The organism is Phenylobacterium conjunctum (genome assembly GCF_042679085.1).
Lineage (GTDB): Bacteria > Pseudomonadota > Alphaproteobacteria > Caulobacterales > Caulobacteraceae > Phenylobacterium > Phenylobacterium conjunctum.
The window spans coordinates 1-54,409 of record NZ_JBHTLQ010000001.1; the positions used below are offsets into that span (position 1 = coordinate 1).

Here is a 54,409-nt window from a genome sequence, read left to right on the forward strand (position 1 = left end):
GCGGCCGGCGGCACCCGCCCGGCCTTGGCCAGGCCGGCCAGGGCCTCGGGGCCCTTGGTCACCGTCACCTCCAGGGTCCCGGCCAGATAGCCGTCCGGATCGACCACCAGGGCGCCGCTCTGGGCGCCCAGGCTGGAGTCGCCCGCCCGCACCTGCGCCTGCCGCACCTGCAGGGTCCCGCCCGCCAGCGCCCAGGCCTGACCGGCTTCCGCCAGGGTCGCGCCCTGGAAGCGGCTGACCCGCGAGAGGATCGCATCCCAGGTCAGGGTCACCCGGCTGTCCCCCGGGATCGCCGCCAGCGTCGAGCCCGGCGCGGTGAGGCCGTTCTCGACCTTGAACAGGATCGCGCCCTGATCGTCGGGGCCGGGCCGCAGGTGCAGCTCCACCCGCTCAGCCGAGGCCAGGGACAGGGGCTTGGCGCCCGGCGCGGTATGGAAGGTCAGGTCCAGCCCCTCCACCGACAGGGCCGGCGGCCGGCGCTCAGGCTCCTTCAGGCTGGCCCGGATCACTCGCCCGCGCACCTCCACCGGCCCGCCATTGGGCCGGATCAGGGTGAAGCCGTCTTCGGTGGCGAACATCCAGTGCTTCAGGGCGTAGGCGAAGGCCTCGCCTTCCAGCTTCGGCGTCGTCAGGCCCCAGCCGGACGGTTCGCGCAGGCTGACCCCCTTCAGGGTCACATCCAGGCGGAAGGGCCAGCCGGTGACCTTCCGTTCGCGCCACTCGACCCCATAGCCCGCCTGGCGCAGGGCCGCGGCGGTAGCGTCCATCTGGCGGATCGTCTCGCCCCGCAGCCAGATCCACATTCCCGACCAGACGATGCTCACCACGAGGGCGAGCAGGAACGGCGCGTACAGTCCCGTACGGCTGGGTTTGCGGGCGGGGTCAGGATCGGGCAGAGGAGAGGGGGCCATATGGGGTCCGAGGCGGGAGTGAACGGTCGGCGATGACGGTGGAACGCTGGGTGTTCGGATATGGATCGCTGATGTGGCGGCCGGGCTTTGACCATGTGGAGCGCAGGCCCGCCACCCTACATGGGCGCCGCCGCGCCTTCTGCATCTATTCGGTCCACCATCGCGGGACCTATGAGCGGCCAGGGCTGGTGCTGGGCCTGGCGCCCGGCGGTTCGGTGCGGGGCGCGGCCTATCGGGTGGCCGAGGACGCCTGGCCCGAGGTCTACGCCTATCTGCGGGAACGCGAGCAGCCCACCGAGACCTATGTGGAGGCGCGCCGCCCGGTGACCCTGGCCGGCGGCCGCCAGGTCGACAGCCTGGTCTTCCTGTCCGACACCGCCCACCCGCAGTGGGCCGGCGCGCTTACGCTGGAGCGCCAGGCCGAGCTGATCGCCGGCGCGACCGGCCTGTCGGGACCGAACATCGACTACCTGCGCGACCTGGTCAGCCACCTGGAGGCCGAGGGCATCCGCGACCGGGGGATGGAGACCCTGCTGGCGCTGGTGGAAGCTACAGGCTGAGCAGCTTGGTCGAGGCGGTTTCGATCCGCTCTTCAAGGATGCGCATGAACTCGCCCCGCTTCAGGCCGGCCGGGATCGGCTCCAGGTATTCGAACACGATGACGCCGGGCTTGCGCAGCAGGCCGTGGGCCGGCCAGTGGACGCCGGAATTGGTCGCCACCGGGTGCACCGGCACGTTCAGCTCGCGATAGAGGGCGGCGATGCCGGGCTTGTAGTCGCCGGCCACGCCGGGCGTGCCGCGCGTGCCTTCGGGGAAGATCAGCAGCTGGCGATCGCCCTTGCCGAACCGCTCCAGAGCCTCGCGCACCATCTTCTTCAGGGCCTTGGCGTGGCCGTCGCGGTCCACCAGCAGGGCGCCCATCTTGACCCCGTACCAGCCGAACAGCGGCACCCAGATCAGCTCCTTCTTCATGACGAAGAACGGATCGGGCAGGACGCCGAACTGGGCGAAGACGTCCAGCATGCACTGGTGCTTGGGCGCGACGATGGCGTCGCCGGTCGGGACGTGCTCGCGGCCGCGGATCTCCACCCGGATGCCGCAGATCACCAGCAGCAGGAAGTTGATGCCCCAGCTCCACAACCGCAGGGCCCGGGTCAGCCACGCGCCCGGCAGCACCAGGAACGGGATCATCGCCAGGGCGAAGGCCACCGACCACACATAGAACAGGAACACGAAGACGATGGAGCGCAGGTGGATCAAGGTCAGCCTTTCGAGGTCTGGACCGCCGGCGCCGGCGCGGGGTCCTTGGGGCCCAGGCCGCGCACCGCCTCGCGGCCGAGGATGGCCAGATACTTCGAGTACTCGGTGATCATCAACCGCGCGCTCTTGCCGGTGCGCCACCAGTAGTGGGCGTTGATCACCGGCGTGGCCACCGGATAGGCCTGCAAGGTGGTGTCCGGCATGGCCGAGCGCAGCTCCAGCATGGCGCGCGGCATGTGATAGTCCGCGGTGACCACGATCAGGCTGTCATAGCGCATGGCCTGCGCCCACTCGGCGGTCTCGCGGGCGTTGCCGACCGTGTCGGCGGCGGTGAAGCCCAGGTCCACGCAGCAGTCATAGATCTTGCGCACCGCTTTGGAGACGGCGCGGATGTCGTCGCGGGTGGCGTCCTTGTTTACACCCGAGACCAGCATCCGCTTGGCCTTGCCGGCTTCCAGCAGTTCGACCCCGGCGATGATGCGCTCGTTGGAGCCGGCCCCGGTCAGGGCCACGACCCCGTCGGCGGCGTCCGGCGGCGGGGCGGGGGTGGAGCGGTCGACGCGGTCGGCGAAGGCGAACAGGCCCGCGGCCCAGATCACGCCCACCAGCATCAATCCCACCAGCCCTTTCAGGGCCTGGTCCATCCGCGCCTCCGTCGATTCCGCTCTATCCTAGAGCCTGGGGACGCGGCGGGGCTAGTCCATGTCCCGGATCAGGGCCTCGGCGGTGATCCTTGCGGCGATGGCGGCCACCAGGGCGGCCAGCAGCGGGCAGGGCGCGACCCAGGCGAGGTCGCTCCAGGCGATGGGCAGGATCGGCGACAGGCCGCTGGCCCCGCCCACCAGCCGCATCACCGCCCCGACCAGGGCCGCGGCGCCCGCGCCCATCAGGCCGGCCAGGGCCGCCATGCGCGCGAACCGCATCTGGAACAGGCGGGCGATGAAGTGGTCGTCGGCGCCGGACAGGTGCAGCACCTCGACCACGTCGCGGCGGGCCTGCAGGCCAGCGCGGGTGGCGAAGCCGACCACGGCGGCGGCGGCGGTGGTGATCAGGCTGAAGATGGCGACCCCGATCCAGCGGGCCAGGCCGGCGGCGCGGGCGATGTCGTCGGTCCAGACCGAGTGGTCGTCGACCACCGCGTCGATCCCTTGCGCCTTCAAGGCCGCGTCCAGGTCGGCGGCGGTGGCGGGCGCGGCGGGGTCCAGGTCCACGGCCACCAGCCTTGGCACCGGCAGGTCGTCCAGGTCGGCGATGTCGCCCAGGAACGGCGCGACCAGGGCTTCGGCCTTTTCCTTCTCCAGGGCGCGAGCCTCGGTGACGCCGCGGGTCCCGGCCAGGGTCTCGGCGGCGCGGGCCGCGGCGCTGTCCGGCGTCTCATTGGCCTTGGGCCGCACGATGATGGTGGCCTGGGCCTTCAGCTGGTCCGCCCAGCCCTGGGCCGCGCGGTCCGAGGCCAGCACCGCCAGCGCCGTCAGGCAGGCCAGGAAGCACAGCACCGTGACCACAAAGGTCAGGGCGCCGTCGCGGGCGTCCGCCGACGGCAGGAAGGCCGCAGGCTTCCAGCGCTCGGTGAAGGCCTCGGCGCTCATGGCCGCGCACCCGGCTGCAGCGTCGTCAGCCGACCGCCGTCCAGGTGCAGCACCGGCTGGCCGGCGCGGGCCACCAGGTCCTGATCGTGCGTCGCGATAAGCACCGTTGTCCCCAGCCGGTTCAGTTCGACGAACAGCCTAAGGATCCGCAGGCTCATCTCATGGTCCACATTGCCCGTGGGCTCGTCGGCGACCAGAATGTCCGGGCGATTCACCACCGCGCGCGCGATGGCGAGCCGCTGCTTCTCCCCGCCGGCCAGGGTCGGCGGCATGGCGTGCATCCGCGACTTCAGGCCGACCCAGGCCAGGAGTTCGGCCACGTCCTGGCGGTAGCTGTCGGGCTTGCGGCCGGCGATGCGCAGGGGCAGGGCGACGTTGTCGAAGGCGGTCATATGGTCGAGGAGGCGGAATTCCTGGAACACCACCCCGATCCGCCGACGCACATGCGGCTTGTCCTTCGGCGGAATGGCCGAGACATCCTGGCCGAACAGGTGGATCAGACCCTTGGACGGCTTGGCCGCCAGGTAGATCAGCTTGAGCAGCGAGCTCTTGCCCGCCCCAGACGCCCCGGTGAGGAAGTGGAACGACCCCTGTTCAAGCTCGAAGGTCAGATCGCGCAGGGTCTCCGGCGCGCGGCCATAGCGCATGGACACGTCGTCGAAGCGGAGCACGGGCGCGGCGACAGCCTCTGCGGCGAGCGGGTTTCTGGACATGGAGACCGAAATCGGCGACCTCGGTGGAGGTTGCTGGAGCGTCCGATTCGGCCGTCATGATACTGACCTGTCCAGAGTGCGCCACCAGCTATTTCGTGGATGATTCCAAGATCCCCGCGGAAGGCAGGAAGGTGAAATGCGCCTCCTGCAGCCACCGCTGGTTCGTGGACCCGGTGGACGTGCTGACGCGCGGCCTGGGCGATGAGGCGAAGGACGAGGATGACGGCCCCTACCTGCAGGAGCGCGAGCCGCAACCCGAGCTCGACGCCGAGCAGATCGCCGAGGTCAAGGACCTGCCGGGCGAGGAGCTTCCCAAGGTCTTCCGCGCCAAGGCGGCCGACGAGCGCAAGCTGCGCGAGGCCGCGGCCAACGGCATCGTCTGGGCCGGCATGACCGCCGCCCTCGCCATCCTGATCGCCCTGGCCGTGGTGTTCCGCGTCGACGTGGTCCGCGTCTTCCCCCACGCCGCCGGGGCCTATGCCGGCGTCGGCCTGCCGGTGAACAGCCTGGGCCTGGTGATCGAAGGGGTGAAGGCCGAGCCCGCCCTGCAGGACGGCCACGCCGCCCTCTCGATCTCCGGGATGATCCGCAACATCGAGGACCGCGAGATCGAGGCGCCGCCCCTGCGGATCAGCCTGATCAACAAGTCCGGCCGCCGGATCACCACCAAGATCGCCCAGCCCGCCGACGCCCGCGTGCCGCCGGGCGAGACGCGCCACTTCGCCATGACCATCCTCGACCCGCCCACCGTGGCCTCGGAGCTGGAGGTGGCCTTCGCTCCCGAAGCCGCGCGCAAGGGCGTGGTCACGCCCAAGGCTTCCAAGGTCGAGGCCCCGCACGGCGGCGGCCACGGCGAGCCGGCCCTGCGTGGCCCGGAATCCCACGACCCGCCGCCCGGCCCCGCCCCGGTGGACGCCGCCCCCCTGCCGGAAAGCTCGCCCTACGCCCTGCCCAGCCATGAGGCCCCGGCCCATGAGGCGCCCGGCCATGACTAAGGCGGAGCCGGCCGGGCTCGAGGTCCGCGAGATCCTGCTGACCGAAGCCCAGATCGCCGAGAAGGTCGCAGGCCTGGCCCGCGCCATCGCCCCGCGCATCGACGACGACACCGTCGCGGTCTGCCTCTTGACCGGCGGCCTGTGGTTCGCCGCCGACCTGACCCGGGCCCTGGCCCGCGAGGGCCGCCATGTCCGCTTCGACGCCCTGTGGCTGGCGTCTTACGGCGACGAACGCGCCAGCCTCGGCCGCTGCGAGGTCCGCGCCGACCTGCAACGCCCGCTGGCCGGGCGCCGCGCCCTGGTCATCGACGACGTGTTCGACACCGGCCTCTCCCTGTCGGAGGCCCACCGCCTGGTCCGCGACGCCGGCGCCGCCGAAGTGCTGACCTGCGTCTTCGCCACCAAGCCCTGGCCCAAGCCCCGCGCCATCCAGCCGGACTTCAGCGCCTGGGACGCCCCGGCCCGCTTCCTCGTCGGCTACGGCATGGACGCCGCCGGCGCCCTGCGCGGCCTCCCCTACATCGGCGCCATGGACTGACGTTCATATCCTCCCCCGCATGCGGGGGAGGGGGACCGCCGAACGGCGGTGGAGGGGGCGTTCCGCAAGCTCAGAGCCCAGTCACGCCCCCTCCACCCCTTCGGGGTCCCCCTCCCCCATTGCATGGGGGAGGAGACGAGGCCCACCCGATGTCGCAGATTTAGCCACTTGCTGCAGTCGTACCGAACCCCAAACCGCCCGGAAACTCCGGTCGGGGGTAAGAGGCTGTATCCACTTGAGAAAGACCGTTCGCGCCGATAGTGTGTTCGTGTTTTGTTTTTGTCGAGCGGAAAGCGCGCGGGCCCTCCGTGGCGCCCCGCCAATTTGGGGGTTGTGCGCCCCTTGATCTGCGGCCCAGTCTGAGCGGCATAAACTTAAGGGGGGAGCCAATGGGCCATCAGAACCTGGGCCTCGGCCTCGTCGCCGCGGTGGCCTGTAGCGTCTTGAGCGCCAGCCCGGCCTCCGCCGCCAACTGGTGGTTCCTGGCCGGCGGCAAGGCGCGCGTCGTCTATGCCGACCTGGACAGTATCGCCGCCCGGAAGTTCGGCGGCGTCCCCTATACCGAAGTCAAGACCCTGACGCGGACCGCGCGCCCCGATGCGGACGGCGTCAGGTACACTCAGATGACCATCAGTTTCGACTGTAAGAGCACCAAGACCTTCGCCCCCTTGACCACCTATCAGGATGACAAAGGCGTGATGGTGCTCGAAGACGTGGCGGTGTTCGACCCGTCCACGATGATCAAGGTCAAGCCCGGCGACACCTACGAGATCATGCGGCTGTTCGCCTGCAACGCGTCGCAGATGAGCGGTCTTGAGACCTTCGCGATCAATGGGCGGACCTTCACGCGGGTCCCGGACGCCAGGGCGGACGCCCGCCGCAGGCTCCCGTAAGTCCGCCCCGGCCTAGAGGAACAGGGAGGACCCCCATGAGCGAAGCCATCGGTCCCGGCGACCTGGTGATCTGCGTCAACGTCGCGCCCAACCACGCCACCGGCCGCGCCGTGCCCCTGGTGGCGGGCGAGACCTACCGCGTGCGCGACATCATGGACTTCGCCTGCCCCTGCGGCCGCGGCGACGCCCTCCTGGACATCGGCATCGACTTCGCCTGGTGCCAGACGAGGTTCCGCCTGCTGCCCAAGCCGAAGGCCCAGACGCGGAAGGTGTCGGCACCGAAGGAGGTGGAGACGGTTTGAGGGTGGCATTCGGCCCTGTGGAAGGAGACTTACTCTGTTGCTTTTATCAGGCCCTCAATGAGCTTTTTGCTTATATCAAATAATTCAGTAAGCCGTTTCGGTCCTAAGGAATTGGTGCCGCCATGGGCAACTGAATTTCTCACACCGTAAAGAGAGGAAATACCAACCTCTACATCCTGATTAGACTCGATAAATGTGCGAAAATTTCTGTACCAATTGCTGTCGAATCTAAGAAGCAGTTGCTCTATGGCGTCTTTGTCGTAATTTGTGCCCCGCTTAAAATGAGAGCGTATAAAGTTCAGCACGCGCTCGTGGGCTCGTCTGTTCAGGCGCTCGACAATGATAGTCTCTACCGAACGTTCCACGAAGCCGCAGACAAGAACGGCTCCAAAGCGAGCCAAGTAGCTCTGCAATTCCTCCGGAACGTCCCTTGCTGTCGCGCGGGCAATGAAGCGCTCGATCTCAGTGATCCGGCTATCGAGCTGGTGTCTCATTAGAGGCCGTTAAATGCCTCAGCGCCAAGTCGCAGACGGGCCTTGACGCTCTCTTCGTCTGCCGTCGCCCGCACCCATGCCTTTCGGAAATTCTGGTCGGCTAGCAGTAAGTCATAGGCGGCCGAGACGGCGTCTGGCGCGGGGGGAGGTCCCTTAGTCAGGCGCGCAGCAAGCCCTGTCATCACGCCATCAAATACCGCTGCATTGAATGTGCGTGCGGGGCGAAATGCCCGACCGTTGAGCGCAATGTCAATTAAGTTAGTTGTATCTATGAACAAGGACATCAGAGACTTGATGTGATTGTCTGAATGTTTATTTGCCTTTGCCGTATACTCATTCAGAAAGGTTGCCATGGGTCTTGTGTACGTTGAGGCGGATTCGTGCATGGCAAAAAAACGCACTATGAGCTCTTGATCTTTAGCTCGCTTGTTTTCGGGAGATCCGAATATCCTGCGCCAGGCTTCAGATTTATTCAATTCTCTTACGGCTGAATTGAAGGGGCCGCTGGTAATGCAGTTGCGGATCTCTTGTGGTGAAAGGCGAATGCCGCCAGAATTAATTCTCTCAAAGACGAAATAAATGCTGTCCAATACGTCTGCAGGCTCATCTTGCTGAAAGATGGTGGCGTGTATAATTGCGTCGTCAATCTTGAGTTGGTCTGAAGGATCTAAATCTTTGTAAGATTTCTCGTTCCAAGGCTCCCGAATGCCAAGCAAACGAAACTTTCGCTCTCCGAAAGTACCATCATGAAAAGCTACAAGTGACCTTAGTCTCTGCTGACCGTCTATCACAAGATGCTTATTCGTACCTAATTCCTTGTAGAGAAATATTCCCGGAACAGGAAGGCCCATTAGTAGAGATTCGATGAACTTGGAGGCGTGCCTCTGAGACCATACGAACCGGCGTTGAAACTCCGGCACGGTGAAGGAGCCAGATTTCATACGCCGAATTAGGACTTCCACTGAATAGTCAGCGCCATAGCTGGTGATCGAGAACTTCCTAGTATCTCCAGCATCTAGAAGCGCTTCGTCGTCAATGCCTTCGGCCAGGGCAATTTCGTACTCATCCTGTGAGCCGACTTGGTCGTCAGATGTATCTTCCGCTTCCATTCTCATTCCCTGGCGCGCGCCGCAGCGATTGCTACCCAACCTTGTATGGCAACATTCCCAGTGCTGCTAGGTGGCCGATGCTTGAGCCACGTGCCAAGTCGCTGTCATTTTTGACAAGCCGCCGAAGTCCTAAGCGTATGACTGCTAATGGCTCAGCCAAGCTCCCCCTCAGGCGCTTCGCGCCAGCTCCCCCAGAGGGGGAGCAACTGCCGGTGGCTAGTCGGCTACCGCCGGCGCCTCCACCAACCACCGCCCCAACGCCTCCTTGAGCGCCTCCGACAGCGGGCTCGACCCTTCGGCGCTGGCCTGGACGAAGGTCGTGGTGCAGACGCCGACGCAGGCGTCGCCCTGGAACAGGGCCTGGGCGAGGTCGTAGCTGGCCTTGCCGATGCGCAGGATTCCGGTGCGGACCACGGGCTCCGGGCCCGCATAGAAGACCTCGGCCAGGTAGGTGACGCGGCTGTCGGCGGTGACGATGCGGGAGATCTCGGCCGCCGGAACGGCTGCGAACACCTCGCGGGAGAAGCGGGATCGGGCTTCATCGTAATAGCCGGCGATGGCGATGTTGTTCACGTGGCCCAGGCGGTCCTCGTCGGAATAGCGCGGCTGGAGCGTGAAGGTGTGGGGGTAGCGGTGGGCGTCTGCGCGCCAGGCGGGGGGCTTCATCTTGCGGCGGGGTCTCGGCGGTGGCGGGGCGTGGGCAGTCTTAAGCGCCGGGCGGGGCAGGGGGAAACCGTGACGTGGCGGCGCCCTTGTCCGCGTCCCTTTCGGCCCAGGGGAGTTGAGCGTTGTCCGTAGAGTTAATCTGCGTTGAATCAAGTTGTACTCAGAATGCGCGCAGCAAATTGTCGCGCAATAGTCTTGGTGAATAAGTCCTTAATCTGGGGAATCTGAAACGCACGTTTAATCCTGTCCTGTTAATCGGCTCGCGAACATTGATTGCATTCCGATTGAGCGGGTATCCATCGCATGAAGACGTGGGCTCTTGAGTGGCGCGGCGCGGACCAGGCCTTCACCTGTGCGCAGGACGGGTGCGCCGAGGCGGACCTGGTGCTGTTCTTCGGGGCGCGGGGCATCCTGGCGCGGCCCTCGGCCTTTGAGACCCTGCGCGCGGCCTGCCCGTCGGCCCTGATCGTCGGCTGCACCACCGGGACCATCATCGCCGGCGACGCCATCGAGGATGATGGGGCGAGCGCCGTCGCCGTGAAGCTGGAGCGGTCGCAGGTGCGCCTGGCCAGTGTCGAGATCGCCGGCAAGACCAGCGAGGCGGTGGGCGCCGAGCTCGCCCGGATGCTGACCGACGCCTCGCCGGCCGGCGACGGGCGCCTGGCCGCGGTGCTGATCATCTCCGACGGGCTGAACGTCAACGGCAGCGCCCTGGTGGGCGGCCTGCAGGCCGGGGTGGGCGCGGGCGTGGCGATCGGCGGCGGCCTGGCCGCCGACGGCGCGGCCTTCGAGAAGACCCTGGTGGCCGCCAACGGCCAGCCGCGCGAGAACCTGGTGGCCGCCATCGGCTTCTATGGCGACGGGCTGGAGGCGCGGATGGGCGTCGCCCACGGCTGGGAGCGGTTCGGCCCGCCGCGCCGGATCACCAAGGCCGCCGGCGCCGTGCTGTTCGAGATGGACGGCAAACCGGCCCTGGACCTCTATGAAAAGTACCTGGGCGACGAGGCGGCGCAGCTGCCGGCCTCGGCCCTGCTCTATCCGCTGCTGATCTCCAACCCCGCCGACGAGAGCGACCAGGTGGTGCGCACCATCCTGGCGGTGGATCACGAGGCGCGGACCATGACCTTCGCCGGCGACATGCCCGAGGGCTGGACCGCCAAGCTGATGCGCGGCGCCGCCGACAGCCTGACCCAGGGGGCGCTCGACGCCGCCGACATGGTGCGGGCCGAGGCGGCCGACGCCTCCGAGACCCTGGCCCTGCTGGTCAGCTGCGTGGGCCGCCGCCTGGCCATGGGCCAGCGGACCGGGGACGAGGTCGAGGCGGTCAGCGAAGTGCTGGGCCCGGCCGCGCGCCGCATCGGCTTCTATTCCTATGGCGAGGTCGTGACCCCTGGGGTGGCGGGCCATTGCGGCCTGCACAACCAGACCATGACGCTGATGACCCTGCGCGAGGCGGCCTGAGGCCTCGCCTGTGTGAACCATGTCAGACGCATTCACCAGCACCCTGCGGCGACAGATCGCCCGGGCCACCGGCCCGGACGGGACGCTTGATGTCGAGCGGCTGCTGCAGGCGGTCAACGAGTCCTATCTCGAACACGCCCGCGATGTCCGCCGCATGACCCGGGCCAACGCCCTGATGGTGGAGGAGCTGCAGGAGATGATGCAGCTGCTGCAGACCGCCGCCGAAGACCGCAACCCCCTGGCCGCGGCGCCGACGCCGCTGGCCCGCGCCGGATAGTCCGCCATGACGCTCGCCCCCGCCGACCGCACCACCAAGGGCCGCGGCCTGAACAGCATTCCGGTGCGTTTCGCCCTGATGGCCGGCGGCCTGACCGGGGCCGGGGCCTTCGCCGCCGACTTCGCCCTGCATGGGGCGGAGCGGATGGAGCCGTTCACCCTGGCCCAGATCGCCCTGGCCCCGGCCGGCCTGTCGGCCCTGATCACCTACCTGGCGGCCAACCGCCTGGCCGGGGCGATCCGCGCCCTGCGCGCCAGCACCGACGCCATCGTGGCCGGGGAGTTCGACACCCCCGTGGACGTCGACTGCGCCTGCGAGGTCGGCGGCCTGGCCGACAGTTTCCGGGCCATGCAGCAGCGCCTGAACGGCAACCTCCTGCGTATGAACCTGGTGGCCTATACCGACGTGGTCACCGGCCTGCCCAACCGGGCGGTGGTCAGCCACGTGCTCGGCCTGATCAATGACAAGCGCGGTGTCGCCTCCTGCCGCGGCGCCCTGCTGTTCATCGACCTGGACGGCTTCAAGCGGGTCAACGACACCCTGGGCCACGAGGCCGGGGACGAGCTGCTGCGCCAGGCCAGCGACCGCATCGCCACCCTGGGGCTGGGCTCCGCCCCCGGAGAGTTGGAAAGCTGCGTCAACCAGCTGGGCGAGCTGCGCCAGGCCTGTCCGACCCGCCCGGTGCTCGCCCGCTTCGCCGGCGATGAGTTCGTCATCGTCCTGCCGCAACAGGACGGCGCCCAGGAGGTGCAGGACACCGCTGATCGGATCCTGGCGGCCCTGCGCCAGCCGTTCCAGATCGCCGGCTCCGAGGTGGCGATCAGCGCCAGCATCGGCGTCGCGCGCTTCCCCCTCGACACCGCCAAGGCCGACGAGCTGCTCAGCTTCGCCGACATCGCGATGTACGACGCCAAGCAGTCGGGCAAGGACCGCTGCCGGTTCTTCGACGCCTCGCTGTGGGACGCGCTGGTTGAGCGCACCCGGCTGGAGAACGATCTGCGCGGCGCCGTGGAGCGCGACGAGCTGGTGCTGCACTTCCAGCCCAAGCTCAGCGCCCGGACCATGGGGTTGAGGGGCGTGGAGGCCCTGGCCCGCTGGCGGCATCCCGACCTGGGCGACATCCCGCCCGACACCTTCGTCAAGATCGCCGAACAGGCCGGCTTCGGCATCGCCCTGGACAGCTCGATCCTGCGGCTCGCCGTCCAGCGCATCCGCGCCTGGATGGACCAGGGCGTGAAGCGCCGCATCGCGGTCAACATCTCCGCGCCCCAGTTCATGCGCCCGGAGTTTGTCGGCGAGGTGCTGAGCCTGTTGGACGCGCACGGCGTCGATCCCGAGCTCCTGGAGCTGGAGGTCACCGAGCGCATCGTCATGGCCGACTTCGCCGAGGCCCGTCGCCGAATGGACGACCTGCAGACAGCGGGGGTGCGGATCTCCATCGACGACTTCGGGACCGGCTATTCCAACCTGTCCCAGCTGTCGCAGCTGTCCTTCGACATGCTCAAGATCGACAAGAGCCTGGTGGACGGCATCGGCGCCAGCGCCAAGTCCGAGGCCATCCTGACCGCGGTGATCCAGATGGCGCACGCCCTGGGCCACACCGTCGTCGCCGAGGGCGTCGAACTGGCCGAGCAGCACGCCTTCCTGCAGCAGCTGGGCTGCGACGAGGTGCAGGGCTATCTGTTCAGCCACCCCTTGCCCGAGGCCGAACTGGAGGCCTGGGAAGCCCAGCGCGGCCGCGTCGGCGCTGTCGGCCTGCTCGAAGGCCTGTCGGCCCGGCTGAGCCTGGTGGCCAAGGCGGGCTGAGCTACAGCCAGTCCGGGGTGCGCTCGCGGTTCAGCATGTCCTCATAGGTCGGCCGCGGACGGATGACCGACCAGCGGTCGCCCTTGACCAGGACCTCAGGGACCAGGAGGCGGCTGTTGTACTCGCTGGACATCACCGCGCCGTAGGCGCCGGCGCTCATGAAGGCGACCAGGTCGCCCGGGGCCAGCGGCGGCAGGGCGCGGTCGCGGGTGAAGGTGTCGCCGGTCTCGCAGATCGGGCCGACCACGTCGTAGGTGACGGCCTCGCCGGCCCGGGGGCTCAAGGCCTGGATCTCGTGATAGGCGTCGTACATGGCCGGGCGGATCAGGTCGTTCATGGCCGCGTCGATGACGCAGAACTTCCGCCCCTCGGGCCGCTCGTGGATGTGCAGGACTTCCGCGACCAGGACGCCGGCGTTGGCGCAAATCATCCGGCCAGGCTCGAAGGAATAGGCCACGTCCAGCCCGCCCATGGTCGAGGCGATCATCCGGGCGTAGTCGGCGGGTGAGGGCGGGGGCGGCTGGTTGAAATAGGGCACGCCCAGCCCGCCGCCGAGATCCAGGCGCTCGACGGAGAGGCCCTCGGCGCGCAGCCGCTGGACCAGGCCCTTCATCTTGGCGAAGGCCTCGGCCATGGGGGCCAGGTCGCTGATCTGGCTGCCGATATGGCAGGTGACGCCCACGGGCTTCAGGCCGGCGTTGTTGGCGGCCTGGGCATAGAGCCGCTCGGCCTCGGAGAAGGAGACGCCGAACTTGTTGTCCGCCTTGCCGGTGGCGATCTTGGCGTGGCCGCCGGCCGAGACGTCCGGATTGACGCGGATGGCGATGGTCGCGCGGGTCCCCAGGGATTGGGCGACCTGCGAGGCCAGGTGCATCTCCGGCTCGCTCTCGACATTGATCTCGGAGACGCCGCTCCGGATCGCAAAGGCCAGCTCATCGGCGGTCTTGCCGACGCCGGAGAAGACGATGCGCTCGCCCGGAACGCCGGCGGCGAGCGCGCGGCGGATCTCGCCCTCGGAGACGGTGTCTGCGCCCGCGCCCAGCTGGGCCAGGGTCTTCAGCACCGCCACATTGGAGTTGGCCTTGACCGCAAAGGCGATCAGCGGGTCGCCGCCGTGCTCACCGCGGATGCCCTCGGCCACCAGGGCGTCGCGCAGCACGGTGTAGTGCCGCTCAAGGGTGGCGGAGGAATAGACATAGACCGGCGTGCCGACCTCTTGGGCGATGGCGGCGAGGGAGACGTCCTCGCACCACAGCGCGCCGTCGCGCAGTTCGAAGTGGTTCATCGCGGCGTGGCGTAGGGATCGGGCAGGACGCCCTGCGGCCCGGACGCGGTCGGATTGACCGTGCCCTCGATCGGCACGGTGCGCGAGGGCGAGGGATCGGAGTTGCGGTCGCGCGGGTCGACCGTGCGGACCGAGCGGGTCGGCTCCGGCCCGGCGTCGGCGCCGCCGCCGTGGCCGAACATCGGGCCGGGACGCTCCAGGGCGCCCAGCTTGCCGCAGGCCGACAGGCCGAGCGCCAGGATCAGCGTGATGGCGAGGTTGCGCGTGATCATTTCAGCATCTCCTTCCAGCGCGCCACCTGGGCGCGGACCTGTTCGGGCGAGGTTCCGCCATAGCTGCGGCGGCTGCCCGCCGAGGCCCTGGGGGTCAGGACGTCATAGACGTCTGCGGTGATTCCCTGGTTCAGGGCCTGCAGTTCGGAGAGCGGCAGGTCGGCGAGGTCGCAGCCCAGGGTCTCGGCCCGCTTCACCGCCGCGCCGGTCACGTGGTGGGCATCGCGGAACGGCAGGTCCAGGGTGCGCACCAGCCAGTCGGCGAGGTCGGTGGCGGTGGAGAAGCCGGAGCCGGCGGCCTGGGCCATGCGCGCGGCCACGGGCTCCAGGTCGGCGACCATGCCGGCCATGGCGGCGAGGCTGAGCTCCAGGGCGTCGAAGGCCTCGAAGGTCGGGACCTTGTCCTCCTGCATGTCCTTTGAATAGGCGAGCGGCAGGCCCTTCATCACCACGGACAGCTGGGTGAAGGAGCCGAGCAGGCGGCCGACCTTGGCGCGCACCAGCTCGGCGGCGTCCGGGTTCTTCTTCTGCGGCATGATGGACGAGCCGGTGGTGAAGGCGTCGGTCAGCTTGATGAAGCCGAACTGCGGGGTCATCCAGACCACGATCTCTTCCGCCAGGCGCGAGAGGTGCGTGCCGCAGATGGTGGCGTCGGCCAGGGCCTCGAGCGCGAAGTCGCGGGCCGACACGCTGTCCAGCGAATTGGCGGTGGGGCGGTCGAAGCCCAGCGCGCGCGCCGTGGCCTCGCGGTCGATGGGGAAGGGCGAACCGGCGAGCGCCGCGGCGCCCAGGGGGCACTCGTTCATTCGCTTGGCGGCGTCGGCGAAGCGCGAGGCGTCGCGGCCGAACATTTCCACGTAGGCCATCAGGTGGTGGCCGAAGGTCACCGGCTGGGCCGGCTGCAGGTGGGTGAAGCCCGGCATCAGGGTCTCGGCGTGCGCCTCGGCCTTGGCCACCAGGGCGGCCTGCAGGCCACGCAGCTGGCCCTCGACCCGGCGACAGGCGTCGCGGACCCACAGACGGAAGTCGACGGCGACCTGGTCATTGCGCGAGCGGGCGGTGTGCAGCCGCCCAGCGGCCGGCCCGATCAGCTCACGCAGCCGGGCCTCCACGTTCATATGGATGTCTTCGTACTCTTCCCGGAAGGGGAAGGTCCCGGCGGCCATCTCCGCCTCGATGTCGGCCAGGCCCTGCTGGATGGCGGCCTCGTCGGCGCTTGAAATGACGCCCTGCTTGCGCAACATCGCGGCGTGCGCGCGGGACCCGGCCAGGTCCTGGGCGGCCAGGCGGCGGTCAAAGCCGATGGAGACGTTGATCGCCTGCATCAATTCCGCCGGTTTGGCCGTAAACCGGCCGCCCCACATGGCCTGGCCCTGGCCGTCGGCGGCGGACTGAACGGGCGTTTGCGAGGAGTCGTCGGACATTGAGCGAGAACAGCCAGAATGAGGTCGGCGGGAATAAGCCCAGCGGCTTGAAGTGGGCCCTCTGGGGCGTCGCCGCGGTCGGCGTCGCCGCGGTTGTCTATATCATCGTCCAGGCCGCGGCCAATCCCGGCCCGCGCGGCGATTTGAAGTCGGTCGCCAAGGGCGAGATGGCCAAGCTCGTGGTCCCCGCCGAAGCCACCGCCGCGCCCGCCACCACCTTCTATGACGGCGAGGGCAAGCCGCTGCGCCTGGCCGACTTCAAGGGCAAGGTCGTGGTGCTGAACATCTGGGCCACCTGGTGCGCGCCCTGCAAGATCGAGATGCCGGCGCTCGCCAAGCTCCAGGCGGAGTACTCACCCGATAAAGTGGTGGTGATCCCGGTCAGCGTCGATGGCGACCGAGACGTGGATACGGCCAAGCAGTTCATCGCTCAGAACGCCCCGCTGGGCTTCTATCGCGATCCCAAGATGAAGCTGCCCTACGACCTGAAGCCGGTCGCCGTGGGCATGCCGACCACCATCATCTTTGACGCCGAGGGGGTGGAGAAGGGCCGGCTGGCGGGCGGCGCCGACTGGTCGGGCAAGGACGCCAAGGCCGTTATCGACAAGGTGCTGGCCGCGGGCTGAGGCGCTTTTGGGTTGACCGCCCATAGCGGGCGGGGGACTAATTCCAGGCGTGCGGTCTCGCGGGCCTGCCGAACCTCGTCCCGCCCTGGCGGCCGCGAGGGGGATCAGGCTGCGGCGCGTGCGCCAAGTGCAGGAGTTCCCCGGGCGACCGGCGACAGCCGGTCCCCCCGCGGCGTGTCAGGAGACGAGGACGGATATGGCCACCGGTACGGTCAAGTGGTTCAACACCACCAAGGGTTACGGTTTCATCCAGCCGGATGATGGCGGCAAGGACGTCTTCGTCCACATCTCCGCCGTGGAGCGCGCGGGCCTGAGCGGCCTGAACGACGGCCAGAAGGTCAGCTTCAATCTGAAGGAAGAGCGCGGCAAGGTCGCCGCCGTGGACCTGCAGGTCGGCTGATCCCGCCCACGAAAAAGGGCGCGGCCTGCATAAGGTCCGCGCCCTGATTTTCAGCGTCCTATCGGACCGGTCTCCTGATCCTATGGGTCAGGCGACTTCCTTCTGGCGGCTCGCGTCAGCGTTGGTCAGGGCGCGCATGAAGCTCACCAGTGAGGTGCGGGCCTCGGCCGGCAGGCGCTCGAAGCCGGCCAGCAGTTCCAGCGCGCCCGGCGTGCGCATGCGGCTGAGCAGGTCCAGGTCACCCGTGGCGTCGTGCCCGGGGGTGTCCAGCACGTCCATCAGGTCGACCACCCGGCAGCGCAGGGCGCGGGCGATCTGAACCAGGCGCGAGAACGAGATCCGGTTCGCGCCGTTCTCATACTTCTGAATTTGCTGGAAGCTCACGCCGCACTGCTCGGCCAGGGCTTCTTGCGACATACCAATGGTGCGGCGACGAATGCGGACCGCAGCGCCCAGGGCGACATCCATCGGATCGGGGGTCTTGTTGGAAACCTCGGCCATGTCACCCTTCCCTTTGTAGTTATCAGCGTTCATACCGACGGTCCGACGCCGGTCATCCAAGATGAACCGAGTAATTGCACAAATTTCAGTTTTGCAAAGCGGCAACTTGGAGTGCAGCGCCCAAGGTGGGTAGTTTCGGGCCGTCACAACTCAGCCGTTAGCCCGAACGCGCCCGGATTCTGAATTTCTGCTGTAAATCCAAATTACAGGTGGGGGGCTAGGGAATCCGCAAGCGTGTGATCTCTCAGGACTTTCCCGCCTAGGCGGTCCTGCGCAGGTTGAGTGGCATGGCGCCATTCTGGGCACTGTATCCTCAATGTATGCTCGATATGAGTATTTTCATCTCGACGAATTCATGCACTCAACCTGAGTATAGTTGAGGTCCAATTCCGCTGGTTGCGGCCAAATCTCAGTTTTTGGGCGGGATGCGACTCAGCGTGGCAGACGGAGTCCGTCGATGCCTGGGACGGCCCCCGCGGCTTGTCGCCGACTGCCCCTCGGGTTAGGCCGCTTAGGGGACGGCGCCAGACGGCGCCGCGCATCTGGGGAGGGTTGTCCATGTCTAGGATCGGTATGGTGCTGGCGGCGAGCGTGTGTCTGGCGCCCCTGCAGGCCCTGGCGGCCAATCCCGGCGCGGCCCAGGCCCAGCGCGTGACCATCACCCGCGACACCTGGGGCATCGCCCACATCCGCGGCAAGACCGACGCCGATGCGGTGTTCGGCATGATCTACGCCCAGGCCGAGGACGACTTTAATCGGGTGGAGACCAACTACCTGACCGCGCTCGGGCGCAGGGCCCAGGCCGAGGGCGAGGCGGCGATCTGGGGCGACCTGCGCCAACGCCTGTTCATCAATGACGCCGACCTAAAGGCCCAGTACGCCAAGAGCCCCGGCTGGCTGAAGACCTTGATGACCGCCTGGGCTGACGGGCTGAACTACTACCTGGCCACCCATCCGCAGGTGAAGCCCAAGGTGCTGACGCACTTCGAGCCCTGGATGGCGCTCAGCTTCACCGAGGGCAGCATCGGCGGCGACATCGAGAAGGTCTCGTTGACCGGGCTGGAGAGCTTTTACGGCAAGCGCCAGGTGGCGATGACCGAGGACGAACTCGGCCTGAAGCCCTGGGAGCCCTCGGGCTCCAACGGCATCGCCATCGCCCCGTCCAACACCAAGGACGGCCACGCCCTCTTGCTGATCAACCCGCACACCTCGTTCTACTTCCGCTCGGAAGCCCAGGTGACCTCGGACCAGGGCCTGAACGTCTATGGCGCCAGCACCTGGGGCCAGTTCTTCGTCTACCAGGGCTTCAACGAGAAGGCCGGGTGGATGCACACCACCAGCACCCTCGATAGTGTCGACGAGTTCGCCGAGACCATCGTCGATCAGGGCGGCAAGCTGTTCTACCGCTATGGCAAGGCGCTGCGTCCGGTCACGGTCGGCAAGATCACCGTGCCGTACAAGGCCGCCGACGGGTCGATGAAGAGCCGCGACTTCACCGTCTATCGCACCCACCACGGCCCCATCGTGCGTGAGGCGGACGGCAAGTGGGTGGCGTTTTCGCTGATGAACACCCCGATCGCGGCCCTGCAGCAATCCTTCCTGCGCACCAAGGCCACCGACCTGAAGGCGTTCCAGAAGGTGGCGGAGTTCCGGGCCAACTCGTCGAACAACACCCTGTTCGCGGACTCAACCGGCCAGGTCGCGCTTCTGATGCCGCAATTCGTGCCCAAGCGGGACAACCGCTTCGACTATACGAAGCCGGTGGACGGCTCGGATCCCGCCACCGACTGGCAGGGTCTGCATGCGCTTTCCGAGGCGCCCAGCGTGATCGCCCCGGCCAATGGCTGGGTCGCGAACTCCAACAACTGGCCCTATTCCGCCGCCGCCCAGTTCAGCCCGAAGATCCAGGACTATCCGAAGTATATGGACAGCGTGGGCGAGAACCCGCGCGGCCTGCACTACATCTCGCTCCTGAAGGACCGGAAGGACTTCACGGTCGATAGCCTGGTGACCACGGCCTACGACCCCTACCAGCCGGCCTTCGCGCGCCTTGTGCCCACCCTGGTCACCGCCTGGGACAAGCTGGCCTGGGACGATCCCCGCAAGATGGCCCTGGCCGACCAGGTCGCGGTCCTGCGCGGCTGGGACAATCGCTGGAGCACGGACTCCGTCGCCCAGACCCTGGCCGTCTATTGGGGCGAGGCGATGTGGAACATGGGCGCGGCCGAAGCCAAGGCCGACGAGGTGACCATCTATGACTGGATGGACGGCCGCTCGAGCGCCGACCAGAAGCTGAAGGCCCTGGCGGACGCGTCCGCCAAGCTCACCGCCGACTTCGGGACCTGGAAGACCGCCTGGGGGCAGGTGAACCGCTTCCAGCGCCTGACAGACGACATCGTCCACCCGTTCGATGACGCCAAGCCCTCGATCCCGGTCGGGTTCGCCTCGGCCCAGTGGGGGTCGCTGGCGTCTTATGGCATCCGTTCGGACGAGGGCACGAAGAAGCGCTACGGGACCTACGGCAACAGCTTCGTGGCGGTGGTCGAGTTCGGCCCGCGCCTGAAGGCCCGCGCCATCACCGCCGGCGGCGAAAGCGGCGACCCGGCCTCGCCCCACTTCAACGACCAGGCGGAGCGCTATTCCAAGGGCGACCTGCGCGAGGTCTGGTTCTACCCCGACCAGGTCAAGGCCCACACCGAGCGGGTCTACAAGCCGGGGGAATAGAGGGGAGTCCTTCTGGTGGAGGCGCTCCCCAACACGCCTTGACCGATAGCGGCGACGCTGACCACCTTGACGCGTGGGTCGGCTGGAGACCCGTTTACGTTCAGGGGGTGTTTCATGTTGCGCCGCACGGTGCTTCTTTCGGTGGCCGCAAGCCTTGTGGCCGCCCCGATGGCGTGGGGAGCCGAGGCTCCCGTCGCGAAGGTGCCGGAAGGCACGGAACTGCTGATCCGGTTCAATGACCGACTGTCGTCGGGGACGAACTCCGCGGGGGACCAGTTCTCCATCACGCTCGACGAGGACGTGCGCCTCGCCGACGGGACCGTCGTGAAGGCGGGCTACCGCGGAAAAGGCGAGGTCACCGACGCCAGGAAGAAGGGCTTTATGGGCCAGGCCGGCGAGTTGAACATCCGGCTCAACTACCTGAGGGTCGGCGATGCGCGGATCCGGCTGCGCGCCAGCAAGGGCGGCGAAGGCAAGGGCGCCATGGGCGCGACGATCGCGCTGACGGTCCTGTTCGGGCCGCTCGGGTTGCTCAAGCGCGGCCATGACATCGAGATCAAGCCGGGGCAGACCCTGACCGCCTATGCCGACCAGGACGCGCTTCTGCCGCTCCCCCTGCCGCCTCCGCCTGAAGACTGAAGCCTCGCGCCCCTTCTGAGGTTCAGAAGGGGCGCGCCGCAATCAGATCGGTTCGTACGGGAACACGCCGGCGCTGGCGCCGAGGTCGGTGAAGTTGGGGGTCATGGCCGGGAGGCAGTGATCCAGGAGGGTCTGGGGCGTCCAGCCTTCCATCCGGGCCAGGGACTTCACGGGGCGCGGCTGGTTGAACAGCACCACCTCGTTGCCGCGCACGGCGAAGATCTGGCCGCTGACGGCCTTCGCGCCCGGGCCGGCCAGGGCGACGGCCAGCTGGGCCACCTGGTCGGCGCGCATGGCGCGCTGCATCCGCTCAACCCGCTGGGCCGAGGCCTCGTCCTTCACCGGGATGGTGGCGATCATCCGGGTCCAGGCGAAGGGGGCGATGATGTTGGAGCGGACGTTCTTGGCCGCGCCTTCCATGGCCACGATCCGCGACAGGCCCATCACGCCCAGCTTGGCGGCGGCGTAGTTGGCCTGGCCGATGTTGCCGATCAGGCCCGAGGTCGAGGTGAAGTGGACGTAGGAGCCTTCCTCCTGGTTCCGGAACAGCTCGATGGAGGCGCGGGTGACGTTATAGGCGCCGCGCAGGTGGACCTCGATGACCGCGTCCCAGTCGGCGTCGTCCATCTTGTGGAACATCTTGTCGCGCAGGATGCCGGCCGGGTTCACCACGGCGTGCAGGCCGCCGAAGGTGTCCTTGGCCTGTTCGATCATCCGCTTCACGCCGTCCATGCTGGCGACGCTGTCGGAGTTGGAGACCGCCTCGCCGCCGGCGGCGCGGATTTCCTGGGCGGTGGCCTCGGCCGGGCCCGCATCGCCGGCGTCGCCGCCGCCGACCGAGCCACCCAGGTCATTGACCACCACCTTGGCGCCCTCGCGCGCGGCGAGCAGCGCGCACTCCTTGCCGATGCCGCCGGCCCCGCCGGTGACCAGAACGACCTTGCCGTCGAGCACGCCCATCTTCGTCTCCTTGGTTTCGCGCCGCCCGTTCCGCCGGGCGCGTCGGCGACTGCATTACGCGGTGAAGCGCGATCATGGAACTCGTCGCGCTACGTCACCGGGCGCGGAGAGGTTGATTCCTCCGCCGCAGCGCTTCATGTCCAAGGGGTCCCAAGGAGGCCTTCATGGACGAGGATTTCCGGCGCGCGGCGCTGGACTATCACCGCTTTCCGCAGCCCGGTAAGCTGACGGTCGAGCCGACCAAGCGCATGGCGACCCAGCGCGACTTGGCCCTGGCCTATTCGCCGGGGGTCGCTGCGCCGTGCGAGGCCATCGCCGCCGACCCGGACACCGCCCGCGACTATACCGGCCGGGGCAACCTGGTGGCCGTGATCACCAACGGCACCGCCGTGCTGGGCCTGGGCAATATCGGGCCGCTGGCCGGCAAGCCGGTGATGGAGGGCAAGGCCGCCCTGTTCAAGAAGTTCGCCGGCATCGACGTCTTCGACATCGAAGTCGACGCCCTGGACCCCGAGCGGTTCATCGAGGTGGTGGCGGCGCTGGAGCCCACCTTCGGCGGCATCAATCTGGAGGACATCAAGGCCCCGGAATGCTTCGCCATCGAGCGCGCCCTGCGCGCGCGGATGAACATCCCGGTCTTCCACGACGACCAGCACGGCACCGCCATCGTCTGCGCGGCCGCCGTCCGCAATTCGCTGGTGCTGCAGGGCAAGGCGCTGAAGGACGTCAAGCTGGTCACCTCCGGCGCCGGCGCCGCGGCCATGGCCTGCGTGGACCTGCTGGTCTCCATGGGCCTGCCGGCCGAGAACGTCACCCTCACCGACATCAAGGGCGTGGTCTATGCCGGGCGTGATCCGGACATGCCGGCCAACATGGCCCGCTACGCCCGGCCCACCGACGCGCGCACCCTGCCGGACGTGCTGCCGGGGGCGGACATTTTCTTAGGGTTGTCAGCGCCCAGGGTGCTGAAGCCCGAATGGCTGCCGCTCTTGGGCGAGAAGCCGCTGATCCTGGCCATGGCCAACCCCGAGCCGGAGATCCTTCCGGAGCTGGTCGCCGAGGCCCGGCCGGACGCCATCGTCGCCACCGGCCGCAGCGACTATCCGAACCAGGTCAACAACGTCCTGTGCTTCCCCTTCATCTTCCGGGGCGCGCTGGACGTGGGCGCGACCGAGATCAATGAGGCGATGAAGCTGGCCGCCGTGGAGGCCATCGCCGAACTGGCCCGCGCCGAGGCCAGCGAAGAGGTGGCCAGCGCCTATGGCGGGACCACCCACGCCTTCGGACCGCGCTACATCATCCCCGCGCCCTTTGATCCGCGCCTGATCCTGACCGTCGCCCCGGCCGTGGCCAAGGCGGCGATGGAGAGCGGCGTGGCCAGGCGACCCATCGCCGACTTCGACGCCTACCTTCGGCAGCTGGAGCGGTTCGTCTATCGCTCGGGCCAGCTGATGCGGCCGGTGTTCGAGCGGGCCAAGAAGGCTCCGGCCCGCGTCGCCTACGCCGAGGGCGAGGACGACCGCGTGCTGCGCGCGGTCCAGACCGTGGTGGACGAGGGCCTGGCCCGGCCGGTCCTGGTCGGCCGCCCGGAGGTGATCGCCGGCAAGATCGCCCAGATGGGCTTGCGCCTGAAACCCGGGCACGACGTTGAGATCTTCGACTGGGCGACGGATCCGGACGGGCCGCGGCTGATCAGCGACTATTGCGCCCGGGTCGGCCGGCGCGGCGTCTCGCCGCCGGCGGCGACCCTGCGGTTCCGCACCCGTCCCACCGTGGCGGCCTCCATGCTGCTCGACGCGGGTCGCGTGGATGCGGCCCTGGTCGGCGGCGGCGGCGACTGGTGGAAACACATGACCTACGCCCTGCCGATCCTGCCGCGGCAGGCCGGCGTCTCCCGCGTCTATGCCCTGTCGGCCCTGATCCTGCCGTCGGGCGCGCTGTTCTTCGCCGACACCCACGTCAATGTGGACCCGACCGCCGAACAGATCGCCGAGCTCGCGGCCCTGGCGGCGGAAGAGGTGCGCCGGTTCGGCGTGACGCCCAAGGCGGCCCTGCTCTCGCACTCCAACTTCGGGGCCAGCAACTCGCCGACGGCGCGGAAGATGCGCGACGCGCTCGCCCTGATCCGGTCCCGGACGCCGGAGTTGGAAATCGATGGCGAGATGCACGGGGACTCGGCGCTCAGCCAGATCCTGCGCGAGCGGCTGGTCCCGGATGGCCGGCTGCAGGGCTCGGCCAACCTCCTGATCATGCCCACCCTGGATGCGGCCAATATCAGCCTGACCCTGCTGGCCGGGGCGACGGAGGCGCTGCTGGTCGGCCCCATCCTGCTGGGCCTGTCCAAGCCGCTGCACGTGATGATCCCGACGGTGACCGCGCGCGGCGTCATCAACCTGACCGCCATCGCCGCGGCCCAGGCCTCGGCGCAGGGGCTGGTGGCGGGCTAGGCTTCCGCACCCCTCCCGTTTGTGACATTGTGCGTGTCATAAACGGGAGCTGTCCATGTTGATCCTCGCCGGCCTGATCGCGCTCGTCGCGACCCTTGTCGCCATCGTCTGGCTGATCGGCGCGAGCGAGCCGGTCCAGCGGCTGGGCGTGGCCTCGCCGGCCTGGTTCGTGATGCTGAAGGGCGGAGAGGCGCCAAGCCTTGCGCCCGGCGTGCGCCTGCGCTGGCGCTCCAGGATCGACGCCCCGATGATCGCCGATGAGGCCTATTGGGACACCTGCCTGATCCTGACCGGCGGCGCCCATGACGCCGACCCCCTGACGCTCGGCTCGGGGACGGTGGACGCCTATATCGCCCGCATCGACCTGCTCGCCCCGCCGGCCCTGGCGCTGGGCGTCCTGCGGGTGCTGGTGACCCTGGGCGTGCTGGCCAAGCCCAAGGACGCGCCGGTGACGGATCCCGCGACCCTGGGCTTCCGAACCGACATCATGCCGACCAAGGCCAACACCGAGGCCCTGATCGCCCGGCCGGCCAGCTACCGCCCGGCGATGGTCAACTTCCTGAAGTACTTCGAGACCGCCCGCTACAAGGACGGCCGGCCCTCAACCGGCGCCGAGGCCTATCGCCGCTATGGCGCGGTGGCGCTGCAGACCGTCTATCGGGTGGGCGGGACGCTGCAGTTCTACGGGCGGGTGCGTGACGTGCTGCGCGAGCCGGACGCGGGGCCGACGGTCGGCGACTGGGACGACGTCGCCGTCATGCTCTATCCGAACCCGGCGGCCATCGCGACGATGGAGCAGGTCCCGGTCTATCACGCCGCCCTGCATCACCGGGACGCCGGGCTGGACCGCACGGTTCTCTTGGCCAGCCATCTGGCCTGAACCCGCCGCCTGGGCCAGGATGGTCGCCACAGACGGGGAGGGCGGCCATGACACGCATCACAAGCTTGCTGGGGGCGCTCGCCCTGGCGGTCCTGCTGGGCGCCGCCGGTCCGCCCGCCTTCAGATCCGATATCCCCAAGGGCCCGACGCCCTGGACCCACACCCGCTTCGATGACGCGCCTGGCGACTTCGCCTTCGCCGTGGTCTCGGACCTGGAGTCCGGCTACCGCCCCGGCGTCTTCGACGTGGCCGCCGCCCAACTGGAGCTGATGCGCCCGGCCTTCATCATGACCGTCGGCGACATGATCGACGGCGGGACCGAGGACGTGGCCCGGCTGAAACAGGAATGGGACGATTTCGACGCCCTGGCCGCCAAGGCGCCGGCGCCCTTCTTCCACGTGGCCGGCAACCACGACATGACCAACCTGACCCAGCGCCGGGTCTGGGAGGAGCGCTATGGCCGCCGCTACTACTGGTTCGTCTACAAGGACGTCCTGTTCCTGGTGCTGGACACCGAGGACTATGCGCCCGAGCGGATGCAGCAGATCTACAAGATGCGCGCCGACTACCTGGCCGCCCGCAAGACCGATCCGGCGAACGCCTTCAAGCTGCCCTACGCGTCACTGATCGAATCCAAGGTGGGCGAGATCGGGCCGGACCAGGTGGCCTATTTCCAGAAGGCCATCGCCGACCATCCCAAGGTCCGCTGGACCATCGCCCTGATGCACAAACCCGCCTACAACCGCCAGGGCTCAGGCGGCCTCGCCCCCATCGAGGCGGCGCTGAAGGGCCGGCCCTACACCATCCTGAACGGCCACCTGCACCGCTACAGCTACAGCCAGCTGAACGGGGCCGACCACATCATGCTGGGGACCACCGGCGGCGAGCGGTCCTTCGACGGTTCGGCGGGCGGCATGGACCACTTCATGTGGATCACCATGACCAAGGACGGCCCCAGAATCGCCAACCTCCGCCTCGACGGCGTGCTCGACAAAACCGGCCACGTGCCGGCGAACGGCGAGAGGCTGTGCATCACCCCGAAGTGCTAGCCGGCCCTAGCCCCCGAGGGTCGGGACTCAATTGAGCTGAGTGATCTGCTGCTACATCCGTGTCCTTCTCCCCTTGTGGGAGAAGGTGTCGGGCGAGGAGCTCGACGGATGAGGGGTCGCCCATCCCTTTCCGCAATTGTCGCGAAAGGCCTTCCCGGAGAGGTCTGAGAGACCCCTCATCCGACCCTGCTCCGCAGGGCCACCTTCTCCCACAAGGGGAGAAGGACGCTTTACGCGCATCTGCGAAGGATCAATCGAGTAGGGACGCTACCGCCCCGACAAATCCACCACCGCATTGTCCAGCGGGAACTCCGCCTTGCGCGGAACCGCGGCGCCGGCGGGCGTCCAGGCGCCGGTCCCCTCAAGGATCGCGGGATCCTTCGCCTGGCCGTGGTCGACGAAGGCGGCGAGCGCGTGTGGCACGCCTTCCGCCCCCAAAGGCGAGGGGCCGTCCATCAGCTGAAAGTGCAGGTGCGGCGCGTCCGAATTGCCGGAATTGCCGAGCTTGCCCAGCACCTGGCCGGCCTTGACCTTGTCGCCCGGCTTCACGGTCAGGGTGCCCGGCTGCAGGTGGGCGTAGAGCGCCCAGGTCCCGGCGCCCAAGTCCATGATCACATAGTCCCCGGCGATGGTCTCCAGGGTCACCGGCACGGTGCGATCGGTGTTGGCGCCATCGTTCTCCGGCTGGCCGTCGCGGATCGCGGTGACGGTCCCGTCGGCCACCGCCATCACCGGCGCGCCATAGGCATAGAAGTCGGCGTTATGCTTGCCGCCATTGCGGGCCAGCATCCCGTCGGGGCCGATCTGGATCCAGTCGATGGCGAAGCGCTGGGCGGTGAAGGTGTGGCCGTCCGACTGCATCTGGCTGCGGCGGTGGTCGAGGCTGGCGAGCGCATTGGCCGCCAGCCAGCGCGGGCCGGACAGCGGCGCAGCGATCACCCGCGCGGAGCCCGGCGCAACCGCCACCTGCGGGCCTGGAACCTCCTGGCGCTCCGTCTGGCCGTTCTTGCGCGTATAGGCGAACACCACCTTGTGGGTCAGGGCGCCCGGAACCTTGGCCCCCGGCGCCAGGGCCAGGTCGACGAACACCACCAGGCTGCGGCCGGCGTCGAGCAGGCCCGGCTGGGCGGGCTCGTGGCCGATGGGCTGCAGCATGGCGTCCAGGGCCTTGGCGTCATAGGTGGCCAGCACCTGGCCCTGAGCATCTCTGACCGACAATTGGTCCACCGTGACGGCGCGCGGGGCGAAGTTGGTCAGCCGCAGCTCGTACAACAGCCGCGCCCGCCCGTCGGCCATCACCGCCTGGGGCGGCTTGCCGGCTGAGACCTCGATGGGAAACGCCGTCGGCGCGGCGACCGCGGCCAGGGGCAGGGTGAGAAGGGCGATGGTGAGGGCGAGGAAACGCATGGCCTGCAACCTAGACCAGCAGCCCCCTCACCCCAACCCTGTCCACTCCCCCTTCCGCTCATTCCCGCGAAGGCGGGAATCCATGCGGCGGTTAGGGCGGATGGTGAGTCAGCTTGAATCCCCGCCTGCGCGGGGATGAGCGGGGGTGAGGGCTAGAACTGCGCCAGAGTGGCCAGCGCCCCGTCCGACAATAGCTTGTCCAGCCATGCTGTGACCGCCGCGCGGAATTCCGGGCTCCCGGCCAGCCGCTCCGGGAACACCGCGCGCAGGCTCATGAAGGCCTCCACCTGGGCCGCGGCGTCGCCGACCGCGAGCGCTGCCGTGGTCGCGGCCAGGGGGTCGTCCACCTGGAACGCCGCGCCCGCATCGTCCAGGCCGCCCTGCCAGCGGATCCAGGCGGCGACGCCCAGCGCGATCGCGTCGATCCCCTGACTGGCGTCGAGCCGCGCGACGGCGGTGGCAAGCAGGCGCTGGGGGAGCTTCTGGCTGCCGTCCATGGCGATCTGGCGCGTGCGGTGTTGCAGGGCCGGGTTGGCGAAGCGGGCCATGAGTTCGCGGCGATAGGCGGCGACGTCCAGGCCGGGGGGCGGGGTGAGGGTGGTCTGGGCCTCGTCCCATAGGGCCTCGACGAAACTCACAGCGTCGGGACGGGACACCACCTGGTGGATGAAGTCGATCCCGGCCAGGCCGCCCAGATAGGCCATGGCAGAATGGGCGCCATTGAGCAGGCGCAGCTTCGCCTCCTCCCAAGGGGCGACCTCGGCGGTGAGCTGGACGCCCAGGCCTGCGAAGTCGGGCCGGGGGCCGGCGAAACGGTCCTCGATCACCCATTGGCGGAAGGGCTCGGTCTTGACCATGGCCTGGTCTTCGACGCGCAGGCGCGCGGACAGGGCGGCGATGTCGTCGGCCGTGGTGGCCGGGACGATGCGGTCGACCATGGTCTGGGGGAAGGCGCCCTGGGCGGCGATCCAGGCGGCGAGGCCGGGGTCGTGGGCCCCCGCCAAGGCCAGAACGGCCGCGCGCAGGCGTTTGCCGTTCTCCGGAATGTTGTCGCAGGAGATGGCTGTGAAGGGGGCCAGGCCCCGCGTCCGGCGGATGGCGAGGGCCGCAGTCAGGAACCCCGGCGCGGTGCGCGGCGCGGCTAGGCTCTGCAGGTCGGCCGCGAGGTCCGGATCGTCCGTGAGCAGACGACCTGTCACCGGATCGAGCTTGTAGCCCTTCTCGGTGATGGTCAGGGTGACGATGTGCACGTCCTGGTCGGCCAGGGCCTGGACCAGGGCGCCTGGATCGCGCGGGGCGACCAGCACCCCCTGGACCGCGCCGATGATCCGCGCCGCCGTCGTCTCGCCGTCGCGGACCAGCAGTGTGTAGAGCCCGTCCTGCGGCGCCAGCTGGTCATGGACGTCCGCCGACCGCAGCGAGGCGCCCAGCACGCCCCAGCGCAGGTCGCCGGCCCTAAGCGCATCGTCGAACCACACCGCCTGGTGCGCCCGATGAAAGGCGCCGATCCCGAGGTGGACGACCCCGGTCTTCACCGCGCGCCGGTCATAGCCGGGGCGTTCGATGTCGGCGGCAAGGTGGGCGAGGGCGGTGTCGGTCAGGCGATCCATGACACCGGTTACCAGTTATGCATCGATCCGTCTTCAAGCCGGTTCACCGGCAGGTAGGCCCGGGCATAGGGATACTTTGCCGCTAGGCCCTCATCGAGGTCGACCCCAAGGCCCGGCGCCTCGCCCGGATGCAGCATGCCGTCGGCGAAGCTGTAGGCGTGCGGGAAGACCGCGTCGGTCTCTTCGGTGTGGCGCATGTATTCCTGGACCCCGAAGTTCGGGATCGACAGGCCGAAGTGCAGGTGGGCGGCCATGCAGACCGGCGACAGGTCGGTGGCGCCATGGCAGCCGGTCCTGACGTTATAGAGGTCGGCCAGGGCCGCGATCCGGCGCAGGTGGGTGATGCCGCCGGCGTGCACGGCGGTGCAGCGGATATAATCGATCAACTGCTCTTCGATCAGCGGCTTGGCGTCCCAGATGGAGTTGAACACCTCGCCGACGGCCAGCGGCGTGGTGGTGTGCTGGCGGATCAGCCGGAAGCTGGCCGGGTTGTCGGCGGGCGTCGCGTCTTCCAGCCAGAAGGGACGGTAGGGCTCCAGGTCCTTGCCCAGACGCCCGGCCTCGATGGGGGTGAGGCGGTGGTGGATGTCGTGCAGCAGGTGGACGTCCCAGCCCAGGGCCTCACGGGCGGCGGCGAACAGGGGCGGGACGCTGCGCAGGTACTTCTCGGTGGACCAGACATTCTCGGTGGGCAGGTCGGCGTCGGCCGGCTCATAGAACATCTTGTCCTTGGAGACGCCGTAGGTGGAGGCCAGACCCGGCACGCCAGACTGCAGGCGGATGGCCTTATAGCCCAGGGCCTTGTAGCGCTGGGCCTCGGCGATGGTGTCCTCCGGCGTCTCGCCATTGGCGTGGCCATAGACCATGACACCGGTGCGGCAGGCGCCGCCGAGGAGCTGGTAAAGCGGCATGCCGGCCAGCTTGGCCTTGATATCCCACAGCGCCATGTCCACCGCGGCGATGGCCGTCATGGTCACCGGACCCCGGCGCCAGTAGGCCCCGCGATAGAGGAACTGCCAGATATCCTCGATCTGGTGCGCGTCGCGGCCGATCAGGCAGGGGACGACATGGTCGGTCAGATAGCTCTCCACCGCCAGCTCACGCCCGTTCAGGGTGGCGTCGCCCAGGCCATAGGTCCCGTCCTCGCACTCGATCTTCAGGGTCACGAAGTTGCGCCCCGGGCTGGTGACGACAACACGAGCGGCGATGATCTTGGGCATGGGCGGGTCCGTTGAGGTGCTTCGCCGTCAGCCTAGCGCGGCTTGGCCCCGCACCTAACCCCCCTCCGCTCATCCCGGCGTTCGCCGGGATGAGCGGAGGGGTTGCACCATCTCCGCACCCATGCACTGTGATCGCAGTTTCACCTGCGGACTCAACCCATGTCCCCCCAGAGGCGGGCGCTCGCCGACCAGCATGCGGTGCACGACCAGGTCTATGGCGCCATCCGCCAGGCCCTGATCACCGGCCAGATCGCGCCGGGCCGGGGCTTAAGCCTGCGCAGCCTGGCCACCACCATGGGGGTCAGCCCGATGCCGGTGCGCGATGCGGTGCGCCGTCTGGTGGCCGAGCAGGCCCTGGCGGTGAACCCGGTGAACAAGCGGCTGTCCGTGCCGTCGCTGACCCCGTCACGGCTGGAGCAGCTGCAGCAGGCCCGCCTGTGGATCGAGCCGGAGCTGGCGGCGCGGGCCGCGGCGCGCGCCGATCCCGCCCTGGTCAAGCTTCTGCAGGAGATCGACGTGCGCCTGGACAAGGCGCTCAGCGTCGGGGACGTGGACGCCTACATGGCGGCCAATCACGAGTTCCACTTCACCCTCTATGCGCGCTCGGGGGCCGAGGTGCTGTTGTCCATGGCCGGCGGCCTGTGGCTGCAGATCGGGCCCTTCATGAGGGTGGTGTTCGGCCGGGTCGGCACGGACAGCCTGCCCGCCGACTACCACGCCATCGCCATCGCCGCCCTGGCCGCCGGGGACGGGGAGGGCGCCCGCGCCGCCATCGCCGCTGACCTGACACAAGGCATGGACAAGATGCGCGCGGCCGTCGAGGCGATGACATGATCCGGCGGCTTGACAGGCGAGAAGGCGGGGCAAACTGTGATCACAGTTTGCGCGAGACCGGCTCGTCCATGTTGACGTCAAAGCGGAGCAGGGCATGAGCCAGACCTTTCAGGTGACGAACCCGGCGAACCGCGCCGTGCTGGCGAGCCTGCCGGATATGGGCGCTGCGGAAACGCGCGCGGCCATCGATGCGGCCCATGCGGCCTTTCCCGCCTGGGCGGCGCGGACGGCCAAGGACCGCGGTGCGATCCTGAGGCGCTGGAGCGACCTGATCCTCATGCACACCGAGCGGCTGGCGGCGCTGATGACCGCCGAGCAGGGCAAACCCCTGGCAGAGGCGCGCGGCGAAGTGGCCTATGGCGCCAGCTTCATCGACTGGTTCGCCGACGAGGCCAAACGCGCCTATGGCCACGCGATCCCGACGCCGGATCCCAAGAAGCGCCTGATGTCGGTGAAGCAGCCGATCGGGGTCTGCGCGGCCATCGCGCCCTGGAACTTCCCCATCGCCATGATCACCCGCAAGGTCGGCCCGGCCCTCGCCGCCGGCTGCACGGTGGTGGTCAAGCCGGCCGCCGAGACGCCGCTGTGCGCCCTGGCTATCGCCGAACTGGCGAGCGAGGCCGGCGTGCCCGAGGGCGTGCTGAACATTGTGACCGGGACCGATGCGTCCGCGATTGGCGCGGTGCTGTGCGAGGACAGCCGGGTCCGCAAGCTGTCCTTCACCGGCTCGACCCCGGTGGGCAAGCTGCTCTACGGCCAGTGCGCGGGCACGGTGAAGAAGCTCAGCCTCGAGCTGGGCGGCAACGCGCCCTTTATCGTCTTCGACGACGCCGACCTGGAGGCCGCGGTCGACGGGGCCATGGCCAGCAAGTACCGCAACGCCGGCCAGACCTGCGTCTGCGCCAACCGCCTGATCGTGCAGTCGGGCATCCATGACGCCTTTGTCGCGCGGCTTGCTGAAAAGGCGGCCGCGCTGAAGGTCGGCGCAGGCGACCAGCCCGGCGTGCAGATCGGCCCACTGATCACGGCGAAGGCGGTGGCCAAGGTCGAGGGCCTGCTGACCGAGGCCGTGGCGGGCGGCGCCAAGGTGGTGACCGGCGGGACGTCGGAGGGTCAGTTCTTCACGCCGACCGTGCTGACCGGCGCGACGGCGGACATGCGGATCTTCCGCGAGGAGATCTTCGGCCCCGTGGCCCCGGTGGTGAGGTTTGAGACTGAGGCCGAAGCCATCGCGCTGGCCAACGCGACGCCCTACGGCCTGGCGGCCTATTTCTTTAGCCGCGACGTGGGCCGCTGCTGGCGGGTGGCCGAGGCCATCGAGGCCGGCATGGTCGGGATCAATGAGGGCCTGATCTCCACCGAGGTCGCGCCCTTCGGCGGGGTCAAGGAAAGCGGCCTGGGCCGCGAGGGCGGCTCCGAAGGGCTCGAGGAGTATTTCGAGACCAAGTACCTGTGCTTCGGCGGGGTCGCATGAGGCTGGACGCGCTCCTCGCCCGAGAGACGGCCCGGTTCGGCGCCGAGCATCCGCGCTCGGTCGCGATGGCGGCTGAGGCGAGCGCCGTCTGGCGCGGCGGCGCGCCCATGCACTGGATGGGCGACTGGGCGAGCCCCAGCCCGATCTTCGCCGAGCGCGGGGAGGGGGCGCGGCTGATCGATGTGGATGGCCGGGCCTATGACGACTTCTGCCTGGGCGACACGCCCTCCATGTTCGGCCATGGCCAGCCGGCGGTGGCGGCCGCGGCGGCGCAGCGCCTGAACCAGGGCGCAGGCTTCATGCTGCCGACGGCGGATGCGGTGACCGTGGGCCGGCTGCTCGCGGAGCGCTTCGGCCTGCCCCTGTGGCAGGCGGCGGTGACGGCCAGCGACGCCAACCGCGCGGTGATTCGCTGGGCGCGGGCGGTGACGGAGCGCCCGGTGATCCTGGTCTTCGACGGCTGCTATCACGGCATGGTCGAGGACTGCCTCGTGACCCTGAAGGACGGGGCGACGGCGATGAAGGCCGGGCTGGTCGGCCAGGTCCACGACATGACCGCGACGACCCGCGTAGTTCCGTTCAACGACCTCGTGGCGTTGGAAGCGGCGCTTGAGCCCGGCGACGTGGCGGCGGTGTTGGCCGAGCCGGTGATGACCAATTGCGGGATGATCCTGCCGGAGCCCGGCTTCCACGACGCCCTGCGGCGCCTGACGCGGGCCGCCGGGACCCTGCTGATCCTGGACGAGACCCACACCCTGTCCTCGGGCTCCGGCGGCTATGTGCGGGCCCATGGCCTGGCGCCGGACATGTTCGTGGTCGGCAAGGCCATCGCCGGCGGGATCCCCGCCGCGGTCTGGGGCGTGACCGCCGAGCTCAGCGCCCGGATGGATGCGGCCCAGGCGCGCATCGGCCCCGGCCAGTCCGGCATCGGCACGACCCTGGCCGGCAATGCGCTGGCGCTGGCGGCCATCAAGACCATGCTGGCCGAAGTCATGACCGAGGCGGCTTATGCCCGCATGGAGGCCGGCGCGGAACGGCTGGCGGCCGGGCTGTCAGGCGTGATCGCGCGCCAGGGCCTGGCCTGGAGCGTGGTGCGGGTGGGCGCGCGGGTGGAGCTGGTTTTCGCCGATCCGGCCCCGAAAAACGCCGCCGAGATGCGCAAGGCCCTGGACCCGGACCTCCTGGCCGCGCTTCATCTGTGGCTGATCAACCGGGGGGTGCTGATCGCGCCCTTCCACAACATGATGCTGGTGTCGCCGGACACCGCCGACGCCGCCATCGACCGGCTGGTCGAAGCGGTGGACGGATTCGGCGCCGCCCTGAAGGACCTCGCCGCATGACCCTGCCCCTCGTCGCCGACCCGCAGGAGTGCCGCGACTTCCTGGCCGCCAACCCGCAGGTCCAGTTCGTGGAGGTGTTCTTCACCTCGATGACCGGGGTGCCGCGCGGCAAGCGCCTGCGGGTGCATGAGCTGCAGGCGATCTATGACTATGGCCGTTTCCTGCCCGGCTCGATCCTGGTGGTCGACACCACCGGCGCCGACTGCGAGGAGACGGGCCTCGTCTGGGAGGACGGCGACGCCGACCGCCGGGCGCGGCCCGTGCCGGGGACGCTGAAGCTGGCGCCGTGGCTTGGCCCCGACATGGCCCAGGTGATGCTGTCGCTCTATGAGCTGGACGGGACGCCCAACGATCTCGACCCGCGCCATGTGCTGCGCCGGGTGCTGGATCGTTACGAGGCCGACGGCCTGATCCCGGTCGTGGCCTGTGAGCTGGAATACTACCTGGTCGACACCGAGCGGACGGCGGAGGGCGACCTGCAGCCGCCGAAGTCGGCCCTGACCGGCCAGCGGCCGCACGGCATCCAGGTCTATGGCCTGCCGGAACTGGAGTCTGTGGCGCCGTTCCTGCGCGAACTGTGGGCGACGGCCGACGTTCTGGGCGTGCCGCTGGAAGGCGCGATTTCGGAGTTCGCGCCCAGCCAGGTGGAGCTGACCCTGAAGCACAAGCCCGACGCCCTGTCGGCGGCGGACGACGCGGTGATCTACAAGCGCGCCACCAAGGGGGTGGCCCTGCGCCATGGGTGCGAGGCGACCTTCATGGCCAAGCCCTGGGCCGACCGGGCGGGCAGCGGCTTCCACGTCCATGTCAGCATCGCCAATCCGGCCGGCGACAACCTGTGCGCCAGCGAGGATCCGCAAGGCTCGGCCCTGCTGAAACACGCCATCGGCGGCATGAAGGCGCTGATGGGCGACTGCATGGCCATCTTGGCGCCCAACGCCAATTCGTACCGGCGCTTCAAGGCCAATTCCTACGCGCCCGTGGCGCCGACCTGGGGGGTGAATAACCGCACGGTCTCCCTGCGGGTGCCGGCTGGACCTGCGCCCACCCGGCATGTGGAGCATCGCGTGGCCGGGGCCGACGCCAACCCGTACCTGGTGCTCGCAGCCCTGTTGGCGGCGGCGCACCACGGCATCACGACGAAGGCTGATCCCGGCCCGGCGGTGGAGGGCGACGGTTATGCGGCGGCGGCGCGGGAGAACACCCGCCTGCCCACCAACTGGTTCGCGGCGGTGGACCTGTTCGATCGCAGCGCGGTGCTGCGCGACTATCTGGGCGACCGGTTCGTGGACATGTTCTGCTCGGTGAAGCGGACCGAGCAGGCGCGGTTCTTCGAGGTCGTCACCGCCCTCGATTTTGACTGGTATCTGCGCAACGCCTGAGCCGAGCGCAAAAATAACAAGGGTTTGGATGGACGGCGGAGCGCCCTCGGGCCTCCGTCGGGGGACGACAAGGAGATCGAGGATGACGAGCCAATTTCGTGGGGCCTCCCGCCGGTCGCTGCTGACCGCCCTGGGCGCCGCCGCTGTCGGATTCAGCCTGACCAACTGCAGCCCCAAGCCGGCCGCCAAGGTCGCGGGCGGCGAAGAGCCGAAGCTCAACTTCTACAACTGGGACACCTACATCGGTGAGACCACCCTGGCCGACTTCAAGAAGGCCAGCGGGGTCGAGGTGAACATGAGCCTGTTCGCCACCAACGACGAACTGTTCGCCAAGCTGAAGGCCGGCAATCCCGGCTTCGACGTGATCGTGCCGTCCAACGAGTTCGTCACCCGGATGGGCCAGGCCGGTCTGCTGGAGCCGCTGGATCACAGCAAGATCCCCAACATCAAGAACGTCGATCCGACCTTCATGAACCCGGACTACGACCCGGGGCGGAAGTTCTCCATGCCCTACACCTGGCTGGTGCTCGGCATCGGCTATCGCAAGAGCAAGGTGAAGGGCGTCCCAGACAGCTGGAAGTACCTGTTCGACAGCAACCAGTACGCCGGCAAGATCGCCCTGCTGTCCGAAAGCGCCGACCTCGTGCGGCTGGCGGCCAAGTACAAGGGCCACTCGGTCAACAACATCCCGCCCGAGCTGGTGGCCGAGATCGAGCAGATGCTGATCAAGCAGAAGCCGTTCGTGAAGGCCTTCCACGACGACAACGGCCAGGACCTCCTGGCGTCGGGTGAGGTGGACTTGGTGCTGGAGTACAATGGCGACATCGCCCAGGTGATGAAGGAAGACGACGACATCGGCTTCGTGGTCCCCAAGGAAGGCAGCCTGCTGAACTCCGACACCCTGTGCATTCCGAAGGGCGCGCCGCGGCCGAACAATGCGCACGCCTTCATCAACTACATCCTGGACGCCCAGGCGGGCGCCGAGATCTCCAAGACCATTCTCTATCCGACGCCCAACGCGGCGGCGAAGGCGCTGATGCCGGCGGAGTATCGCGACAACCCCGTGATCTTCCCGCCCGCGGACCAACTGGCGAAATGCGAGTACGGCGCCTTCGAAGGCCCGGAAAAGGCCAGCCTCTACGAAGAGGTCATCACCCGCGTGCGGGCGGCCTAGGTGTCGCTGGCGTGCGCCTCTTTTCCCTCTCCCCTTGTGGGAGAGGGTGGCCCCGCGGAGCGGGGTCGGGTGAGGGGTCGCGCGCGCCTGGCCGGAGTGGCGTTGTGTCCGGGGCGGTCTGAGAGACCCCTCATCCGTCGGCTTCGCCGACACCTTCTCCCACAAGGGGAGAAGGGCGCTCTCAGGAGGCGCTGATGGAGCTCAGTTGGACCAAGGCCAAGGCGGTGTTCGCCGCTGCGCTGGGGCCGCCGCTGTTCTGGCTGGTGCTGTTCTTCCTCGCGCCGCTGGCGATCATCTGGGCCTACAGCTTCGGCCACAATGTCGGCCTGACCGACATCGCCATCACCGGCACCTTCAAGAACTACATCCGGGCGGTGGAGCCGCTCTATCTGAAGATCTTCATCAAATCGGCCTGGGTCGCGGCCCTGACCACGGGGCTGTGCCTGGTGATCGGCTTTCCGGTGGCGCTGGCCATCACCTTCGCCAGCGAGAAGGCCAAGACCTGGCTGCTGTTGCTGATCATGCTGCCCTTCTGGACCAACCTCTTGATCCGGACCTACGCCCTGATCGCGGTCCTGCGGACGGAGGGCTACGTCAACCAGTCGCTGGGCTGGCTCTGGAAAGGCGGGCAGGGGCTGGCGGCCTTGCTGGGGCTGGCGCCCATCGGCGACTTCACGCCGCTGGAACTGCTGCACAACAACTTCGCGGTGGTCCTGGGCCTCGTCTATGTCCACCTGCCCTTCATGGTGCTGCCGCTCTATTCGGCCCTGGACCGCCTGGACCGCTCGCTGATGGAGGCGAGCCTGGACCTGGGCGCGGGCCACATCCGCACCCTCTTGCGGGTGGTGGTTCCCCTGGCCCTGCCGGGCATCGCGTCCGGCGTGCTGATCACCTTCATCCCGGCGCTCGGGGCCTATCTGACGCCGGACCTTTTGGGCGGCCCGGACAGCCAGATGATCGCCAATGTCATCGAGCGGCAGTTCAAGCGCGCCAATGACTGGCCCTTCGGCGCGGCCCTGTCCTTCGTGCTGATGTACCTGACCTTCATCGCCATCGCGATCCAGGCCCTGTTGTCCCGGCCCAAGCCGAGGGAGGCCAGCTGATGGCGCGCCGCGACCCCGCAGGACCGCTGGAATACCTCCGCCGCTGGCAGATGCAGGCCTGGCTGGCGGCGGTGGGTCTGTTCCTCTACGTGCCGCTGATCGCCCTGATGGCCTTCAGCTTCAATGACAGCCGGCGCAACATCGTCTGGAAGGGCTTCACCCTCAAATATTACGAGAAGGCGTTCAACAACGCCTCGCTGATCGAGGCCTTCGGCAACTCCCTGACCATCGCGGCGGTCTCGACCCTGCTCAGCGTCATGCTGGGGGCGATGGTAGCCTTCGCCCTGTGGCGGTTCCGCTTTCCGGGCAAGACGGCGCTGGACGGGGCGTTGGCCCTGCCCATCGTGGTGCCGGAGATCTGCATGGGCGTGGCCATGCTGGTGTTCTTCGCCAAGGTGCTGCCCTGGCCGCAGGGCCTGCCCTGGCCGCTGAACCTGGGCGCGATCATCATCGCCCACGTCTCCTTCTCCTTCCCCTTCGTGGCGGTGGTGGTGCGGGCCCGCATGGCCAGCTTCAACCGCGAGATGGAGGAGGCGGCCCGTGACCTGGGCGCCGGCGAGTGGCGGACCATCCAGGACGTGATCCTGCCGCACATGGCGCCGTCCCTGGTGGCCGGCGCTCTCCTGGCCTTCACCCTCAGCCTCGATGACTTCGTCATCACCTTCTTCACCTCCGGCCCGGACACGGTGACCTTCCCGGTCAAGGTCTACGCCATGGTGCGGTTCTCGGTGACGCCGGAGGTCAACGCGGCCTCGACCATCCTCATCGTGCTGACGGTGATCCTCACCGCCGTCGCCCTACGGCTGCAGGGGGACCCGGCCGCGGCGGCCGGCCACGGCGGCGGCGACAAGAGCTGAAAGACGGGTCCATGAGCGACAAGCCACCCATCATCACCTTCGAGAACGTCACCAAGCGCTTCGGCAAGATGGTGGCGGTCGACAACGTCACCTTGTCTGTCCAGGAGGGCGAGTTCTTCTCGCTCTTGGGGCCGTCCGGCTGCGGCAAGACCACCCTCTTGCGGATGCTGGCCGGGTTCGAGACCCCCAGCGAGGGCCGCATCCTGATCGACGGCCAGGACGTCTCCGCCGTGCCGCCGAACAAGCGGCCGGTGAACATGGTGTTCCAGTCCTACGCCGTGTTCCCGCACATGACCGTGGCCGACAACGTCGCCTACGGCCTGAAGGTGGACAAGGTTCCGGCCGCCGACCGCAAGCGCCGGGTCGAGGAGGCGCTGGAGCTGGTGCAGCTGGGCGGCCTGGGCGGCCGCAAGCCCGACCAGCTGTCCGGCGGCCAGCGGCAGCGCGTGGCCCTGGCCCGCGCCCTGGTCAAGCGCCCGCGCGTCCTGCTGCTCGACGAGCCGCTGTCGGCCCTGGACGCCAAGTTGCGCGAGCAGATGCGCACCGAGCTCTGCACCCTGCAGGAGAAGGTGGGCGTGACCTTCATCATGGTCACCCACGACCAGGACGAGGCTTTGGCGCTGGCCTCGCGCTGCGCGGTGATGAACCGCGGTGTGCTGCAGCAGGTGGCCAGCCCCAACGACCTGTACGAATTCCCCAACAGCCGGTTCGTGGCCGACTTCATCGGTACGGTGAACCTGTTCGAGGGCGTGCTGGCCGTGGACGAGCCGGACCACGCGACCATCAAGTCGCCGGACCTGCCCTGCGACCTCTATCTCGACCACGGGGTCACGGGCGCCCAGGGCGGGACACTGTGGGCGGCGATCCGGCCCGAGAAGATCGAACTGAAGAAGCGGCCCGAGGGCTCGGCCCCGCCCAAGCTGGACGACGCGCCGGCTGGGACCAACGCCGTCGCCGGGGTCATCCGCCACGAGGCCTATCTGGGCGGCGAGAGCCTGTACGAGGTCGAGATCGCTGGGGGCCGCCGGATCAAGGTCAAGCGCTCCAACCTGACCCGCTGGGACCAGGAGGACTTCGCGCTGGGCGAGGCGGTCTGGCTGACCTGGCACGCCTGTTCGCCCGCCGTGCTGTTGTCATGAGCCGCCCCGTCGCCGGGATCATCTGCTGCACCCGCACGGTGGGGGTGGAGAACGCGCAGGCCGTGATGAACCGCTATGTCGCCCACGCCATGCGCTATGCGGACGCTGCGGCCCTGCTGGTCCCGTCCATGCCAGAGCTGATGACGGCGGCCGAGGTCGCGCCGCGGCTGGACGGCCTGATGCTGACCGGCAGTCCGTCGAACCTCGATCCCACCTATTACGGGCCGGCGGTGGACGACGCGCCGGGGCCGTTTGATCCGGCCCGCGACGCCATGACCCGCGACCTGATCAAGGCGATGCTGGACTTAGGGAAACCGGTGTTCGGGGTCTGCCGGGGCTTCCAGGAGATCAATGTCGCCTTCGGCGGGTCGCTCCGCCGGGACATGGCTGAGGCCTCCGAGCTGATGGCGCACCATGCCCCGGACGAGGTCGGCTTCAACGAGATGTTCGATCATGTCCATCCGGTCCGGCTGACGCCGGGCGGGGTGCTGGCCCGCGCGTTCGGCGCCGAGGAGACGTCCGTAAACTCCGTGCACTACCAGGGGGTCGACCGGCTGGGCGACGGCCTCGCCATCGAGGCCCAGGCGCCGGACGGCGTCGTCGAGGCCGTGTCCGGCCAGGTCAACGGCGCGCCCGTCCTCGCTGTCCAATGGCACCCTGAGTGGCGCACCGACGCCAACCCGCAAAGTCAGACCTTCTTCCAGATCTTCGGACGCGCCCTGAGAGGCGCGCCGCTCGTCGCGTAAAAACGCCAGGAGTCCCCCGTGAACGTTCCCATCCGCAACCACGACATCGCTGAACTCAAGCGCCTGGACCTGGCCCACCACCTGCCGGCCCAGGCGGACCACAAGGTCATCGCCGAGCTGGGCGGCAGCCGCATCATCACCCGCGCCGATGGCTGCTACATCCATGATGGCGAAGGCCACACCATCCTCGACGGCATGGCCGGCCTGTGGTGCGTGAACGTCGGCTATGGCCGCGAGGAACTGGCCAAGGCGGCTTATGAGCAGATGCTTGAGCTGCCCTACTACAACACCTTCTTCAAGACGGCGACGCCGCCCACCGTGCGGCTGGCGGCCAAGATCGCCGAGAAGATGGGTGGCGATCTCTCCCACGTCTTCTTCAACTCGTCGGGCTCGGAGGCCAATGACACGGTCTTCCGCCTGGCGCGCCACTACTGGAAGCTCAAGGGCGAGCCGCAGCGCACGGTCTTCATCAGCCGCTGGAACGCCTATCACGGCTCGACCGTGGCCGGCGTCTCCCTGGGCGGCATGAAGCACATGCATGTGCAGGGCGACCTGCCGATCCCCGGCGTCGAGCACGTGCGCCAGCCCTATGGCTTCGGGGAGGGCTTTGGCGAGGACCCCGACGCCTTTGCGGAAGCCTGCGTGCAGGCCATCGAGGATAAGATCCTGGAGGTGGGGCCTGAGAAGGTCGCGGCCTTCATCGGCGAGCCGGTGCAGGGCGCGGGCGGGGTGATCATCCCGCCGGAGGGCTATTGGCCAAAGGTCGAGGCCCTTTGCCGCAAGTACGGCATCCTGCTGGTCTGCGACGAGGTGATCTGCGGCTTCGGGCGGCTGGGTCACTGGTTCGGCCACCAGGGCTATGGGATCAAGCCGGACATGATCGCCATGGCCAAGGGCCTGTCCTCGGGCTACCTGCCGATCAGCGCCGTGGGCGTGGCCGACCACATCGTCGCCGAGCTGAAGGAGAAGGGCGGGGACTTTATCCACGGCTTCACCTATTCGGGTCATCCGACCTGCGCCGCCGTCGCCATCGCCAATATCGAGATCATGGAGCGCGAAGGCCTGATCGAGCGCACGCGCACCGACACTGGCCCCTATCTCGCCAAGGCCCTGGCCCGGCTGAACGACCACCCGCTGGTGGGCGAGACCCGCTCGCGCGGCCTCTTGGGCGCGGTCGAGATCGTGCGCGAGAAGGGGACCAATCTGCGCTTCCTGGACAAGGAGGGCGAGGCCGGTCCCATTGTCCGCGACATCTGCATCCGGAACGGCCTGATGGTCCGCGGCATCCGCGACACCATCGTCTGCTGCCCGCCCCTGATCATCACCCACGCCCAGATCGACGAGCTGGTGGACATCATTGGGCGGTCCCTCACCGAGGCGGAACCGATCCTGCGGGCCTTGAAACCGGGGACTCCGTCATGAAGTCCAAGGCCAAAAAGTCGAAGGCGGCGGCGCGGGGCGTCGCCAATCTCGAGGAGGCCACCGCCTGGCTGGCGCGGCAGGGCATCGAGGAAATCGAGTGCATGGCCGCCGACCTGGCCGGGGTGGCGCGCGGCAAGATCATGCCGGTCCGCAAGTTCCTGGGCGCGCCACAGATGAACCTGCCGCTGGCGGTGTTCTACCAGACCATCACCGGCGACTTTCCCGAGGACATGGGCCCCGTCAGCGCCGTCCAGTCCGACACCGACATCTTCCTCAATCCGGACTTCGCCACGCTCGCGGTGGTGCCCTGGGCCCAGGACCCGACCGCCCAGGTGATCCACGACGCCTTCCATCCCGATGGCCGGCCGGTGGAGGAGAGCCCCCGCCAGGTGCTGCGCCGGGTGCTGGCCCTCTATCGCGAGCGCGGCTGGCAGCCGGTCGTGGCACCGGAGATGGAGTTCTACCTCGTCGACAAGAACACCGACCCGGACTACCCGCTCAAGCCCCCCATCGGCCGCTCGGGCCGGCCGGAGACGGGGCGTCAGGGCTATTCGATCAGCGCGGTCAACGAGTTCGACGCCCTGTTCGAGGACATGTACGAATACTCCGAGGCGCAAGGCCTGGAGATCGACACCCTGATCCACGAAAGCGGCGTGGCCCAGATGGAAATCAACCTGCGGCACGGCGATCCGCTGGAGCTCGCCGACCAGGTCTTCATGTTCAAGCGCACGATCCGCGAGGTGGCGCTGGAGCACAACATCTACGCCACCTTCATGGCCAAGCCGATGGCCGCCGAGCCGGGCTCGGCCATGCACATCCACCAGTCGATCATCGATACGGCGACGGGCGAGAACCTGTTCTCCGACCCCAAGACCGGCGAGGCGACGCCGGCCTTCTACGCCTTCATCGCCGGCCAGCAGAAATACCTGCCGGCGATCATGGCCATCCTGGCGCCCTACGTGAATTCCTACCGCCGGATCGCGAAGGGGTCGGGGGCGCCGGTCAACACGCAGTGGGGCTATGACAACCGCACCTGCGGCCTGCGCGTGCCGCCCTCGGACGCCGCCAACCGGCGGGTGGAGAACCGGATCCCCTCTTCGGACGCCAATCCCTACCTGGCCATCGCCGCCAGCCTGGCGGCCGGCTATCTGGGCCTGAGCGGCGCCCTTTCGCCCTCGGCGCCGGTGGACATCGACGCCAGCGCCCTCGGCGTCCAGCTGCCGCGCAGCCTGTCGGAGTCCCTGCGCCTGTTCACCGAGGCCCGGCCCCTGGTGGAGATCCTGGGGGAGACCTTCGTCCAGGCCTATGACCGGGTGAAGCAGACCGAGTACGAGATCTTCATGCAGACCATCAGCCCGTGGGAGCGGGAGTTCCTGCTGCTGAACGTCTGATGCGCAACACCGGCCAGCCGCCGGGCTCCTGGTACGCCGCCACCGCGACGCATGCGCCGGGGCTTGTTCCCCTGGAGGGGAGGGCGACCTGCGAGGTGTGCGTGGTGGGCGCGGGCTTCACCGGCCTGGGCGCGGCCCTGGAGCTGGCGGCGCGTGGTGTCTCCGTGGTGGTCCTGGAGGCGGCGACCGTGGGCTCCGGCGGGTCGGGGCGCAATGGCGGCCAGGTGCATACCGGCCAGCGGCGGGACCAGGCCTGGCTGGAGAAGGCGGTGGGCGAGGCCGACGCGCTGGCGCTCTGGCGGCTGGCGGAGGACGCCCGCGCCGGGCTGATGGCCCTGGTCCAGGAGATCCCCTGCGACTGGCGGCCGGGCCTGATCCACGCCCGCCACAAGCCCGGCGGCGAGGCCGCCGACGTGGCCGACATCGCCCATCTGCGCGACCGCTATGGTTATGACCTGATCGAGCTGATCGGCGCGCGCGACCTGGCCCAGGAGCTGGGGACAGACGTCTATTTCGGCGGGACGCTCGATCGGGGCGGCGGCCACCTGCACCCGCTGAACCTGGCGCTCGGCATGGCCCGCAAGGCGCTGGCCGAGGGGGTGGCGATCCACCAGCGCAGCCCGGCCTTGAGCTGGCGGCGGGAGGCCGGCCGTATCCGGGTGACGACACCGTCCGGCGAGGTCGACTGCCGCGAGCTGATCCTGAGCGGCGACGGCTATCTGGAGGGCGCGGTGGCGCCGGCGGCGCGCGGTCGGGTCATGCCCATCAACAACTTCATCGCCGTCACCGAGCCGCTGGAGGAACTGGGCGAAGACATCCTCCGCTCCGGCGCGGCGGTGGCCGACAGCCGGTTCGTGGTCAACTACTACCGCAAGACCCCGGACGGCCGCCTGCTGTTCGGGGGCGGGGAGAACTATCGGCCGGGCTTCCCTGCGGACCTGGCCGAGTTCGTGCGGCGGCACATGGTGCGGGTCTATCCGCAGCTCGCCGATGTCGCGATCACCCATGCCTGGGGCGGGACCCTGGGCGTGACCCCGCACCGGGTTCCCTATGTGCGCCAGGTGGCCGAAGGCGTACGCATCGCCGCCGGATACTCCGGCCAGGGGGTGATGCTGGCGCCGCATGTGGGCCGGCTCCTGGCGCGGGCGGCGCTGGAGGAGACGGCGGGCGTGGATCTGCTGGCGCGGTTGCCGGTTCCACCATTTCCCGGCGGGCGGCTGCTGCGCTGGCCGCTCACGGTGGCGGGCTTGAGCTGGTATGCGCTGAAGGATCGGCTGTAGCGGGTTTTCGGACCGCCGCGGGCGCGCTAAGCCGCAGGCCGAACAGGGGGTAATTGCGATGTTCAAGCCGACCGATCAGGCCGAGGTCCTGCTGCCCTGCAACGACCTTCAGCCCACCCTGGACTTCTTCGTGGGTGAGCTTGGTTTCCGCATCGACGTGATCTTCCCGGCCGACCATCCGCAGGTGGCCAGCATCTCCGGGCGGGGCGTGCGCCTGCGGCTGGAACCCGGCGACGGCGATCCCGGCCATCTGAGACTGGCGATGGCCGATCCCGGCGAGGGCCGGGTGCTGACGGCGCCCAACGGCACGCGCATCGAGTTGGTCGAGGCTGATCCGCCGGTGGTGATCCCGCCCCTGGTCCCCGACTTCGTTCTGACCCGCTACGGCAATGATCCGACCAGCGGCCAGGGCCGGGCCGGCATGATGTACCGCGACCTGATCCCAGGGCGGCTGGGCGGACGGTTCATCGCCTCGCACATCTCGATCCCCGGCGGCGGGCTGCTGTCGGACTGGGTCCACTTCCACAAGATCCGCTTCCAGATGATCTTCGTCCGGCGCGGCTGGGTGAAGGTGGTCTACGAGGACCAGGGCGAGCCCTTCGTGATGCAGGCCGGCGACTGCGTGCTGCAGCCGCCCCGCATCCGCCACCGGGTGCTGGAGGCCTCGGTGGGCCTGGAGGTCGTCGAGATCGGCTGCCCGGCCCTGCACGAGACCTTGGCCGATCCGGAGATGGAGCTGCCCACGGGCCGCGTCCTGCCGGACCGTGACTATGGCGGCCAGGCCTTCCTGCGGCACGTGGCGGCGGACACCGCCTGGACGGCGTTCGGCGACGGCTTCGAGCGCCAGGACACCGGCATGCTGGCCGCAACACGGGGGATCGGCGACTGCTACATCCTGCGCCCCGGCGCGTCGCGCGACCTGGCCCAACCGGCGCATGCCGGCGAGCTGATGTTCGGCTTCGTGCTGGAAGGGACCGCGGTCCTGGAGCGCCAGGGCGAGCATGCGCTCTCCCCCGCCGACGCCTTCGTCATCCCGGCCGGCGAGGCCTGGGGCCTCAAGGACTGCTCGGAAGACCTGCGCCTGCTGCAGGTGGTGGTTCCGTAATCAGGTCCCTTCTCCCCTTGTGGGAGAAGGTGTCAGCGAAGCTGACGGATGAGGGGTCTCTCAGCCCTGTCCACCTGCTTTCCAAGCGCCAGATAGGGGCGTGCTACCCCTCATCCGACCTGGCTCCGCCAGGCCACCTTCTCCCACAAGGGGAGAAGGTGACTAAGCGCGCACCCGCTTCCAGATCACGTAGCTTACGCTCAGCAGCACCAGCCACGGGACGCCGATGATCCAGGAGATGTTCCAGAAGTCGGTGTCGAGGCCCATGGTGACCAGGATGCCGATCAGCAGGGCCAGGCCCGCAAGCTGCATCCAGGGGAAGAAGGGCATGCGCACCGGCAGCTCTTCCGGCGGGTGGCGGCGGCGGAAGGACAGGTGGCTGAGGATGATGACGATCCAGGTGAAGATCGCCCCGAAGGTCGCGATCCCGAACAGGTAGTTGTAGGCGAGCGGCGTGAGCTTGGAGATGGCCGCCATGGCCATGATGCCCAGGCCAGAGGCGACGATGGCCGGCGTCGGCGCGCCGTCCTTGTTCAGGCGGCCGAACACGGTGGGGGCGAAGGACCCTCGGCCCAACGAGAACAGCATCCGCGAGGCCAGGTAGATGTTGGCGTTCATGCCGGACAGGGCGGCGCTGAGCACCACGAAGTTCATCAGGCCGGCGGCGTGCTGCAGGCCGACATGGTGGAAGACTTTCACGAACGGGCTCTGCTCGACCAGCTTGGCGCCGGTCTCCGTCCAGGGGACGAAGCTGACCACGATGGTGAGCGCCAGCACGTAGAACAGGCCCAGGCGGACGGCCATGCTGCGCAGGGCGGCGGGGATGGACTTCTTGGGGTCGGGGGTCTCGCCGGAAGTGACGGCGATCAGCTCGGTGCCGGTGAAGGAGAAGATCCCCATGATCACCCCCATCCAGACCCCGTGGAGGCCATTGGGCATGAAGCCGCCGGGCAGGCCGGTGAGGTTGTGGAAGCCGACCGCCGGCTGGCCGATGCCCAGCAGGGCCGAGGCGCCCAGGATGATGAAGGCGACGATGGCCGTCACCTTGATCATAGCGAACCAGTACTCGAAGCTGCCGAAGCTGTGGACCGAGCGGGAGTTCACATAGGTCAGGATGACGGTGAAGCCGGTGGACCACATCCACAGCGGCGTGCCCGGGAACCAGTAGGTCATGTAGACCCCGGCGGCGACCGCCTCGCCGCCCACGGCGACGATCTGGGCCATCCAGTAGGTGTAGCGGACCAGGAAGCCGACCCACGGGGTCAGATAGGTCTCGGCGTAGGCGCCGAAGGACCCCGCCGCCGGGTGCATGACCGCCATCTCGGACAGGCTGAGCACCATGCACACGGCGATGAAGGCGGCGATGGCGTAGCTGATGATCACCGCCGGGCCGGCGTAGCCGATGGCGATGCCGCTGCCCATGAACAGACCGGTGCCGATGGCGCCGCCCAGGCCGATCATGGTCATCTGGGCCCGCGACAGGCCGGGCCGCAAGCCCGCCTCGCGCCGTGTGATCTCGGCTTCGTCCACCCGCATGTCCCCCGCTTGACGAAGCTTCCATGAACGGGGTTTCGCCGGCGATGGCAAGGCCGGGGCGGTGAGCGCATTTTCGGCTGGACGCGGGCGCCTTGGCGGCGGACTAGGGGAGGGTGCTCTCGAGGGGGAAAGCCATGAAGACGATCCTTGGCCTGGCGGCCGCGCTCAGCCTGGCCGCCGCCGCGCCGGCCCTGGCCGACACCTATGCGATTGAGCATGTGACGCTGATCGACGGTCTGGGCCACGCGCCTCAGGCCGACATGACGGTGCAGGTGGACGGCGACCGCATCACCGCGGTCACCCCCAGCGCCCTCGCCAAGGACCTCAAGGGCAAGCGCATCGACGGGCGCGGCAAGTACCTGATCCCCGGCCTGATCGACGCCCACATCCACCTGAAGGGCGGGGTCGCGCCGCAGGCCGACGCGGCGGCGGCCCGAGCCTCGGCGACCCAGGCCCTGGCGAGCTTTCTCTATGCCGGAGTGACCTCGGTCTACGACGCCGGCAACCAGGCCGACGTGATCCTGCCCCTGCGCGCCGACGAGCGGGCGGGCAAGATCGCCTCGCCCAGGATCTTCGCCACCGGCAATCTGATCACCTATCCGGGCAGCCACGGCGACAGCATGTCCGTCCGCATCTCGGACTTCGAGAAGGACAAGGCGCTGCTGGACAAGCACATCGCCGAGCAGCAGCCCGACGTCTTGAAGATCACCTATGACGAGGAAGGCTGGGGGTCACGGCCGATGATCACCCTGATGCCCCAGCCGCTCATGGAGCAGATCATCAAGTACTACAATCAGCACGGCATCCGGACGACTATCCACGTCTCCAATGAGACCCGGTCGCTGGAGGCCATCTACTCCGGCGCCGACAGCCTGGCCCACCCGGATATCCAGGGGCCGGTGAGCGACAGCTTCGTCAAGCTGATGGCCGCCAAGAAGGTCCCCTTCGCTAGCACCCTGACCATCGGCGAGAACTACAGCCGGCTGGCCGAGCATCCGGAGTTCCTGGACCAGCCGCTGTATGTGGCGAGCTTCAGCGCCGCCGACCGCGAGACGATGAAGACCAAGGTTCGCGCCGACTACCAGGCCCGCCACTGGACCTGGTGGATGAAGGTGATGACGCCGGTCTGCCTGGAGAACATCCGCAAGATCGACGCCGCCGGCGGGGTGGTGGCCCTGGGCACCGACCAGTCCAGCGGCCCGGCCACGCATCGCGAGATGGAGCTCTTGGTCCAGGCCGGCATCAAGCCGCTGGAGGTGCTGAAAATCGCCACTCACAACGCGGCGCGGCTGTTGGGCAAGGAAGACGAGCTGGGCTCGGTCGAGGCCGGCAAGTTCGCCGACCTCGTCCTCTTGAGCGCCGATCCGACCGCCGACATCAACAACGCCAAGCAGATCGCCTGGGTGATGAAGGCCGGTCAGATCATCGACGAAAGCAAGCTGCCTCTGGCGGGGGCTAAGCAGGCGCGTCGGTTCGCGGAGTAGGAGCCCTTCTCCCGCGGAGGAGAGAAGGGCGTCCTCGGCAGGCCTATTTCGCAGGGCAGATCAGGTACTTCTCGCCGGTGGTCTTCTTGTTGTAGGCGGCGATGATCGCGGGATCGAGGGCTTCGGCCAGGCTGATCTCGTGCGAGTAGTGGCTGGCGAAGGTGGTCTTCAGTTCGTCGGCCACGCGCTGGCGCAGCTTGGCGGCCTCAGCGGCGCCGATCTTCATCAGGAACGGGGTCAAGAGCCAGCCGCCGACGCCCCAGGACATGCCGAAGCCGCGGTTGAGTTCGGTCGGGCGCATGTCCAGGCCGCCATAGATGTAGACCTGCTTGTAGGTGGTCGAGCCGTAGCGGCTGTACTCGCTGGCCTTGCGGTTGGCGGCGATCTCCATGGCGGTGAGGATCTGGCCGGCCAGCTTGCCGCCGCCGATGGCGTCGAAGGCGAGCGTCGCGCCGGTGGCTTCAAGGGCGTCGGTCAGCTCGGCCATGAAGTCGGGCGAGGTGGAGTCCACGACGTGCTTGGCGCCGATGCCCTTCAGGATGGCGGCCTGTTCGGCGCTGCGGACGACATTGACCAGCTCCACCCCGTCCTTGAGGCAGACCTTGTTGAGCATCTGGCCGAGGTTGGAGGCGGCCGCGGTGTGCACCAGGGCGGTGTGGCCCTCGCGGCGCATGGTCTCGACCATGCCGAGCGCGGTCAGCGGGTTGACGAAGCACGAGGCGCCGTCGCGGGGCGTGGCCCCTTCCGGCAGGACCAGGGCGTCGGCGGCGCGCACCGCGCGATGCTGGCCATAGGTCGCGCCGCCCAGGATGGCGACGGTCTTGCCCATCAGGGCCTGGGCTTCCGGCGCCGCGCCGGCGGCGATCACCACGCCCGCGCCTTCGTTGCCCACCGGCATGGACTGGTCGAGGCGGGCGGTCAGGGCCTTCAGCACGCCTTGCGGGATCTGGCCGGTGACCACCGGGCGGTCCTTGGTCCCCGTGACCTTCAGGCTCGAGGCGTCCACCGGGCCCAGCAGCAGGCCGAGGTCGGACGGGTTGATCGGGGCGGCTTCGATGCGGACCACGATCTCGTCAGCCTTGGGCTCGGGGACCGGCACCTCCACCAGGGACAGTTCCAATTCGCCGCTGGACTTGGCCAGGGAACGCAGTTGCAGGCTGGTGGCGGTCATCTTCGGGGTCTCCCTCGTCTGTGATTGGCCGGCAAAAGAGCCTGTCGCAGCGTCAGGCGCAATGGCGCTTCATTTCAATTGCGCGTCATGAGATCGTGCGCGGCAGAGTCTTTGAAGGAGCCGCACCTTGTCCCTCGTCGTCCACCACCTCGGCGTCTCGCAGTCCGAGCGCATCGTCTGGCTCTGCGAGGAACTGGGAATTCCTTATGAGCTCAAGGTTTACGCCCGCGATTCCGTGACCCGCCTGGCGCCTGAGGCCTACAAGGCCCTGCACCCCATGGGGATGGCGCCGGTGATCACCGACGGCGATGTGGTGCTGGGCGAGTCCGGCGCCATCGTCGACTATATCGTCCACCGTCATGGCGGCGGGCGGCTGGCGGTGAGCCCGCAGGCCGACAATTTCGCGGACTATTGCTTCTGGCTGCACTTCGCCAATGGCTCGCTGGTGGCGACCGAGATGCTGGGCATGGTGGGCAACGCCCTGGGCGTCGCCGCCGATCATCCGGGCCGGGCGTTCAGCAAGGCCCGCAGCGACAAGGCCTTCGCCCTGGTCGAGCAGCGCCTGGGCGAGGCGGACTATTTCGCTGGCGCCGAGCTGACCGCCGCCGACATCATGATGGTCTTCCCGCTGACCACCATGCGCATGTTCATGCCCCGCGACTTCACCGGCTTCCCCAACATCCAGGCCTATCTGAAGCGGATCGGCGAGCGTCCAGCCTATCGCCGGGCCATGGAGAAGGGCGACCCGGGCCTGCCCCTGATGCTGGCCTAGTAAGACCGTGGCAGGTCGAGCACGTGCTCGGCCAGATAGGCCAGGATGAGGTTCGTGGAGATGGGCGCGACCTGGTAGAGGCGGGTTTCGCGGAACTTGCGCTCGATGTCGTACTCCTCCGCGAACCCGAACCCGCCATGGGTCTGGATGCACATGTCCGCCGCATGCCAGGAGGCTTCGGAGGCCAGCATCTTGGCCATGTTGGCCTCTTCGCCGGCGGGCAGGCCGCGCTCGTAGCGGCCGGCGGCCTCATAGGTCATCAGCTTGGCGGCGCGGACCTCGGCATAGGCCCGGGCGATGGGGAACTGGATGCCCTGGTTCTGGCCGATGGGCCGGCCGAACACCACGCGGGACTTGGCGTACTCGCTGGCCTTGCCGACGAAGTAGCGGCCGTCGCCGATGCACTCCGAGGCGATCAGGATGCGCTCGGCGTTCATGCCGTCGAGGATGTAGCGGAAGCCCTTGCCTTCCTCGCCGATCAGGCACGAGGCCGGGATCTCGAGGTTGTCGAAGAACAGCTCCGTGGTCGCATGATTGAACATGGTGCGGATCGGCTTGATGGTCAGGCCCTTGCCGACCGCCTCGCGCATGTCGAGCAGGAAGACGGAGATGCCGTCGGTCTTCTTCGACGCCTGGTCCTTGGGCGTGGTGCGGGCGAGCAGCACCATCAGGTCGGAGTGTTCCGCCCGGCTGATCCACACCTTCTGGCCGTTGACGACGTACTTGTCGCCCTGGCGGATGGCCGTGGTGGAGATCGAGGTGGTGTCGGTGCCAGCGGTGGGCTCGGTGACGCCGAAGGCTTGCAGCCGGATCTCGCCGGAGGCGATCTTGGGCAGCCAGGTGGACTTCTGTTCCGGGCTGCCGTGCCGCAGGACCGTGCCCATGGTGTACATCTGGGCGTGGACCGCCGCGGCGTTGCAGCCGCTGGCGTGGATTTCTTCCAGGATGGCGCAGGCCGCGCTCAGCCCCAGGCCCGAGCCACCGTATTCCTCGGGGATCAGCACGCCCAGCAGGCCGGCGTCAGTCAGGGCCTGGACGAAGGCCGTGGGATAGGTCCGCTCCCGGTCCCGCTCACGCCAGTACTCGCCCGGAAAGTCGGCGCACAGCCGGCGCACGGTCTCCAGGATCGGCTCGAGGTCGTTGGTCGTGTCCATGTCAGGGCCTCCGCTTCGACGCCCTTGTGGCCGAGCGGGAGCCCGGACGCCAGGGGCGCGACCGCCTTAGGCGGCTGACCGAGCGTCAGGGAAGGGGCGCCCCGTCACGGGCGCCGATGTGTCAATCACAGGCGCCTTGCAGATTCCCGGCGGTGTGGCGCGACGACTCGTGGCGCGGCCACGGTTCCGCTTTCTAGGTCTGGTTCCGCTAGACTTTGAGGGGAGCGGGCGGATGCAAGGCCAGAAATCCACACGGCGACAGGTGCTGTCGGCCATCGGCGTGCTGGGCGGCTCAGCCCTGCTCTACAACATGATGACCACCATGGGGTACGCCGCCGAGACCCAGTTCGCGGGGCCGCCCAAGCTGTCGGGCGCCAAGAAGGGCGCGAGCGTGGTGGTGCTGGGCGCCGGGCTCGCCGGCATGCTGGCGGCCTATGAGCTGACCAAGGCCGGCTACAAGGTCCAGATCCTGGAGTACCAGGACCGCTCGGGCGGCCGGAACTGGTCGCTCTATGGCGGCGACACCTATACCGAGCTGGGCGGGGCGACCCAGAACGTCAAGTTCGCGGCTGGCAACTATCTGAACCCCGGCCCCTGGCGCATCCCGCACCATCACCGCGCCCTGCTGCACTATTGCAAGGCCTTCGGGGTGAACCTGGAGCCCTTCATCCAGTTCAACCACAACGCCTTCGTCCACAACACCGAGGCCTTCGGCGGCGCGCCGCAGCGGTTCCGGTCCCTGGCCGCGGACTTCGAGGGGCATGTGGCCGAGCTGCTCGGCAAGGCCCTGGACCAGAAGGGCCTCGACGCCGAGATGACGGCGGAGGACCGCGACCGCCTGAAGGAGGCGCTGCGGGACTGGGGCATGCTGGACAAGGACTTCAAGTACGCCAAGAACCTGCGCTCGTCCGAGCACCGCGGCTTCGACCGGCCCCCCGGCGGCGGGGTCAACGGGGCGCCGAGCCCCTCGGAGATCTTCGGCCTGTCCGACGTGCTCGACTCCGGCGTCTGGCGTCAGATGTCGTTCTTCATGAACAGCGAATTCCAGACCACCATGTTCCAGCCGACGGGCGGAATGGGCATGATCGGCAAGGCGTTCGCCGCCCAGATCCCGGGGCTGACCACCTACAACGCCAAGGTCACCAAGCTCATCCAGGACAAGAAGGGCGTCACGGTCACCTGGAGCGACACCGGCACGGGCAAGGTGAATGAGACCAAGGCCGACTGGTGCGTCTGCACCATTCCGCTGACCATCCTGTCCCAGATCGAAAGCAACCTGTCCGACAAGATGCAGGCCGCGGTGGCCGCCGTGCCCTACACCAACTCGGTCAAGATCGGCCTGGAGATGAAGCGCCGGTTCTGGGAGGACGACTACGCCATCTATGGCGGCCACTCCTTCACGAACCAGGAGATCGGCCTGATCTCCTACCCCAATAACAACCTGTTCAAGGATGGGCCGGCGGTGCTGCTGGGGGCCTTCTCCAGCGGCATGGGCGGCTATCACCTGGGCGGCATGAGCCCGGAGGAGCGGATCGAGGTGGCCCTGACGCAAGGCTCAGTCTTCCATCCGGACAGCTACCGCAAGGAGTTCCTGAGCGGGGCCTCGGTCGCCTGGAGCCGGGTGCCCTGGATCCAGGGCTGCTGCGCCCGCTGGACCGAGGAGACGCGCCAGGCCCACTACCAGGACCTGGTGGCCATGGACGGCCGGGTGGTCCTGGCCGGGGAGCACGCGTCCTATGTCGGCTGCTGGATGGAGGGCGCGCTGCTCTCGTCCCTCGACGCCATCACCCGCCTGCACAAGCGCGCCCTGGAGGCCTGATCATGACCCGTCTCGTGAAGTCCGGCCTTGTCCTGGCCGCCGCCCTCGTCCTCGCCGCACCCGCCCTGGCTGACGAGCCAGGCCCTGGGGGCTCGAAGCCGCCGGTCCCGAAGACTGGGGCCGAGGTCTATACGATGGTCTGCCAGTCCTGCCACATGGCGGGCGGCGCCGGCGCCAAGGGCGCGGGCATGATCCCGGCGCTCGCCAACAATCCCAAGCTGAAGGTCGCGGCCTATCCGATCGTCATGGTCGCCAAGGGTCGGGGCGGCATGCCCTGGTTCAACGACACCCTGTCGGCGGACCAGATGGCGGCGGTGATCACCTATATCCGCACCAACTTCGGCAACGCCTATGCCGAGCCGGTGACCGCGGCGGACGTGGCCAAGCTGTCGCCCAAGCCCGCGGCGGGCGGCCACTAGGCCTTCCGCGACCTCAGGGCCAGCGCCAGGAAGATCAGTGTGAGGACGATGGTGACGACGCTGGCGTAGTGCTCCGGCGGGTGATGCCCGCCGGCGCCCTTCAGGAACCAGCCGTCCACCGCCATGAGCCCGCGCTCGACCAGGACCATGGCCAGCATGAAGGGCACGAGGGTGCGGTAGCGCAGGCCGACCACGATCTCGATGATCCCGTGCGGGATCTGGAGGGCGCCGAACCACGCGAAGACCGCGATGATAGTCTTGGCCTGGGCGCCCAGGTTGATGTGGGCGATTACGCCGGCGCCGCCGTCGGGCAGGACGTAGTGGATCAGGCCGGGCGCGACGGTCCCGA

General features: G+C 68.4%; 52 protein-coding genes (1 of these 52 cut by a window edge). 32 read left to right on the forward strand and 20 right to left on the reverse strand.

The annotated features are described in order from the left end of the window. A partial coding sequence (locus tag ACFQ27_RS00005; protein WP_377351907.1) for a DUF2125 domain-containing protein occupies positions 1-911 on the reverse strand: 911 nt, incomplete at its 3' end. Between the two features lie 32 nt (positions 912-943). Between ACFQ27_RS00005 and ACFQ27_RS00010 the strand changes: the two genes are divergently transcribed. Next, positions 944-1,471 carry a gamma-glutamylcyclotransferase gene (locus tag ACFQ27_RS00010; RefSeq protein ID WP_377351908.1) on the forward strand — a complete coding sequence of 176 codons (528 nt, stop codon included), beginning with the start codon at positions 944-946 and terminating at the stop codon, positions 1,469-1,471. Here ACFQ27_RS00010 and ACFQ27_RS00015 read toward each other — a convergent pair. The 4 genes from ACFQ27_RS00015 to ftsE form a co-directional block, all read right to left on the reverse strand. After that, positions 1,461-2,171, reverse strand: a complete 711-nt coding sequence (locus ACFQ27_RS00015; protein WP_377351909.1) for a lysophospholipid acyltransferase family protein — start codon at positions 2,169-2,171, stop codon at positions 1,461-1,463. The genes ACFQ27_RS00010 and ACFQ27_RS00015 overlap by 11 nt on opposite strands. Positions 2,172-2,173: 2 nt before the next feature. Then, positions 2,174-2,803, reverse strand: coding sequence for a YdcF family protein (locus ACFQ27_RS00020; protein WP_374345834.1), 630 nt, complete (start codon positions 2,801-2,803; stop codon positions 2,174-2,176). Positions 2,804-2,866: 63 nt separating this feature from the next. Then, positions 2,867-3,760 carry a cell division protein FtsX gene (locus tag ACFQ27_RS00025; protein WP_374345711.1) on the reverse strand — a complete coding sequence of 298 codons (894 nt, stop codon included), beginning with the start codon at positions 3,758-3,760 and terminating at the stop codon, positions 2,867-2,869. Further along, entirely contained in the window at positions 3,757-4,473 is a 717-nt protein-coding gene (gene ftsE, locus ACFQ27_RS00030; protein ID WP_374345709.1) for a cell division ATP-binding protein FtsE, read from the reverse strand. Before ftsE ends, ACFQ27_RS00025 begins: the two co-directional genes overlap by 4 nt. 56 nt (positions 4,474-4,529) lie before the next feature. On the opposite strand from ftsE, the gene ACFQ27_RS00035 reads away from it, so the two are divergent. The 4 genes from ACFQ27_RS00035 to ACFQ27_RS00050 all read left to right on the forward strand — a co-directional run bounded on the left by ACFQ27_RS00035 (position 4,530) and on the right by ACFQ27_RS00050 (position 7,201). Next, positions 4,530-5,468 (forward strand): DUF3426 domain-containing protein, encoded by a 939-nt coding sequence (locus ACFQ27_RS00035; protein ID WP_377351910.1) that lies wholly within the window; start codon positions 4,530-4,532, stop codon positions 5,466-5,468. Beyond that, positions 5,446-6,006, forward strand: coding sequence for a phosphoribosyltransferase (locus ACFQ27_RS00040; protein ID WP_377351911.1), 561 nt, complete (start codon positions 5,446-5,448; stop codon positions 6,004-6,006). The genes ACFQ27_RS00035 and ACFQ27_RS00040 overlap by 23 nt, the downstream gene beginning before the upstream one ends. A gap of 389 nt (positions 6,007-6,395) precedes the next feature. After that, a complete protein-coding gene (locus ACFQ27_RS00045) occupies positions 6,396-6,899 on the forward strand; it encodes a hypothetical protein (RefSeq protein ID WP_377351912.1) in 504 nt (167 codons plus the stop codon). A 35-nt stretch (positions 6,900-6,934) separates the two neighbouring features. Continuing rightward, on the forward strand, positions 6,935-7,201 hold the full coding sequence (locus ACFQ27_RS00050) for a hypothetical protein (RefSeq protein ID WP_377351913.1): 267 nt from the start codon (positions 6,935-6,937) through the stop codon (positions 7,199-7,201). A 29-nt stretch (positions 7,202-7,230) separates the two neighbouring features. On the opposite strand, the gene ACFQ27_RS00055 is transcribed toward ACFQ27_RS00050, so the two are convergent. The 3 genes from ACFQ27_RS00055 to ACFQ27_RS00065 form a co-directional block, all read right to left on the reverse strand. Then, positions 7,231-7,695, reverse strand: coding sequence for a HEPN domain-containing protein (locus ACFQ27_RS00055; protein ID WP_377351914.1), 465 nt, complete (start codon positions 7,693-7,695; stop codon positions 7,231-7,233). Continuing rightward, positions 7,695-8,804 carry a DUF262 domain-containing protein gene (locus ACFQ27_RS00060; RefSeq protein WP_377351915.1) on the reverse strand — a complete coding sequence of 370 codons (1,110 nt, stop codon included), beginning with the start codon at positions 8,802-8,804 and terminating at the stop codon, positions 7,695-7,697. Before ACFQ27_RS00060 ends, ACFQ27_RS00055 begins: the two co-directional genes overlap by 1 nt. Positions 8,805-9,020: 216 nt before the next feature. Next, entirely contained in the window at positions 9,021-9,470 is a 450-nt protein-coding gene (locus ACFQ27_RS00065) for an acyl-CoA thioesterase (protein ID WP_377351916.1), read from the reverse strand. A gap of 303 nt (positions 9,471-9,773) precedes the next feature. Between ACFQ27_RS00065 and ACFQ27_RS00070 the strand changes: the two genes are divergently transcribed. Genes ACFQ27_RS00070 through ACFQ27_RS00080 form a run of 3 tightly spaced genes read left to right on the forward strand, consistent with a single transcriptional unit; the run spans position 9,774 to position 13,014 of the window. Beyond that, positions 9,774-10,931 (forward strand): FIST signal transduction protein, encoded by a 1,158-nt coding sequence (locus tag ACFQ27_RS00070; protein WP_377351917.1) that lies wholly within the window; start codon positions 9,774-9,776, stop codon positions 10,929-10,931. A gap of 19 nt (positions 10,932-10,950) precedes the next feature. After that, positions 10,951-11,208, forward strand: coding sequence for a hypothetical protein (locus ACFQ27_RS00075; protein WP_377351918.1), 258 nt, complete (start codon positions 10,951-10,953; stop codon positions 11,206-11,208). Positions 11,209-11,214: 6 nt separating this feature from the next. Beyond that, positions 11,215-13,014 (forward strand): putative bifunctional diguanylate cyclase/phosphodiesterase, encoded by a 1,800-nt coding sequence (locus ACFQ27_RS00080; RefSeq protein ID WP_377351919.1) that lies wholly within the window; start codon positions 11,215-11,217, stop codon positions 13,012-13,014. Position 13,015: 1 nt separating this feature from the next. Here ACFQ27_RS00080 and lysA read toward each other — a convergent pair whose 3' ends face one another. The 3 genes from lysA to argH are packed head-to-tail and all read right to left on the reverse strand — an operon-like array spanning position 13,016 to position 15,995. Beyond that, entirely contained in the window at positions 13,016-14,299 is a 1,284-nt protein-coding gene (gene lysA / locus ACFQ27_RS00085) for a diaminopimelate decarboxylase (RefSeq protein ID WP_377351920.1), read from the reverse strand. Next, positions 14,296-14,571: a hypothetical protein gene (locus ACFQ27_RS00090; RefSeq protein ID WP_374345694.1), complete on the reverse strand. Its 276-nt coding sequence runs from the start codon at positions 14,569-14,571 to the stop codon at positions 14,296-14,298. Before ACFQ27_RS00090 ends, lysA begins: the two co-directional genes overlap by 4 nt. Beyond that, positions 14,568-15,995, reverse strand: a complete 1,428-nt coding sequence (gene argH / locus ACFQ27_RS00095; RefSeq protein ID WP_377351921.1) for an argininosuccinate lyase — start codon at positions 15,993-15,995, stop codon at positions 14,568-14,570. The genes ACFQ27_RS00090 and argH overlap by 4 nt, the downstream gene beginning before the upstream one ends. 47 nt (positions 15,996-16,042) lie before the next feature. Between argH and ACFQ27_RS00100 the strand changes: the two genes are divergently transcribed. Then, complete coding sequence (locus ACFQ27_RS00100; RefSeq protein ID WP_377351922.1) at positions 16,043-16,621, forward strand: TlpA family protein disulfide reductase; 579 nt, start codon at positions 16,043-16,045, stop codon at positions 16,619-16,621. A gap of 196 nt (positions 16,622-16,817) precedes the next feature. Next, positions 16,818-17,021 (forward strand): cold-shock protein, encoded by a 204-nt coding sequence (locus ACFQ27_RS00105; RefSeq protein ID WP_374345691.1) that lies wholly within the window; start codon positions 16,818-16,820, stop codon positions 17,019-17,021. 87 nt (positions 17,022-17,108) lie between these two features. Here ACFQ27_RS00105 and ACFQ27_RS00110 read toward each other — a convergent pair whose 3' ends face one another. Continuing rightward, positions 17,109-17,522 carry a helix-turn-helix domain-containing protein gene (locus ACFQ27_RS00110; RefSeq protein WP_374345690.1) on the reverse strand — a complete coding sequence of 138 codons (414 nt, stop codon included), beginning with the start codon at positions 17,520-17,522 and terminating at the stop codon, positions 17,109-17,111. Between the two features lie 558 nt (positions 17,523-18,080). Here ACFQ27_RS00110 and ACFQ27_RS00115 point away from each other — a divergent pair. Continuing rightward, positions 18,081-20,246 (forward strand): penicillin acylase family protein, encoded by a 2,166-nt coding sequence (locus tag ACFQ27_RS00115; protein ID WP_377351923.1) that lies wholly within the window; start codon positions 18,081-18,083, stop codon positions 20,244-20,246. A 114-nt stretch (positions 20,247-20,360) separates the two neighbouring features. Beyond that, the gene (locus ACFQ27_RS00120; RefSeq protein ID WP_377351924.1) at positions 20,361-20,885 is read left to right on the forward strand and encodes a hypothetical protein; all 525 of its coding nucleotides are present in this window, start codon (positions 20,361-20,363) and stop codon (positions 20,883-20,885) included. Positions 20,886-20,927: 42 nt separating this feature from the next. Here the strand turns inward: ACFQ27_RS00120 and ACFQ27_RS00125 are convergent, their stop codons facing one another. Beyond that, positions 20,928-21,845, reverse strand: coding sequence for an SDR family NAD(P)-dependent oxidoreductase (locus ACFQ27_RS00125; protein ID WP_374345687.1), 918 nt, complete (start codon positions 21,843-21,845; stop codon positions 20,928-20,930). Between the two features lie 164 nt (positions 21,846-22,009). Between ACFQ27_RS00125 and ACFQ27_RS00130 the strand changes: the two genes are divergently transcribed. From ACFQ27_RS00130 to ACFQ27_RS00140, 3 genes are read left to right on the forward strand one after another with little or no spacing between them, the layout of a single operon-like run. Continuing rightward, positions 22,010-24,292 (forward strand): NADP-dependent malic enzyme, encoded by a 2,283-nt coding sequence (locus tag ACFQ27_RS00130; RefSeq protein WP_377351925.1) that lies wholly within the window; start codon positions 22,010-22,012, stop codon positions 24,290-24,292. Between the two features lie 55 nt (positions 24,293-24,347). Further along, positions 24,348-25,172 (forward strand): hypothetical protein, encoded by an 825-nt coding sequence (locus ACFQ27_RS00135; RefSeq protein ID WP_377351926.1) that lies wholly within the window; start codon positions 24,348-24,350, stop codon positions 25,170-25,172. A 47-nt stretch (positions 25,173-25,219) separates the two neighbouring features. Continuing rightward, positions 25,220-26,221, forward strand: a complete 1,002-nt coding sequence (locus ACFQ27_RS00140) for a metallophosphoesterase family protein (RefSeq protein ID WP_377351927.1) — start codon at positions 25,220-25,222, stop codon at positions 26,219-26,221. Positions 26,222-26,488: 267 nt separating this feature from the next. Here the strand turns inward: ACFQ27_RS00140 and ACFQ27_RS00145 are convergent, their stop codons facing one another. The 3 genes from ACFQ27_RS00145 to manD form a co-directional block, all read right to left on the reverse strand. After that, the gene (locus ACFQ27_RS00145) at positions 26,489-27,628 is read right to left on the reverse strand and encodes a M23 family metallopeptidase (RefSeq protein ID WP_377351928.1); all 1,140 of its coding nucleotides are present in this window, start codon (positions 27,626-27,628) and stop codon (positions 26,489-26,491) included. 152 nt (positions 27,629-27,780) lie between these two features. Beyond that, positions 27,781-29,238, reverse strand: coding sequence for a mannitol dehydrogenase family protein (locus ACFQ27_RS00150; RefSeq protein WP_377351929.1), 1,458 nt, complete (start codon positions 29,236-29,238; stop codon positions 27,781-27,783). 8 nt (positions 29,239-29,246) lie between these two features. After that, the gene (manD, locus tag ACFQ27_RS00155) at positions 29,247-30,458 is read right to left on the reverse strand and encodes a D-mannonate dehydratase ManD (RefSeq protein ID WP_377351930.1); all 1,212 of its coding nucleotides are present in this window, start codon (positions 30,456-30,458) and stop codon (positions 29,247-29,249) included. 159 nt (positions 30,459-30,617) lie between these two features. Between manD and ACFQ27_RS00160 the strand changes: the two genes are divergently transcribed. From ACFQ27_RS00160 to ACFQ27_RS00220, 13 genes are all read left to right on the forward strand, one after another. Then, positions 30,618-31,292: a GntR family transcriptional regulator gene (locus tag ACFQ27_RS00160; protein ID WP_377351931.1), complete on the forward strand. Its 675-nt coding sequence runs from the start codon at positions 30,618-30,620 to the stop codon at positions 31,290-31,292. A 94-nt stretch (positions 31,293-31,386) separates the two neighbouring features. Continuing rightward, entirely contained in the window at positions 31,387-32,766 is a 1,380-nt protein-coding gene (locus ACFQ27_RS00165) for an NAD-dependent succinate-semialdehyde dehydrogenase (protein ID WP_377351932.1), read from the forward strand. Further along, positions 32,763-34,106, forward strand: coding sequence for an aspartate aminotransferase family protein (locus ACFQ27_RS00170; protein WP_377351933.1), 1,344 nt, complete (start codon positions 32,763-32,765; stop codon positions 34,104-34,106). Before ACFQ27_RS00165 ends, ACFQ27_RS00170 begins: the two co-directional genes overlap by 4 nt. Then, positions 34,103-35,488 (forward strand): glutamine synthetase family protein, encoded by a 1,386-nt coding sequence (locus tag ACFQ27_RS00175; protein WP_377351934.1) that lies wholly within the window; start codon positions 34,103-34,105, stop codon positions 35,486-35,488. Before ACFQ27_RS00170 ends, ACFQ27_RS00175 begins: the two co-directional genes overlap by 4 nt. An 82-nt stretch (positions 35,489-35,570) precedes the next feature. Next, the gene (locus ACFQ27_RS00180; RefSeq protein WP_374345676.1) at positions 35,571-36,662 is read left to right on the forward strand and encodes an ABC transporter substrate-binding protein; all 1,092 of its coding nucleotides are present in this window, start codon (positions 35,571-35,573) and stop codon (positions 36,660-36,662) included. 194 nt (positions 36,663-36,856) lie between these two features. Further along, positions 36,857-37,765 (forward strand): ABC transporter permease, encoded by a 909-nt coding sequence (locus tag ACFQ27_RS00185; protein ID WP_374345675.1) that lies wholly within the window; start codon positions 36,857-36,859, stop codon positions 37,763-37,765. Then, a complete protein-coding gene (locus ACFQ27_RS00190) occupies positions 37,765-38,622 on the forward strand; it encodes an ABC transporter permease (protein WP_377351935.1) in 858 nt (285 codons plus the stop codon). Before ACFQ27_RS00185 ends, ACFQ27_RS00190 begins: the two co-directional genes overlap by 1 nt. Before the next feature lie 11 nt (positions 38,623-38,633). Beyond that, complete coding sequence (locus tag ACFQ27_RS00195) at positions 38,634-39,761, forward strand: ABC transporter ATP-binding protein (RefSeq protein WP_377351936.1); 1,128 nt, start codon at positions 38,634-38,636, stop codon at positions 39,759-39,761. Further along, on the forward strand, positions 39,758-40,507 hold the full coding sequence (locus ACFQ27_RS00200) for a gamma-glutamyl-gamma-aminobutyrate hydrolase family protein (RefSeq protein WP_374345672.1): 750 nt from the start codon (positions 39,758-39,760) through the stop codon (positions 40,505-40,507). Before ACFQ27_RS00195 ends, ACFQ27_RS00200 begins: the two co-directional genes overlap by 4 nt. A gap of 18 nt (positions 40,508-40,525) precedes the next feature. Further along, positions 40,526-41,929: an aspartate aminotransferase family protein gene (locus tag ACFQ27_RS00205; protein ID WP_374345671.1), complete on the forward strand. Its 1,404-nt coding sequence runs from the start codon at positions 40,526-40,528 to the stop codon at positions 41,927-41,929. Next, positions 41,926-43,320: a glutamine synthetase family protein gene (locus ACFQ27_RS00210; RefSeq protein ID WP_377351937.1), complete on the forward strand. Its 1,395-nt coding sequence runs from the start codon at positions 41,926-41,928 to the stop codon at positions 43,318-43,320. The genes ACFQ27_RS00205 and ACFQ27_RS00210 overlap by 4 nt, the downstream gene beginning before the upstream one ends. After that, the gene (locus tag ACFQ27_RS00215) at positions 43,320-44,600 is read left to right on the forward strand and encodes an NAD(P)/FAD-dependent oxidoreductase (protein ID WP_377351938.1); all 1,281 of its coding nucleotides are present in this window, start codon (positions 43,320-43,322) and stop codon (positions 44,598-44,600) included. The genes ACFQ27_RS00210 and ACFQ27_RS00215 overlap by 1 nt, the downstream gene beginning before the upstream one ends. 58 nt (positions 44,601-44,658) lie before the next feature. Then, positions 44,659-45,705: a hypothetical protein gene (locus ACFQ27_RS00220; protein ID WP_377351939.1), complete on the forward strand. Its 1,047-nt coding sequence runs from the start codon at positions 44,659-44,661 to the stop codon at positions 45,703-45,705. Between the two features lie 162 nt (positions 45,706-45,867). On the opposite strand, the gene ACFQ27_RS00225 is transcribed toward ACFQ27_RS00220, so the two are convergent. Then, positions 45,868-47,241 (reverse strand): amino acid permease, encoded by a 1,374-nt coding sequence (locus ACFQ27_RS00225; protein WP_377351940.1) that lies wholly within the window; start codon positions 47,239-47,241, stop codon positions 45,868-45,870. Positions 47,242-47,375: 134 nt separating this feature from the next. On the opposite strand from ACFQ27_RS00225, the gene ACFQ27_RS00230 reads away from it, so the two are divergent. Next, positions 47,376-48,725, forward strand: coding sequence for an amidohydrolase family protein (locus ACFQ27_RS00230; protein WP_377351941.1), 1,350 nt, complete (start codon positions 47,376-47,378; stop codon positions 48,723-48,725). A gap of 43 nt (positions 48,726-48,768) precedes the next feature. On the opposite strand, the gene ACFQ27_RS00235 is transcribed toward ACFQ27_RS00230, so the two are convergent. Further along, on the reverse strand, positions 48,769-49,896 hold the full coding sequence (locus tag ACFQ27_RS00235) for a zinc-binding dehydrogenase (RefSeq protein ID WP_374345662.1): 1,128 nt from the start codon (positions 49,894-49,896) through the stop codon (positions 48,769-48,771). Between the two features lie 127 nt (positions 49,897-50,023). Here ACFQ27_RS00235 and ACFQ27_RS00240 point away from each other — a divergent pair, with 127 nt between their 5' ends. Beyond that, complete coding sequence (locus tag ACFQ27_RS00240) at positions 50,024-50,668, forward strand: glutathione S-transferase family protein (protein WP_374345661.1); 645 nt, start codon at positions 50,024-50,026, stop codon at positions 50,666-50,668. Here ACFQ27_RS00240 and ACFQ27_RS00245 read toward each other — a convergent pair. After that, positions 50,665-51,822 (reverse strand): acyl-CoA dehydrogenase family protein, encoded by a 1,158-nt coding sequence (locus ACFQ27_RS00245; RefSeq protein ID WP_377351942.1) that lies wholly within the window; start codon positions 51,820-51,822, stop codon positions 50,665-50,667. The two genes, ACFQ27_RS00240 and ACFQ27_RS00245, sit on opposite strands and share 4 nt — an antisense overlap. A gap of 232 nt (positions 51,823-52,054) precedes the next feature. Between ACFQ27_RS00245 and ACFQ27_RS00250 the strand changes: the two genes are divergently transcribed. Then, positions 52,055-53,641, forward strand: a complete 1,587-nt coding sequence (locus tag ACFQ27_RS00250; RefSeq protein ID WP_374345658.1) for a flavin monoamine oxidase family protein — start codon at positions 52,055-52,057, stop codon at positions 53,639-53,641. A gap of 2 nt (positions 53,642-53,643) precedes the next feature. After that, on the forward strand, positions 53,644-54,060 hold the full coding sequence (locus ACFQ27_RS00255) for a c-type cytochrome (RefSeq protein ID WP_374345657.1): 417 nt from the start codon (positions 53,644-53,646) through the stop codon (positions 54,058-54,060). Here ACFQ27_RS00255 and ACFQ27_RS00260 read toward each other — a convergent pair. Next, a protein-coding gene (locus ACFQ27_RS00260) for a hypothetical protein (RefSeq protein WP_377351943.1) crosses the window boundary here: on the reverse strand, positions 54,057-54,409 show its 3' portion. The gene runs 79 nt beyond the window's last position; the window shows 353 of its 432 coding nt (coding positions 80-432); its start codon lies off the right edge, out of view; it ends in the stop codon at positions 54,057-54,059. The genes ACFQ27_RS00255 and ACFQ27_RS00260 overlap by 4 nt on opposite strands.

What these genes read in the sequence shown, in the direction of transcription:
- ACFQ27_RS00200 (WP_374345672.1), top strand. Translation starts at nt 39,758, where the DNA reads ATGAGCCGCCCCGTCGCCGGGATCATCTGCTGCACCCGCACGGTGGGG.
- ACFQ27_RS00070 (WP_377351917.1), top strand. Translation starts at nt 9,774, where the DNA reads ATGAAGACGTGGGCTCTTGAGTGGCGCGGCGCGGACCAGGCCTTCACC.
- ACFQ27_RS00120 (WP_377351924.1), top strand. Translation starts at nt 20,361, where the DNA reads ATGTTGCGCCGCACGGTGCTTCTTTCGGTGGCCGCAAGCCTTGTGGCC.
- ACFQ27_RS00125 (WP_374345687.1), bottom strand. Translation starts at nt 21,845, where the DNA reads ATGGGCGTGCTCGACGGCAAGGTCGTTCTGGTCACCGGCGGGGCCGGC.
- ACFQ27_RS00080 (WP_377351919.1), top strand. Translation starts at nt 11,215, where the DNA reads ATGACGCTCGCCCCCGCCGACCGCACCACCAAGGGCCGCGGCCTGAAC.
- ACFQ27_RS00215 (WP_377351938.1), top strand. Translation starts at nt 43,320, where the DNA reads ATGCGCAACACCGGCCAGCCGCCGGGCTCCTGGTACGCCGCCACCGCG.
- manD (WP_377351930.1), bottom strand. Translation starts at nt 30,458, where the DNA reads ATGCCCAAGATCATCGCCGCTCGTGTTGTCGTCACCAGCCCGGGGCGC.
- ACFQ27_RS00180 (WP_374345676.1), top strand. Translation starts at nt 35,571, where the DNA reads ATGACGAGCCAATTTCGTGGGGCCTCCCGCCGGTCGCTGCTGACCGCC.
- ACFQ27_RS00220 (WP_377351939.1), top strand. Translation starts at nt 44,659, where the DNA reads ATGTTCAAGCCGACCGATCAGGCCGAGGTCCTGCTGCCCTGCAACGAC.
- ACFQ27_RS00140 (WP_377351927.1), top strand. Translation starts at nt 25,220, where the DNA reads ATGACACGCATCACAAGCTTGCTGGGGGCGCTCGCCCTGGCGGTCCTG.
- ACFQ27_RS00025 (WP_374345711.1), bottom strand. Translation starts at nt 3,760, where the DNA reads ATGAGCGCCGAGGCCTTCACCGAGCGCTGGAAGCCTGCGGCCTTCCTG.
- ACFQ27_RS00170 (WP_377351933.1), top strand. Translation starts at nt 32,763, where the DNA reads ATGAGGCTGGACGCGCTCCTCGCCCGAGAGACGGCCCGGTTCGGCGCC.
- ACFQ27_RS00075 (WP_377351918.1), top strand. Translation starts at nt 10,951, where the DNA reads ATGTCAGACGCATTCACCAGCACCCTGCGGCGACAGATCGCCCGGGCC.
- ACFQ27_RS00110 (WP_374345690.1), bottom strand. Translation starts at nt 17,522, where the DNA reads ATGGCCGAGGTTTCCAACAAGACCCCCGATCCGATGGATGTCGCCCTG.
- ACFQ27_RS00255 (WP_374345657.1), top strand. Translation starts at nt 53,644, where the DNA reads ATGACCCGTCTCGTGAAGTCCGGCCTTGTCCTGGCCGCCGCCCTCGTC.
- ACFQ27_RS00225 (WP_377351940.1), bottom strand. Translation starts at nt 47,241, where the DNA reads ATGCGGGTGGACGAAGCCGAGATCACACGGCGCGAGGCGGGCTTGCGG.
- ACFQ27_RS00115 (WP_377351923.1), top strand. Translation starts at nt 18,081, where the DNA reads ATGTCTAGGATCGGTATGGTGCTGGCGGCGAGCGTGTGTCTGGCGCCC.
- ACFQ27_RS00195 (WP_377351936.1), top strand. Translation starts at nt 38,634, where the DNA reads ATGAGCGACAAGCCACCCATCATCACCTTCGAGAACGTCACCAAGCGC.
- ACFQ27_RS00230 (WP_377351941.1), top strand. Translation starts at nt 47,376, where the DNA reads ATGAAGACGATCCTTGGCCTGGCGGCCGCGCTCAGCCTGGCCGCCGCC.
- ACFQ27_RS00010 (WP_377351908.1), top strand. Translation starts at nt 944, where the DNA reads ATGACGGTGGAACGCTGGGTGTTCGGATATGGATCGCTGATGTGGCGG.
- ACFQ27_RS00235 (WP_374345662.1), bottom strand. Translation starts at nt 49,896, where the DNA reads ATGACCGCCACCAGCCTGCAACTGCGTTCCCTGGCCAAGTCCAGCGGC.
- ACFQ27_RS00090 (WP_374345694.1), bottom strand. Translation starts at nt 14,571, where the DNA reads ATGATCACGCGCAACCTCGCCATCACGCTGATCCTGGCGCTCGGCCTG.
- ACFQ27_RS00185 (WP_374345675.1), top strand. Translation starts at nt 36,857, where the DNA reads ATGGAGCTCAGTTGGACCAAGGCCAAGGCGGTGTTCGCCGCTGCGCTG.
- ftsE (WP_374345709.1), bottom strand. Translation starts at nt 4,473, where the DNA reads ATGTCCAGAAACCCGCTCGCCGCAGAGGCTGTCGCCGCGCCCGTGCTC.
- ACFQ27_RS00050 (WP_377351913.1), top strand. Translation starts at nt 6,935, where the DNA reads ATGAGCGAAGCCATCGGTCCCGGCGACCTGGTGATCTGCGTCAACGTC.
- ACFQ27_RS00035 (WP_377351910.1), top strand. Translation starts at nt 4,530, where the DNA reads ATGATACTGACCTGTCCAGAGTGCGCCACCAGCTATTTCGTGGATGAT.
- ACFQ27_RS00165 (WP_377351932.1), top strand. Translation starts at nt 31,387, where the DNA reads ATGAGCCAGACCTTTCAGGTGACGAACCCGGCGAACCGCGCCGTGCTG.
- ACFQ27_RS00250 (WP_374345658.1), top strand. Translation starts at nt 52,055, where the DNA reads ATGCAAGGCCAGAAATCCACACGGCGACAGGTGCTGTCGGCCATCGGC.
- ACFQ27_RS00175 (WP_377351934.1), top strand. Translation starts at nt 34,103, where the DNA reads ATGACCCTGCCCCTCGTCGCCGACCCGCAGGAGTGCCGCGACTTCCTG.
- ACFQ27_RS00055 (WP_377351914.1), bottom strand. Translation starts at nt 7,695, where the DNA reads ATGAGACACCAGCTCGATAGCCGGATCACTGAGATCGAGCGCTTCATT.
- argH (WP_377351921.1), bottom strand. Translation starts at nt 15,995, where the DNA reads ATGTCCGACGACTCCTCGCAAACGCCCGTTCAGTCCGCCGCCGACGGC.
- ACFQ27_RS00135 (WP_377351926.1), top strand. Translation starts at nt 24,348, where the DNA reads ATGTTGATCCTCGCCGGCCTGATCGCGCTCGTCGCGACCCTTGTCGCC.
- ACFQ27_RS00245 (WP_377351942.1), bottom strand. Translation starts at nt 51,822, where the DNA reads ATGGACACGACCAACGACCTCGAGCCGATCCTGGAGACCGTGCGCCGG.
- ACFQ27_RS00210 (WP_377351937.1), top strand. Translation starts at nt 41,926, where the DNA reads ATGAAGTCCAAGGCCAAAAAGTCGAAGGCGGCGGCGCGGGGCGTCGCC.
- ACFQ27_RS00150 (WP_377351929.1), bottom strand. Translation starts at nt 29,238, where the DNA reads ATGGATCGCCTGACCGACACCGCCCTCGCCCACCTTGCCGCCGACATC.
- ACFQ27_RS00065 (WP_377351916.1), bottom strand. Translation starts at nt 9,470, where the DNA reads ATGAAGCCCCCCGCCTGGCGCGCAGACGCCCACCGCTACCCCCACACC.
- ACFQ27_RS00160 (WP_377351931.1), top strand. Translation starts at nt 30,618, where the DNA reads ATGTCCCCCCAGAGGCGGGCGCTCGCCGACCAGCATGCGGTGCACGAC.
- ACFQ27_RS00130 (WP_377351925.1), top strand. Translation starts at nt 22,010, where the DNA reads ATGGACGAGGATTTCCGGCGCGCGGCGCTGGACTATCACCGCTTTCCG.
- ACFQ27_RS00105 (WP_374345691.1), top strand. Translation starts at nt 16,818, where the DNA reads ATGGCCACCGGTACGGTCAAGTGGTTCAACACCACCAAGGGTTACGGT.
- lysA (WP_377351920.1), bottom strand. Translation starts at nt 14,299, where the DNA reads ATGAACCACTTCGAACTGCGCGACGGCGCGCTGTGGTGCGAGGACGTC.
- ACFQ27_RS00040 (WP_377351911.1), top strand. Translation starts at nt 5,446, where the DNA reads ATGAGGCGCCCGGCCATGACTAAGGCGGAGCCGGCCGGGCTCGAGGTC.
- ACFQ27_RS00060 (WP_377351915.1), bottom strand. Translation starts at nt 8,804, where the DNA reads ATGGAAGCGGAAGATACATCTGACGACCAAGTCGGCTCACAGGATGAG.
- ACFQ27_RS00145 (WP_377351928.1), bottom strand. Translation starts at nt 27,628, where the DNA reads ATGCGTTTCCTCGCCCTCACCATCGCCCTTCTCACCCTGCCCCTGGCC.
- ACFQ27_RS00045 (WP_377351912.1), top strand. Translation starts at nt 6,396, where the DNA reads ATGGGCCATCAGAACCTGGGCCTCGGCCTCGTCGCCGCGGTGGCCTGT.
- ACFQ27_RS00190 (WP_377351935.1), top strand. Translation starts at nt 37,765, where the DNA reads ATGGCGCGCCGCGACCCCGCAGGACCGCTGGAATACCTCCGCCGCTGG.